The 46997-nt window shown below is 59.1% G+C and carries 39 protein-coding genes and 1 pseudogene; 17 read left to right on the plus strand and 23 right to left on the minus strand.

Annotated features, from left to right (window positions below; all coding sequences use genetic code 11):
• Positions 1-110: 110 nt before the first annotated feature.
• The 3 genes from CBB91_RS07375 to CBB91_RS07385 all read right to left on the minus strand — a co-directional run bounded on the left by CBB91_RS07375 (position 111) and on the right by CBB91_RS07385 (position 6465).
• Complete coding sequence (locus CBB91_RS07375) at positions 111-3332, minus strand: TonB-dependent receptor (protein ID WP_272981666.1); 3222 nt, start codon at positions 3330-3332, stop codon at positions 111-113.
• Positions 3333-3693: 361 nt separating this feature from the next.
• Entirely contained in the window at positions 3694-4812 is a 1119-nt protein-coding gene (locus CBB91_RS07380; protein ID WP_273013180.1) for a DUF3667 domain-containing protein, read from the minus strand.
• A 24-nt stretch (positions 4813-4836) separates the two neighbouring features.
• A complete protein-coding gene (locus CBB91_RS07385; RefSeq protein ID WP_273013182.1) occupies positions 4837-6465 on the minus strand; it encodes a peptide ABC transporter substrate-binding protein in 1629 nt (542 codons plus the stop codon).
• Between the two features lie 113 nt (positions 6466-6578).
• On the opposite strand from CBB91_RS07385, the gene CBB91_RS07390 reads away from it, so the two are divergent.
• Entirely contained in the window at positions 6579-7079 is a 501-nt protein-coding gene (locus CBB91_RS07390) for a hypothetical protein (RefSeq protein WP_273013183.1), read from the plus strand.
• 139 nt (positions 7080-7218) lie between these two features.
• The gene (locus CBB91_RS07395) at positions 7219-8226 is read left to right on the plus strand and encodes a mechanosensitive ion channel family protein (protein ID WP_273013185.1); all 1008 of its coding nucleotides are present in this window, start codon (positions 7219-7221) and stop codon (positions 8224-8226) included.
• On the opposite strand, the gene CBB91_RS07400 is transcribed toward CBB91_RS07395, so the two are convergent.
• Positions 8198-8902: an SDR family oxidoreductase gene (locus CBB91_RS07400; RefSeq protein ID WP_273013187.1), complete on the minus strand. Its 705-nt coding sequence runs from the start codon at positions 8900-8902 to the stop codon at positions 8198-8200. The two genes, CBB91_RS07395 and CBB91_RS07400, sit on opposite strands and share 29 nt — an antisense overlap.
• 65 nt (positions 8903-8967) lie before the next feature.
• Positions 8968-9231, minus strand: a complete 264-nt coding sequence (locus CBB91_RS07405) for a hypothetical protein (protein WP_345906762.1) — start codon at positions 9229-9231, stop codon at positions 8968-8970.
• Positions 9232-10132: 901 nt separating this feature from the next.
• Between CBB91_RS07405 and CBB91_RS07410 the strand changes: the two genes are divergently transcribed.
• Both CBB91_RS07410 and CBB91_RS07415 read left to right on the plus strand, forming a co-directional pair.
• Complete coding sequence (locus tag CBB91_RS07410; RefSeq protein ID WP_273013190.1) at positions 10133-11113, plus strand: Gfo/Idh/MocA family oxidoreductase; 981 nt, start codon at positions 10133-10135, stop codon at positions 11111-11113.
• A gap of 160 nt (positions 11114-11273) precedes the next feature.
• Positions 11274-12732, plus strand: a pseudogene (locus tag CBB91_RS07415) (tryptophanase).
• On the opposite strand, the gene CBB91_RS07420 reads toward CBB91_RS07415, so the two are convergent.
• Both CBB91_RS07420 and CBB91_RS07425 read right to left on the minus strand, forming a co-directional pair.
• Entirely contained in the window at positions 12678-14348 is a 1671-nt protein-coding gene (locus CBB91_RS07420) for a DUF4332 domain-containing protein (RefSeq protein ID WP_273013193.1), read from the minus strand. The pseudogene CBB91_RS07415 and the gene CBB91_RS07420 sit on opposite strands and share 55 nt — an antisense overlap.
• A 107-nt stretch (positions 14349-14455) precedes the next feature.
• Positions 14456-15796, minus strand: a complete 1341-nt coding sequence (locus CBB91_RS07425; protein WP_273013195.1) for an acyl-CoA dehydrogenase family protein — start codon at positions 15794-15796, stop codon at positions 14456-14458.
• A 205-nt stretch (positions 15797-16001) separates the two neighbouring features.
• On the opposite strand from CBB91_RS07425, the gene CBB91_RS07430 reads away from it, so the two are divergent.
• Both CBB91_RS07430 and CBB91_RS07435 read left to right on the plus strand, forming a co-directional pair.
• A complete protein-coding gene (locus CBB91_RS07430; RefSeq protein WP_273013197.1) occupies positions 16002-16355 on the plus strand; it encodes a UrcA family protein in 354 nt (117 codons plus the stop codon).
• Between the two features lie 533 nt (positions 16356-16888).
• Positions 16889-17500, plus strand: a complete 612-nt coding sequence (locus tag CBB91_RS07435) for an exopolysaccharide biosynthesis protein (RefSeq protein ID WP_273013199.1) — start codon at positions 16889-16891, stop codon at positions 17498-17500.
• A gap of 4 nt (positions 17501-17504) precedes the next feature.
• On the opposite strand, the gene CBB91_RS07440 is transcribed toward CBB91_RS07435, so the two are convergent.
• Entirely contained in the window at positions 17505-17903 is a 399-nt protein-coding gene (locus tag CBB91_RS07440; RefSeq protein ID WP_273013201.1) for a VOC family protein, read from the minus strand.
• Positions 17904-18012: 109 nt separating this feature from the next.
• Here CBB91_RS07440 and CBB91_RS07445 point away from each other — a divergent pair, with 109 nt between their 5' ends.
• Together CBB91_RS07445 and CBB91_RS07450 are read left to right on the plus strand one after the other, a co-directional pair.
• Positions 18013-18438, plus strand: a complete 426-nt coding sequence (locus tag CBB91_RS07445) for an NUDIX domain-containing protein (protein ID WP_273013203.1) — start codon at positions 18013-18015, stop codon at positions 18436-18438.
• Positions 18439-18494: 56 nt separating this feature from the next.
• Entirely contained in the window at positions 18495-19127 is a 633-nt protein-coding gene (locus tag CBB91_RS07450; RefSeq protein WP_273013205.1) for an ElyC/SanA/YdcF family protein, read from the plus strand.
• Here CBB91_RS07450 and CBB91_RS07455 read toward each other — a convergent pair.
• On the minus strand, positions 19124-20104 hold the full coding sequence (locus CBB91_RS07455; protein WP_273013207.1) for a M48 family metallopeptidase: 981 nt from the start codon (positions 20102-20104) through the stop codon (positions 19124-19126). The two genes, CBB91_RS07450 and CBB91_RS07455, sit on opposite strands and share 4 nt — an antisense overlap.
• A gap of 110 nt (positions 20105-20214) precedes the next feature.
• Here CBB91_RS07455 and CBB91_RS07460 point away from each other — a divergent pair, with 110 nt between their 5' ends.
• The 7 genes from CBB91_RS07460 to CBB91_RS07490 all read left to right on the plus strand — a co-directional run bounded on the left by CBB91_RS07460 (position 20215) and on the right by CBB91_RS07490 (position 28049).
• Positions 20215-20949: an MBL fold metallo-hydrolase gene (locus CBB91_RS07460; protein WP_273013209.1), complete on the plus strand. Its 735-nt coding sequence runs from the start codon at positions 20215-20217 to the stop codon at positions 20947-20949.
• Positions 20950-20998: 49 nt separating this feature from the next.
• Positions 20999-21634, plus strand: coding sequence for a YceI family protein (locus CBB91_RS07465; RefSeq protein WP_273013211.1), 636 nt, complete (start codon positions 20999-21001; stop codon positions 21632-21634).
• 117 nt (positions 21635-21751) lie between these two features.
• Positions 21752-22090 carry a glycine zipper domain-containing protein gene (locus CBB91_RS07470; protein WP_035551153.1) on the plus strand — a complete coding sequence of 113 codons (339 nt, stop codon included), beginning with the start codon at positions 21752-21754 and terminating at the stop codon, positions 22088-22090.
• A gap of 198 nt (positions 22091-22288) precedes the next feature.
• Entirely contained in the window at positions 22289-25561 is a 3273-nt protein-coding gene (carB, locus tag CBB91_RS07475) for a carbamoyl-phosphate synthase large subunit (protein ID WP_273013213.1), read from the plus strand.
• 67 nt (positions 25562-25628) lie between these two features.
• The gene (gene greA, locus CBB91_RS07480; RefSeq protein ID WP_273013215.1) at positions 25629-26102 is read left to right on the plus strand and encodes a transcription elongation factor GreA; all 474 of its coding nucleotides are present in this window, start codon (positions 25629-25631) and stop codon (positions 26100-26102) included.
• The gene (locus tag CBB91_RS07485; RefSeq protein WP_051602645.1) at positions 26103-27182 is read left to right on the plus strand and encodes a mitochondrial fission ELM1 family protein; all 1080 of its coding nucleotides are present in this window, start codon (positions 26103-26105) and stop codon (positions 27180-27182) included.
• A 24-nt stretch (positions 27183-27206) separates the two neighbouring features.
• The gene (locus CBB91_RS07490; RefSeq protein WP_273013218.1) at positions 27207-28049 is read left to right on the plus strand and encodes a DMT family transporter; all 843 of its coding nucleotides are present in this window, start codon (positions 27207-27209) and stop codon (positions 28047-28049) included.
• Here the strand turns inward: CBB91_RS07490 and mnmA are convergent.
• From mnmA to CBB91_RS07525, 7 genes are all read right to left on the minus strand, one after another.
• The gene (mnmA, locus tag CBB91_RS07495) at positions 28046-29230 is read right to left on the minus strand and encodes a tRNA 2-thiouridine(34) synthase MnmA (RefSeq protein ID WP_273013220.1); all 1185 of its coding nucleotides are present in this window, start codon (positions 29228-29230) and stop codon (positions 28046-28048) included. The genes CBB91_RS07490 and mnmA overlap by 4 nt on opposite strands.
• An 83-nt stretch (positions 29231-29313) precedes the next feature.
• Positions 29314-30156: a protein-glutamate O-methyltransferase CheR gene (locus CBB91_RS07500; RefSeq protein WP_345906763.1), complete on the minus strand. Its 843-nt coding sequence runs from the start codon at positions 30154-30156 to the stop codon at positions 29314-29316.
• A 68-nt stretch (positions 30157-30224) separates the two neighbouring features.
• Positions 30225-30590: a response regulator gene (locus CBB91_RS07505; RefSeq protein WP_273013224.1), complete on the minus strand. Its 366-nt coding sequence runs from the start codon at positions 30588-30590 to the stop codon at positions 30225-30227.
• Positions 30591-30681: 91 nt separating this feature from the next.
• Positions 30682-31323 (minus strand): histidine phosphotransferase family protein, encoded by a 642-nt coding sequence (locus CBB91_RS07510; RefSeq protein WP_051602643.1) that lies wholly within the window; start codon positions 31321-31323, stop codon positions 30682-30684.
• A 379-nt stretch (positions 31324-31702) separates the two neighbouring features.
• A complete protein-coding gene (locus CBB91_RS07515) occupies positions 31703-32050 on the minus strand; it encodes a YdbL family protein (RefSeq protein WP_035551135.1) in 348 nt (115 codons plus the stop codon).
• 25 nt (positions 32051-32075) lie between these two features.
• Positions 32076-32267, minus strand: a complete 192-nt coding sequence (locus tag CBB91_RS07520; RefSeq protein WP_155841806.1) for a YnbE family lipoprotein — start codon at positions 32265-32267, stop codon at positions 32076-32078.
• Positions 32268-32342: 75 nt separating this feature from the next.
• Positions 32343-35681: a YdbH domain-containing protein gene (locus tag CBB91_RS07525; RefSeq protein ID WP_273013226.1), complete on the minus strand. Its 3339-nt coding sequence runs from the start codon at positions 35679-35681 to the stop codon at positions 32343-32345.
• A 162-nt stretch (positions 35682-35843) separates the two neighbouring features.
• On the opposite strand from CBB91_RS07525, the gene CBB91_RS07530 reads away from it, so the two are divergent.
• Positions 35844-37244 (plus strand): M23 family metallopeptidase, encoded by a 1401-nt coding sequence (locus tag CBB91_RS07530; protein WP_273013228.1) that lies wholly within the window; start codon positions 35844-35846, stop codon positions 37242-37244.
• A gap of 73 nt (positions 37245-37317) precedes the next feature.
• Here CBB91_RS07530 and clpB read toward each other — a convergent pair whose 3' ends face one another.
• From clpB to CBB91_RS07565, 7 genes are all read right to left on the minus strand, one after another.
• A complete protein-coding gene (clpB, locus tag CBB91_RS07535; protein WP_273013229.1) occupies positions 37318-39939 on the minus strand; it encodes an ATP-dependent chaperone ClpB in 2622 nt (873 codons plus the stop codon).
• Positions 39940-40136: 197 nt separating this feature from the next.
• Positions 40137-40796 carry a DUF4167 domain-containing protein gene (locus CBB91_RS07540; RefSeq protein WP_206741169.1) on the minus strand — a complete coding sequence of 220 codons (660 nt, stop codon included), beginning with the start codon at positions 40794-40796 and terminating at the stop codon, positions 40137-40139.
• Between the two features lie 196 nt (positions 40797-40992).
• On the minus strand, positions 40993-41844 hold the full coding sequence (gene prmC, locus CBB91_RS07545; RefSeq protein WP_273013231.1) for a peptide chain release factor N(5)-glutamine methyltransferase: 852 nt from the start codon (positions 41842-41844) through the stop codon (positions 40993-40995).
• Between the two features lie 10 nt (positions 41845-41854).
• Positions 41855-42928, minus strand: a complete 1074-nt coding sequence (prfA, locus tag CBB91_RS07550) for a peptide chain release factor 1 (protein ID WP_035551402.1) — start codon at positions 42926-42928, stop codon at positions 41855-41857.
• 57 nt (positions 42929-42985) lie between these two features.
• The gene (locus CBB91_RS07555; RefSeq protein WP_035551122.1) at positions 42986-43417 is read right to left on the minus strand and encodes an MAPEG family protein; all 432 of its coding nucleotides are present in this window, start codon (positions 43415-43417) and stop codon (positions 42986-42988) included.
• 43 nt (positions 43418-43460) lie between these two features.
• Positions 43461-44765 (minus strand): hypothetical protein, encoded by a 1305-nt coding sequence (locus tag CBB91_RS07560; protein ID WP_273013232.1) that lies wholly within the window; start codon positions 44763-44765, stop codon positions 43461-43463.
• Between the two features lie 73 nt (positions 44766-44838).
• Complete coding sequence (locus CBB91_RS07565; protein ID WP_273013234.1) at positions 44839-45693, minus strand: LytTR family DNA-binding domain-containing protein; 855 nt, start codon at positions 45691-45693, stop codon at positions 44839-44841.
• A gap of 180 nt (positions 45694-45873) precedes the next feature.
• On the opposite strand from CBB91_RS07565, the gene CBB91_RS07570 reads away from it, so the two are divergent.
• Positions 45874-46997: acyltransferase (locus tag CBB91_RS07570; RefSeq protein WP_273013236.1), on the plus strand; the 1124-nt coding region annotated here is incomplete at its 3' end.

Consider the following 46997-nt stretch of genomic DNA (forward strand, 5'->3'; position numbering starts at 1 on the left):
TGCCCTGAGCCCGGTTCATGTGAAGCGCAAAGCGCTGATACGAAACCCGTTCAAAACAAAAACGGCGGCCCCGAAAGGCCGCCGTTCCTGTTTCTTGATGTCCGTCAGACTTAGAAGTCGAACGTCGCACCCATGAAGATGTAACGACCGAATGCGTCGTACACTTGTGGGTAGGTGTTACCGTTACCCGGTGCCGTACCAACCACGGAGGAGAGCGGTGGCTCTTCATCCGTCAGGTTGTTCACGCCAAGGCGGAAGGACATGTAGTCCGTAGCAGCCCAGGAACCGGTCAGGTCGAGGTAGTTCTGAGCGTCGAGAACGCCGTTGATGGTGCCATCGTCACCACCTTCGATCTCAACTTCAGAGAAGTAACGCCACGTACCGGTGACGCTGAACTTGCCATCAGCATCAGCCCAGGTGACAGAAGCCTTGTGACGGTATTCCGGAGACGCACCGTTTGCGACTTCGGTACCACCACCGGAGGCACAGCTGCCGCCATAGTAGCCAACACAGTCGAAGATATCAGCAGCTGGCGAATTCGGCAGCGGCTTGGTTTCAAGCGACTCAAGCAGTGTACCAACATAGTCGAACGTCAGACCACCACGGGTGTCGAGGTCGAGATCGTAGCTTGCGAGCAAGTCGAAGCCGGATGTCGACAGCGAACCGGTGTTGATATTGGTCGCAACGATGTAGCCAGTCTGGTTAGCCCAGAGCGTACCACCGGAACCACGGTTGACCAGCGAACAGAAGTACTCGTCGCCTGTCTCAAGGCAGGTGTCGAGTGCCAGTTCCTGCGGAACCGTACCCACGAGGTCTTCAACAACGATGTCGAAGTAGTCGAGCGATACGGTCAGGCCCGGGATCATGGATGGTGTTGCCACAAAACCGATGGTGTAGGTGTCGGACTGCTCTGGATCGAGGTCCGGGTTACCACCGGTCAGCGTGTTGAACTGGCCAGCCGGGTTGTCAGCAATGTTCCGGTACTGGTCCGGTGTCACGCCAGTGTTGGCACACTGAGCGAGCGTTGCTGTCGGAGCTGCACCGGCACACGGATCGTAGATGCCGTTGGAGCCCTGGGTCAGGTCAAACAGACCGATCGACTGGGTGGAGAACAGTTCGAAGATGTTCGCAGCACGGACAGCGCGCTGGAACGAACCGCGGAAGCGGATGTCTTCGACCGGAGCGTACTCCAGACCGATCTTGTAGGCGTCCGAAGACACAGCATCATAGTTCGAACGACGATAGGCCAGGTCAACGCCGAGAGATTCGACACCTTCATAGCCTTCGATCAGAGGTGCGTTGACCTCGACGAAGTAGTCATACACTTCCTGCGAACCAGAAATCGGGTTCGTTGGGCCGCCTTGACCAGCACCGTCGCCAGACTGGAAGTTGCTGTCTGGGTTGGAGTCCAGCGTGTCACGACGATACTCGGCACCGAAAGCGATTTTCACGCCTTCTTCGGCCATCGGAGACGTCATGCCATAATCAGCAAGGTCAGCATACATTTTGGCCGTAACAACTGTCTGTGTGACGTCACCATCACGGAACAGTGGCTGGCTGATGTAGCTCACCGCAGCGTCGGACGGGCCGTTGGGTCCGAAGATGTCGTACGGTGCACAGTTTGGATCATCGTTGGTCGGATCGTCGTCAGCATTGATCCGGCAAACGATTTGGTCGGTCGGGTTGCCTTCATCATCCAAGGCGTAGGCGGCATCAAGTGCCAGACCGATTTTGCGGATTGACAGATCGTTCTGGTAAATCTCGGAACGGTGGTTGTTCGCGTAGATTGCGCTGATGTCGTAGCCCCAAGGCGTATCGCCGATGGTGCCCTTCATGCCGATCACGCCACGATAGGTCGTGTGGCGGATGTCATTGAAGCGATTACCGCCTTCGACGTTACGACGCAGAAGCAGAATGTCCGCGATGCCGTCCGGGCCAAGCGCGGCTTGGTCGGGGTCACCATCGAAACGCGCAACGAAGTCGTCCTGATCAGCCAGCACGTTGCCAGCAGCGTCCGTGTACTCACCATCGAGATTCGTGTAACGATCGATCGCACCGTCTGCGATTTCGCCGCAGAGATAGTCAACCTGCTGAGCGGACAGGAACGGGTTGTTACAACGAATGCCGCCAGCACCGCCACCGATACCATAGCCGAACACACCGGAAGGTGCGATCTGAGACTTGGTGCGGTTGTCCATGAACATCAGTTCGGAATACACATTCACGTACTCGTTGATGTCATAGTTTGCGAAAGCGCCGAAGGAGTAACGCTCGTTCGGACGCTGATAGTGGTTGTACGGGTTATAGTTGAACGTATCGGAAACGAAGTTACGAGGTCCGATTTCGCCCTGACCATCGAGCACGCGCGCCCAGCCGGTTTGCGTCTGGCTGGTCGGGTCCACACCACCTGGGATCGTGTAGCCTTGAGCAACGTCCAGAATGTTGGCGAACTGGTTCGTTGAAGAACCGGCACAGGTGAAGTCCTGACCTTCATTGGTCGTCGACAAGGCACACTGTGAATAGTCGCGGTTTGCCTGAAGGATTTCCTTCGTGTTCTGGAAGCTGACAAAGGCAGACGCGTGGCCGCGGCCATTGTCGAACTTGCCACCAACAGCAGCCGTGATGTCGAAGGTTTCACCGTCAGAGGTGGAACCACTCGGCACAGTGTACTGGCTCGGGTTACCAGCAGCAAAGTCAGACAGGATGTCCTGAATGTAGCTGTTGGAGTTGTCGTGCTGGTAGAAAGAATAGTTGGAGTCGATGCGCAGACCTTCGAACTCTGTGTCGAGCACGAAGTTCACAACACCGGCAACAGCGTCAGAACCGTAGGTCGCAGATGCACCACCGGTCAGGACGTCAACTTTCTTGACCATGGCGGCCGGGATGAAGTTGATGTCCGGAGCAGCCGTGTTCAGCGAGCCGTATGGCAGGCGGCGGCCGTTCAGAAGGGTCAGCGTACGGGATGCACCCAGACCACGCAGGTTGACCGAAGACGTACCGGTCGAGCCGTTGGCCAGGTTGGAGCCCTGAGCGCCGAATGCCTGTGGCAGCGAGTTGATCATGTCTTCCGCACGAACAACACCGCGGACGTCGAAGTCTGCGGAGCCGAGCGATGTGACCGGGCTGGTTTCAACCAGGTTGCCGCTTTGCGGGATCAGGGACCCCGTGACAACGATGGTTTGCTGGACAGCGGCTTCTTCGTCGCCTGCTTCCGTTACTGCGATGACTTCGTCTTCTTGTGCATGTGCCGGCAACGCAGCAGCGGCAGCGAGTGCAGCCCCCGCAAACACCGACGACGCCAGAAGGCGTGTCTTCAAGTTAAGTTCGCTCACCTGAACCTCCGAGTGGGATTATTTTGAAAAATGCCCGCGTCTCACGACGGGCAAACCTGGCCCCCTTCGACCAAGTCTTACGTGGCAGTAAGAAATGTGCGCCGCAGATAGTCAATCGGATGCAACGGTGCTTTTGGGTGAAATGACAATGGTGTGACAGAAACGCATCACCTTTTCGGGTCAATTTGAGCATTATTATCCCAATTCCCTAGGGGAATGACGAAAAATTGCCCGAACTGTCGCAATCACTGCTGTTCAGCCGCGCCCAACAATTAGGCATTTTCGGGCTATTCTCGCGTCATTCAGCTCAGGAAATCCGGATTCGCGTAGGTTGAATGAAACTTTCGAATAATTGCCCTGATCAGGTCAGCGCAAACGATACGGCAATCAACAGGGCCAACAGGATGATGAGGACGATAAAACTCGAAAAGAGCAGAATCAGCGTCCGCAGCATGGCCATGATCCGGCCTGTTCCGTAGGTCACGCGCAACTGTTTGTAGAGATATACGATCAACGTCAGAACACCGAACAGGACCAGCCAGCCGGTCATCGAAGGCCTGATCGCCGCAACGACCAGAAACACCGTCGCCGTCATGTAGATAAACGTCTGCACATGCAGCGCCGTGATCACATGATCATAAATGTACCGGCTGCGATGCCACGCATAAAGCAGAGTCAGCATCAGCGCGAGAATCGGCATGAACATCAGGCTGAATCGCGGCGCCCATTCGCGTATTCGCGCACCATATCGGTCCTGGTTCTCGTAAACAGTGGCGGCATGGTCGGCGGCGCGCCAGGCCTGTTGGCGCTGCTCAACCGTCGCATTCTCGTCCAGACGGGCATTGACCTCATCATAGAGCGCGTCGCGATTGATCCGGCCATCATCCTGCAAGATACGCTGGACGGTGATGCCATGCTGCGCGTCGTTCAGCGTCTGCTGCAGTTCGAGACGCGCCTCCTCATCCAGGTCTGCGCTGTCGAGTTGCTCGCGGATCTCTGCCAGCCGGTCTTCAGACACAATGGGCGTGGGCTCACCGGTCTCATCCAGACCGAGATCGAGCCCCTCCTCCAGCATGTCATTGATCTTGAACGTATGGTACCAGCCGAGTTGGTCGCCCAGCGTGAACAGGGTGAGGAAGAACACGACCGATGCCAGCAGGAACATGCGGAATGGCGGCACATAGCGCGCCCGTTTGCCTTCCAGATAATTGCGCGTCATCCGCCCCGGTCGAAAGAACAGCAGCGGCAATGACCGCCACAGACGCCCATCAAGGGCGAATGTGTCGGCCAGGCTGCTCATGACCAGATCCCAGACGGGGCGATGGAAATCAGACGCCAATTGCCCACAGGTCGTACAGAACCTGTCTTCGACAATCGCACCGCAATTGGCGCAGGGCAGTCCGGAATTTACCGGNTGATGGTCCCCNGTGGTCAGGCCACTGCCAGAGGCAAGGCCTGCCGCTTCCATCTCATGTTCCATTCCAAGACCCCCGTCCTGTTACCCCTACTCGCTTGTGCCAAGCCCATCCCGGCACAGGAAGCGGGAGCGGTTCTGGTCCTTCGCGTTGTCGATCCATCCCGTCAGCGACGGATCGACCAGATTCTTCGTCACCTGGAACCACATCGGCGTGATCGGATAATCTTCCAGCATCAGCTGTTCGGCCTCCGCGAAGATTTCCGCCCGCTTGTCCAGGTCCAGCTCCCGATTGGATTGCTGCAGAAGGGCATCATACTCCGGATTGGAATAATCGCCATAATTCTGCTGGCCGGTGTTCGAATCCAGCAGGTAGAGGAAATTGATCGGGTCGTCGAAATCCGCCACCCACGCCGCGTCGGAAACTTCAAAATCCGATTGGCGCAGGCGGGCATATAGAACCTTGGTATCCTGCTTCACGATGATCGGATCGACCCAAGGCGCAATGTCGGCCCAGTTTGCCTGAGCGACAGGGGCAACCTTAGGATTGTCGTCCGTCGAGCGATGAATGAATTCGAAGCTGAGCGGATTATCTGGCCCGAAGCCGGCTTCCTCCAGAAGGCGTTTTGCTTCCGCAAGGCGTTCGGCGCGTGGGAGATCCTTCCATTCGAGTTCAGGACGGGTCACCGCATAATTGTCCATGCCCGGCGGAACAAAGGAATAGGCCGGTTCAAAGCCAGGCGTCAGCACGTTCTTGACCATGAATTCGCGATCCAAAGCCATCGCCAGCGCCTTGCGCACGCGCATGTCGTCAAACGGGGCCTGCTGGGTGTTGAAACTCCAATAGGTCGTGTTCAGGGATGGCGTCGTGCGAGGCCAGCCCGGCAGTTTCGCCTCGATCTCCTCGGCGCGGGCGCCATCGAAGGCATTGTTGATGTCCAGCTCGCCCGCCTGGATCTTGTTTTCAACCGCAGTCAGGTCTTCCAGTTCGAAATAGACGACCCGGCCGAAACAGGCTTCGTCCGCCCCGAACCCGGTCGGGTTCTTGTCGGCGACGAGCTGGTCGCCCGTGCGCCAGTAGACGAGCTTGTACGGGCCGTTCACCACAATATTGTCCGGCTGGATCCACGCATCGCCATAGGTTTCGATAGCCTGGCTCGGCACAGGGAAAGTCGTGTAGTGGGACAACAGGCCCGGCAGGTATGGCGCGGGATATTCCAGCGTGATCTCGAGCGTTTTGTCGTCAATCGCACGCACGCCCAGTTCTTCTGGCGGCAATTCGGTCGCGTTCACCTTGGCGGCGTTCTTGATCAGATAAAGCAGCGAGGCATATTGCGAGGCGACTTCCGGGGCCTGAATACGGCGCAGCGCAAAGACGAAGTCGTTTGCCGTTACGGGTGTGCCATCTGACCAGTTATAGTCGCCAAGATGGAAGGTCCAGACGAGACCGTCCTCGCTGGTTTCCCAATGCGTGGCCATGCCCGGCTGCGGGCGCGCGTCCGGCCCATCGGTTGTAAGGCCGATGAACATGTCGCCGATGACGATGTTTTCCCACTGGGCTGAAGACTTGTGCGGATCGAGCGTATCCACCTTGGCTGAAATTCCGCGCCGCAGTGTTGGCACATCCTCACCCCCGGAATTGCCGCCGCCTCCGCAGGCAGCGAGGGTCAGGGCGAACACAGCGGCCATGCCGCTGCCGATCAACGCATTCAGCTTCATTGTTTTTATGTCTCCAAACTCTTTTCGGCTTTCGCACGATTTGCCACAGTGCTGCCAGACCGCGAGGGATTTGCAAAGCCTTCGTGCCGGTTGAACGACATGAGGTGAGAGAAATGACCCGCTTTTGGAGCATCACAGGAATGATTATTGCGCTGGGCGCTCCGGCCGTGGCCGAGGAAATCTCCACGGAAGATGTCTATGCCTGCACCGCGATCGAAACAGATGCTGAGCGCCTGGCATGCTATGACGCTGCCGTAGGGCGTCTCCAGGCAGCCGAAGAGGCGGGCGAAGTCACAACGGTGACACGCAAGGAAGTCGAGCAAGTCCAGAAGGATTCCTTCGGCTTCTCCATCCCGTCCCTGCCCTCTATCGTGCTGGGCAAGTCTGGTGAAGATGGCAATCTGACGGAAGTGACCCAACCCGTGAAATCCATCCGCGGCGGGCGTGGAAGCTTGATCGTCTATCTCGAAAACGGGCAGATCTGGCGCCAGACGGATTCAAAGGCGATACGCAATAGCGGCCAGTCCGAAGCACAGATCTATGAAGCCGCCCTCGGCAGCTACAAGATAAAACTGGATGGCGGTCTCGCCTTCCGGGCTGAGCGGATCAAGTAACTGCATCCATCTTCGGCACGATCTGCCCAGCAGGGCCGCATTCTCACAGGTTTGCGCGCAACCTGTCCTGCCGGGCTTGCTGGCAGCGTGAAACCTTTGAGACGCTGATACGTACCCCGTACANACCGACACAGGGGAATTGCNTATCCGAACGAAGATTGATGCCCGAGCCAAAACACGCTGGCTNAAACGATTTCGCCCGCCAATCCTGTTCGCCCTGTGCGGTGCGGCGCTGGTTTTCCTTGCGCCTTANCTGCCGGACTACGTTCCCGATCATTTCCTGACCGATGAGCGAGCAGAGGCCATTTCCGAAATAGCCTCCGGCGTTCTTTTCATTCTGGCCCTCGGCTGGCTGGTCGGTACCATCGTGGATGCGTTGATCAAACGACGCCTCGCCGGACTTCACCTGGATACCGAAGACAATCTGGAAGCGCGCAAATCCGCGACCCGNCTGGATGTGGTGCGCCGCGTCTGGATCGTCATCGCCGGTATTGTAACCATCGCNGCGGCCCTCACCGTCATTCCGGGCGTAAAGCAGATCGGCGTCAGCCTGTTTGCATCTGCCGGAATCGCAGGCATTGCAATTGGCCTTGCCGCGCGGCCGGTGCTGAGCAATCTGATTGCGGGGCTGCAGATCGCCTTTACCCAACCCATCNGNTTGGACGATGCCGTCGTTGTCGAAGGGGAATGGGGTTGGATCGAGGAAATCGGCCTGTTTTACGTGGTCATCAAGATCTGGGACTGGCGGCGCCTTGTTGTGCCCCTATCCTACTTCATCGAAAAACCCTTCCAGAACTGGACCCGCAAGAGCGCATCGATCATTGGGCCGATCTACTGGACAGTGGACTATCATGCGCCGATTAGCCGGATGCGGGAGAAACTCGAAGAGATCTGCAAATCTACGCCGCTTTGGGATGGTGACGTGGTGAATTTGCAGGTGACCGAAGCGTCTGGGACGTCGGTCACCGTGCGCGGTCTGGCCTCCGCCAGCACATCTCCCAAAGCATGGGATTTGCGCTGCCTGATCCGGGAACAGATGATCGAATGGCTTCAGACTGAACACCCTGAGGCCCTNCCCCGCCTGAGAGCTGATACGGCGATAGACATGCCGGACGAATTCAGCGGATTTGCGCCTCAACGCGAATAGGTGATNACCAGGGGTGAGTCTGGCCTTCATAATCAATGAACCGAAGCTCTTTAGACGGACCAGCCGAGGTCAGCACATTGTAAAGCCCCTCTGCGCTATCGACCGGGCGCACCGGAGCGTCAGCGCCGCCCATATCCGTATGGGCCCATCCCGGATGCAGCGCCANCACTGTAACGCCCCTCTCCGCGAGTGCCGGAGCGGCCGACCGCAGGGCCATGTTCAGTCCCGCCTTTGAAACGCGATAGACAAACGCAAAATCGTTTGTGGTNTTCTCGATTGAGGCCACCATGCTTGACANGCCAGCCGCGATCNTCACCTCACTCGCTGCAACATTGTCGAGCAGGACGTCCATGATCCGTACCGGGGCAATTGTATTGACTGCCAGCATTTCNGCGAACACATCGTAGTCGATGTCCTTGAAACCATCGAAGGTACAGATGCCTGCATTGTTGATCAGATAGTCGATCGGCTCGTCCCCGAGGGTCGACTTCAGGGCTGCCACCGAGTCAGCATCTGTCACTTCCAGCGGGTAGACACGGGCGCCTGTGGCGTTCAGCTCAGTTGCCGAATCTGGGTTTCGAGCGGTCGCAATGACGTCATGACCTTCAGCGAGAAACTTGCGAACCAGCTCAAGGCCAATGCCTCGGTTGGCTCCGGTAATAAGGGCAGTAGGCATTGCAGGGCTCCATCACACTGGCATCTGATATTGATATATCATTTTACCTGCCAATGGGGCCGTGTCTAGCTTTCCGATATGATCCGGTAAACGGCTGTAGCCTTCATCACGGGTTGGTCGCCCTGACGGGCCATGCCACCGGTAAACAGAACAGTTCTTGTGCGACGGTCGATCCGCGGCTCAAATTGTATGTCCGCCGCATCCGTCGCAGCAGAGGAAACATCAAACGTAACGGATACCATCTCGACGGTATTCGGGGCACAGGCAGCTTCAGCATCGGCACGAATGGCCGCCATCAGGTCAAGGGCCAATTGCTCGTCCCGTCTCACATTCGTGCTGTCCTGCATATCTCGAAACCCCGCTTCTTNTGTTCTGGTCGCAGCACTTAGACAGGCTGCCTTCAAAAGAAAAGGGCCAGATCGGCTGGGGGGAAGAGAGGGGGAAACCGATCTGGCCTTCAATGTAATCCCACGCAGCAGCTGACGGGGGTGAGTCAGGGGGGTGTGCTGCGAGGTCCTATCAGTACGCACCACAATCCATTTGGTTCACAGGAATTTTCGGCAAACACAAAAAAACCGCCCCGAAGGATGGTTTCTTTCAGAATGATCGCTGGATCAGGCGGCTTTGGCCGCCGCCGTCACTGCGTCCAGATCAGAGCCGATCAGGTCGCCCAGATGGCCAAACCCGACCAGNCCATGATGCTCGTCCATATAGGTGGAAATGCACGGCAGCAGCTGGCCGATGGCTTTGTGGTCCAGGCCAATCTTGTGCAGCTCGGTGATCATGGATTGCGCGACCACGCGCTTGCCGCCGGGTGTCTGTTCGATCATGCGGGCGATTGTGCCGGTCGGCGCGCCGATGGCGCTGCCTGTACGGGCCGACAGGGCGCGAGCACCGGGAACCGTCTTGAACATCGCCGTGGCGAAGGGTGAATCCTGGCGCTCAGCCGCGTTCAGGACGATACCCAATGCACTTTTCGCCGTCTCTTCAGACAACTCATTTTGGCGGGCGATATGGGCAGTGATCTCGTTCAACATGTGCGGCTACGCTCCGGCAAGGTTAACACCTATAGAGCCCCTATTAACGCTGTTTGTGCTTACCGCTTCGTTACCTTAACTGCCGGTATGTACATCAAACCCTGCCAAGNGCGTTAAGACGCGTTAGGNCCGGGTAAACAANTGGGGCCGATTCGTTTACGATTTGGCNAAATCCCACCTCGAAGGAGCAGACATGATCCGCATTGGCATCCTCGGCGCCGCCAAGATCGCCCCCAANGCCATCATCGACCCAGCCTCGTCCCGCGATGATTGCATGATCCACGCGGTCGCTGCGCGAGATGTCGAAAAGGCCCGCGCCTATGCGCAGGAACACGGTATTGAGCATGTCGAAACCGATTATGAGGCACTGGTTCGCCGCGATGATCTGGACCTGATCTACAACGCCCTGCCCCCTCACCGCCACGCTGAACTCTCCATCGCAGCGCTGGAAGCTGGCAAGGCGGTACTCTGTGAAAAACCATTCGCGATGAACTCCGCAGAAGCGGCGCGTATGGTCGAAGCCGCACATAAGGCGGACAAACCCCTGATCGAGGCTTTTCACTATCGGTTCCACCCCGCTTTCCAGCGTGTGATGGAGATTGTGGCAAGCGGCGAGCTCGGCGACATCAAGACCATGCGCGCGNTGTTCAATGTGACCATTCCCTATCGCGAGGGGGAACTGCGCCACACACTGTCTGTCGGCGGCGGCGCAATGATGGATTTGGGCTGCTACTCGTTGCATATGGTCCGCACACTTGCCGGGGCCGAACCGGAAATCCTGTCAGCCGAAGCCGTCTGCGAACGCCCCGGCGTCGATCTCAGCATGCAGGCCAATCTCGGCTTCGCCAGCGGCGCATCTGCGAGCATCGAATGCAGCATGGCAGACGGAATTGATCGCAACATNGCACTGGAAATTGACGGCAAGGATGGCAGCCTCGTCTTTCTGAACCCCGTCCACCCGTATCGAGGGCACCAGATCCGCGTTCGTCGTGGCGGCGAGGAAGCCATTGAGACCATTGATGGCAAGATCACCTATGAGCACCAGCTGGACCATGTGATGGACGTGNTGACGGGACGNGCAGCTGCGTTGACCGGCGGCGCAGATGCCCTTGCAAACATGGCCGCCATTGACGCGATCTATACGGCGGCGGGCCTCTCCCCTCGCGGGCTCTGACACGCTTGTCAGCCGCTGGCGATTGATGGTAATCGACAGGCCTCACAACAGGCGCTGAGCGCGGTCGCGTCACGAAGACGAGGCAACCGCGGCGCAGGATAAGTCCTGTGTGTGCGCCGAGACCGGCACTCCCCCAGGACGTCAGAGCCAGGAGNGCCCTATGAAGACCATCATCGAACCCTTCCGCATCAAATCGGTTGAGCCGATCCGCATGACCACGCGCGAGGANCGCGANCGNCTGCTGCGCCGNGGCGGGNTACAANCTCTTCAAGCTGCATTCGGATGATGTGCTGATCGACCTGCTGACCGATAGCGGCACTTCCGCCATGAGCGCCGCGCAATGGGGCGCCGTGATGACGGGCGATGAAAGCTATGCTGGCGCGCCCAGCTTTTACCGGTTCGAAACAGCTGTGCGTGATCTGATGGACTTCAAACACATCATCCCGGCGCACCAGGGCCGCGCGGCGGAACATCTCCTGTTNTCCCTGATNGCCAAGCCCGGCCANGTGATCCCGTCGAACACGCATTTCGACACGACGCGCGGCAATATCGAAGCGGCAGGCGCGGAGGCGCTGGACCTGCCCATCGCAGAGGGCAAGGTTCCGTCGCTCGACCACCCCTTCAAAGGGAACATGGATCTGGAGGCCCTCGCCCGCCTGATGGACGAGCGAGGCGACGCCGTGCCCTGCGTGATGATGACGATCACGAACAATGCCGGCGGCGGACAGCCGGTGAGCCTGGCCAATATTCGCGGCGCAGCAGAGATCGCTCACCAGCATGGCAAGCCGTTCTTCATTGATGGCTGTCGTTTTGCGGAAAATGCCTGGTTCATCAAGCTGCGCGAGGATGGCCAGCAGGAACGTTCCATCAAGGACATTGTGCGCGATACTTTCGCTGTCGCTGACGGTATGACGATGAGCGCCAAGAAGGACGCCTTCGCCAATATCGGCGGGNGGCTGGCACTGAATGATGACGCACTGGCCGAACAGGCGCGCACACGCCTTATCCAGACCGAAGGCTTCCCCACCTATGGCGGCCTCGCCGGGCGCGACCTGGACGCCATCGCGCAGGGACTGACCGAAATCGTGGATGAGGACTATCTACGCTACCGCGTGCGGACGAATGCCTATATCGCCGAACGGCTGGATGCGCTGGGGGTNCCGGTCATGAAACCCGCCGGCGGGCACGCCGTATTCGTCGATGCCCGCGAATGGCTTCCGCACATTCCGCCACTCGAATATCCCGGCCACGCGCTCGCCTGCGCACTCTATGAAGAAGGCGGCATTCGCGGCTGTGAGATCGGGACCGTCATGTTCGGACGCAAGCCGGACGGNAGCGAGGAACCTGCCCGCATGGACCTTGTCCGCCTCGCCATGCCGCGCCGTGTCTACACCCANTCGCATGCNGATTATATCGTCGAAGTGTTCGAGGAACTCGCCAAACGCAAGGACGAGATTCGCGGCCTGAAGATCGTGAAAGAACCGCCGATGATGCGCCACTTCACGGCTGAGTTTAAGCGGCTTTNGGCAANNCGGCGCTCNGNGGAAGCCAGNAGGAATCGCCCCTANCCGGTCTTCGCCATTTCGATCCATTCTTCNACTTCNTCNTCNGCGAGGTAATCGTCGTCACGGATCACGCGGTCGCCCTGCGGAGTTTGCAGGAACTCGCTGGCCAGCATGAACAGGGTCCGTGCCGGCGCTTCGGCCAGTTCCTTGCGGTTGCGGATTCCCGCGCCGACAAGGATCTGGGCGTCNTGCACACGCAGGCCCGGCACTTCCATCATCAGAATGGTCTGGTCTTTCCAGTCATTCAGCGTGTCTACGTCGATATAGGCCACGTCGACCTGGAAGACGGTTTCCTCCGTGTCGCAATCAAGCAGGTCACCAACGGTGGTGATGCCCGCGCGTCCGAGACGCTTGGCTGTCTTCTTGCCGATGCTTGGTGCCTCCACTACAGGAGATTCCCGCGTGATGCGACTGCGTCGGGCGATGTCGCCGGACTCCTCGCCAAGACCCTCTGGTTCGGCTTTCGCCGTGACGGGCTCTGGCTGGGCTTCGGTTTCGGGCGCGGGCTCGAACAGGACTTCCTCCACCTTGGGGGGCGCCTCTTTCCGGGTCGCAGGTGTTTCTACGGCTTCAGCCGGCGCGTCTTCTGCGGTTTCCGGCTCAGTGACCGCCTCAACAACCTCTACCTCTTCCGAAGCGATTTCGACCGTATCGACGGTCGCTGTCTCTTCCTGGGCCATCAGCTCATTCAGCAGGCGCTCTTCCACGGCCTTGTTCTTCGACCCGATCGGACCGATTTCCTGTTTGTCGAGCTGTTTGAGTGGCACGCGCAAAACCTGTTTGGCGTGCATCTTGCGGATTTCCTTGTCGTCGTCCGGCAGCGTGCGGATCACTTTTCCGGTCTTCTGGAATTCCTTGTACATGCGCGTGACTGTGCGCTTGTCAGCGGCATCGGACAATTTCGCCGTGACCCAGCGGATCGGGATGTCCAGAGTCTCGATATAGCCCTGCAACGTCAAGTTGGTCTTCGGTGCGCTGACAGCCGCTTCCTCGATGGCGCGGGAAATGATCGCCCCGAAGCCAGCCGTAGCATAAGCCACCAGCTCCACAATCGCATCGAACATGGTCTCATCGAGCCCGGCGGGCGGATCCTTTACGCCGACGTCCAGATCATAATGATCAATGAAGGTCTGATAGTGCGGGTGCGACAGGCGCGCGCCGTTGCGCACCATGTCCGCCACGAAACCTGCGCCCTCTGGCACGGGCACATCGGGATAGCCTAGCGTCTCGATGCGCGCGTCAATCTTGTCGCGAGACTTCGCAATGCTCCACTCGACCGCGCGGTGCATTGTGCCTTCTTCTTCCGTCTGCCCCGTATGGAAAGGCTGGATCGGGTCGGCGTAATAGTGGCTGAGCACGCCGAGCGCATAGGCGGCCTTACTCCACTGCTTGCGGCGCAAATGATCAACGGCGGTGGCATACCACTCCATCGCCTTGCCCGGCGCGCCGCCCCACTCCCCTTCGGAAATGTGCAGGACGTGGTTCTTGAAATCCTTGAACTTGGAATCCGGCGCCTTGGCCCCTTCCAGCAGATGTTCGTGATGGACGAGGAACAAATCCTTCCACTTGTCCGCCTCATCCGAAGCGATCAGGGACAGCGCGTCCATCGCGATATAGTGGTGCGTCGAGCGACACCGATGGCCGCGAATTACCCGTTCGAGCAGAGACATCCGAGTCTCCCTTTCCCGCCTGATGTAAACTGGATCAGATGAGAAATGCCTAATGATAGTTACGCGATCATTAACCATTCGCGCGGGAGGGGAGTTTTGTTGCCTCTCTACCGCACAGCAAAATCCGTCGGCTCAGTGCTTTTGCCTTTTGAGTCCTTTTCGCCCTTGGCCTGGCCGTGCTTGTTGGGGCCCATGAAGCCGAACAGGTGGCCGCCCACTTTCCGCATCTGGATCTCTTCTGATCCTTCGGTGATACGATAACGGCGGTGATGGCGATAAATGTGCTCGAACGGCTTGTGGCGGGAATAGCCCATGCCGCCATGCACCTGCATCGCCCGGTCAGCCGCGTTGCAGCAGAGCCGGTTTGCCCGGTAGTTGCACATCGACACCTTGTCGGAGAGGTGGATCGCCACTTCAGGCTTTGACATCTGATCCATTTCCCACGCTGTCTTGAAGATCAGCAGGCGCAACATTTCAGCCTCGGTGGCAAGCTCTACCAGCGGGAACTGGATAGCCTGATTGGTGGCCAGCGCCTTGCCGAATGGCTTGCGCTCGCGGGCGTACTGCACACTCTCATTGATACAATACATCGCGGCGCCGACGGAGCTGGCCGCCTGGCGAATGCGGTTTTCGTGGACGAAGTGCTGAGCCAGGGCCAGCCCGCCTTCCGGTGGACCAAAGACCGCATCTTCCGGCACCCAGACATCCTTGATGGTCAGGCGCGGATGGTCCGTCGGCATATTGAACGTCCACATGTATTCTTCGATGATCACGCCCGGATCACGCGCCGGAACAAGCAGGCAGGTGATGCCCTTTGCATCGCCATCCTCACCGCTGGTCCGGCAGAACAGCATGATATGCGTCGCGACATGCATGCCGGTGATCCACATCTTCTCGCCATTGATCAGCCAGCCATCCTTGCCATCGCGCTTCTCACGCACGGCACGCGTCTCCATATGGGTTGCGTCAGAGCCGTGGTCCGGCTCGGTCAATCCAAAACAGGCTAGGAATTTCCCGTTAAGCGCGTCCTCTGCCAGATGCTTCTGATCCGGACGGGCGAAATCCCGCAACATCAGGATCTGCGGGAAGTTGCCGACGATCGAATGCTCGTTCTGGAGATCATTGTGCAGGCCGAGCCCCTGTTTNGCAAAATGCTCNCGGATAATGGCCATGCCGAGATTGGAGCCGTCCTGACCNCCAAATTCTTTCGGCAGAGCATAGCGCANATGCCCNGCCTTGTCGGCGCGGCGCTTCGCNTCCCTGAGCAGCTCTTCCCATTCGGGTCGAGGCAGGCCGCCATTCTCGAAATCGGTGCGCGCCCACTCACGGCGATGGTCGAAGAAGCGGATATTGTCGTCTTGCTGCTCTAACGGACGAATCTCGTCTTCGATGAACTGGTCCAGCACGTTCAGATAGTCGGCAATGTCCTGCGGGATATTGAAATCCATGGGTCCGGTGTCCTCTCCTCGGCGGTCGCATTTGGCGATCTCGTTTCCACCAAAGAGAATAACGCGCCGATGCAACACGGCAATTTGTGCCGCCACGGCAGGAAAGACACAAAAAAATAATCAATGAACAATTGACATTTTGTTCATTGATTATAGTTTGGATACACGGTCACCACCGGCCGCAACTGCAAGAAGGTTTCCTCCCATGCCGTCTTCCCGTCTTTCCCTGCTTACGACCGCTGCGCTTCTGGCCGGAATTGCCTGGGCCGCGCCTGCAATGGCCGATCCGGCACAGTCCGTTTCAGCTGAAATCCAGTATGATAACAGCGCACTGCATACGCGACTCGGCGCGGCCTCCGTCCTTGATTCCGTTGAGGATCAGGCTGTTTCCCTGTGTCGCTATGAGTTGCCGGTGTCGAGCGCACCGCGCGTCGATGATCGCTGTGTGTCGCGCGTTGTCGCCGAGGCTGTGAACAAGATCGACCACCCCAGCCTGACCGCCGCCTACATGTCCAAGTCAGACCTCGCCCCGCGCTTGGTCGCGGAGATTGACGACTAGCTGAACCAAGGAAGGCTGAATGATTGACGTTTTCGTCAGCAATCGCTATGGGGACGGTACGGACACTTAGGGTCCGGCACCGTTTCCAACGTCCACGTACCGAAAGGTCTCTCCCATGATCCGTTCAGCTCTGACAGCAGCCGCTTTCCTCGCACTCAGCGCACCTGCTTTTGCCACCACGTTCACCTTCGAAACCGCCGAGCCGGTGAAAGACGGCCAAGTTGTTGCCATCGGCACCGTATGGCTGTGCGAAGGCACTGTCTGCAAAGGCGACCTCGACCGCAAGAAAGCCTCTGTNCGCGACTGCAAGAAAATCGCCAAGAAAGCTGGCGTGATCCTTTCCTACGGTAACGACAATTCTGAATTGGAAGCTGACGACATCGAGTCGTGCAAGAAATCTGCACGCTAACGCGTCAGACTGACTAGCAGTCCTCTCCTCGGGCCGCTCTGGNGTTTCGCCGGGCGGCCATTTTTTTGGGTCTTGAGAACCGATCCCGTGCTTGCGCGTTGAGCCTGCAAGCATGAGGAAGGACATGACGGCATCACAAAGCGACCCACTCGAAAACGTTCTCGAAACCGCCATTGAAGAAGGCNATGATGGCGAAGTTTCCATTGGCGACCTGCTCGACATGTTCGGGCAGCGCTCTTTCGGACCCATCATCACACTGCTTGGCCTACTCGTCGTCCTGCCCCCGCTTGGCGGGATTCCGGGCCTGCCGGCGATTGTCGGTTTCGTGATTCTTCTTTTCAGTCTGCAGATCCTGTTCGGCGCCAGTCATATCTGGATGCCCTCTTTCATCCAGAACCAGTCCATTGAAACCGAGAAACTTGAACAGGCCGAAGACCGCGTGANGCCGTGGCTGAAACGTGTGGACCGGATGATTACGGAACGACTTTCCTGGGCGACCGGAAAAACGGCGACGTATCTGGCCGCAATTGCCGTCTCTGTTCTGGCGATCCTGATGATCCCGCTTGAACTGGTGCCGTTCGCCGTAGCGGCGCCNGGCGTCGCGATCACCCTGTTCGGCCTCGGCCTTGTCGCGCGCGATGGCGCGGTGATGCTGGCCGGATTTGCCGCCACGACGGCTGCGCTGACCATCACGCTATTGTTTGTACCCTGGGGCAAGGTTGCCGGCTGGTTCTGATGCGTCAGACTGCGGGCTCGGACTCGATTGGCTGCCACAGCTCGATCTTGCGGCCATCGGGATCCATCACCCAGGCAAACTTGCCATAGCTCTCGACCATTGGCTCTCCCTCCAGCGAAACGCCTTCTGCCCTGATCCGCTCGATCATGCCGTCCAGATCGTCCACCATCAGATTCATCATGAAGTCGCTATCGGATGGCTTGAAATAGTCGCTCTCTGCCTTGAAGGGCGCCCAGATCGTGCGGGCCCCTTGCGGGAATTGCGCGGCAGCATCAGCCTGCGAAAAGCTGGATCCGCCATAATCATCAATCTCGATGCCCAGAACGCGCGTGTACCATGCGCGGGTTGCGTCCACGTCCTTGCAAAGAAAGAACAGCCCTCCGAGCCCGATCACTTTTGCCATTGGTCCTTCCCCTCTCGATGTTTCCCGCCCACACGATACCCTGTTCCAAAACATATCCAAAACAGGTTCGCGGTGCGGGCGCAGGCATACTCCTGATAAGATANCTGACATGAGTGATTCTGATTCCCTGCCCGGCGCCGGTTGCGGCGCGGCCATTCGCGACNATTCAGGCCGCCTTCTCCTGATCCAGCGCCTGAAAGAGCCTGAAGCCGGAGCCTGGGGCCTGCCGGGCGGCAAGATCGATTTTGGCGAACGGGCAGAAGACACGGCGCGCCGGGAAATCGAGGAAGAACTCGGCATCCAGATCGAGCTGACCGGGCTCGCCTGTATTGCGGAGACCATCGACAAGGGCGATGGTCGGCACTGGGTCGCGCCGGTTTATTCTGCGCGGATTGTCTCCGGTGAACCACGCGTGATGGAGCCGGAAAAGCATGGCGGATGGGGCTGGTTTGCGCTGGATGATCTGCCAGATGATCTGACAACACCCGTGCGGGATTATCTCGCTGCGCTGGCAGCGCCTTCTCTAAATGACTAACACTGCAAATATGGAGCAGATGTTGCACATCCGCTCTAGCGGCGGACAGCGAGTTGGTGATTATAGCCCTTGTGATTCACCGCATTCGAACCTTGTTGATCTGGCTGGTCGTAGCTGACCTTGTCGCGACGCTATTGTTCTGGGGCGTGACACGCCTTTCAGATGAAACCGGCAAGCTGTCTGGTGGGCGGGGCATCATTTTCTATACTGACAATGCGGCCGATGCGTCTGCCCGTATAGACAAGGGCGTCGCCCTTCTGAAGGCCGAGAAGCTTGACCGGCTTCTCGTTGTCGGTGGGCACCGGCCACAGGAAGGCCGACTCGGCAGCCAGGAGATGGCATTGCTTGCCGCCCGGCGGTCTGGCCGTGCAGAAAAAGTCAGCGCAGATGTCGAAAGCCGCGACACGATTTCCGGCCTGGAAAACCTCGCCAACACGACCAGCACCGCAGAAAGCGGCAAGATCGTCTTCATCTCCAACTGCATGCACATCCTGCGCGCAAAGGCGGTTTATGCCAGCCATCCCGGCAATCAGGCGAAAGCATATGGCGCCTGCCCCAGAGGTGGGTTCAACCCGCTCGATATCTGGCGTCGCGCCCATTATGAAGCAGGCGCGTGGACTTTGTTCCTGATGCCGGAAAGCTGGCGCGATGCGATCATTGACCGACTACGCGGTGATGAAGACGCCTAGCTGAGCGGCCCGCAGCGGCGCTCATATTCCGCGATCGCATCCGGCATCCATTGGCGGAAATTCTCTGCGCGCGTTTCAGAAGCCGGGTGTGTGGACATCCATTCCGGCGGACGTTGCCCGCCGCCAATCTGCCCCATCCGCTCCCACAGTTCCGGCGCTTCACGTGGGTCGTAACAGGCGCGCACCAGCAGATCGAGACCGATCTTGTCGGCTTCTGTTTCATGCTGGCGCGAATAGGCCAGCATTCCACCCTGCGCCGCAACGCCGAAGGCCTGCATGATGGCGCGCTGCTGGGAGGCGTCCATGTCACCCAGGCCGACGCCTACAGCGATCTGGCCGAATTGAACGACCCGCTGCTGGCTGACACGCTCGGCACCATGATGGGCGAGCGCATGGCCGATCTCGTGCCCCATCACGACCGCCAGTTTGTCGAGGTCTTCAATGTCCGCGGTGCTGACCGAACCGTCGTAATTGCCGGTCACATCAAGGATGCCGGTATAGATCGCCACATATCCGCCGGGCAGGCAGAAGGCATTCGGCGTTTCCGAGTCCACGACATAATAAGTCCAGTCGAATTGATCTGCGACGGGCGTGAAAGAAGCCCCCTGGCGCAGCAAATCCTGCTCCAGCTCGACAGCGGCAGCCTGGAGGCGCAGACCGATGTCGCGAACGGCTTGCGTGTATTCAGCGGCCTCGCCAGCGCATACCGTGCCCGACGCGCAGAACACTTCATTGCCCCTGTCCTGCTCCTGATTGAGGATCTGGAGATAGGATTGCTGGCCGAGTTGAACTTCTTTCTCAATCGAGACCGTGTTCAGCTGTTTGCGCCCGGTGAAGGGCACTTCGCTCTGATTGGCTTGCCAATAGAGAAACACCAGGAACAAACCCACCAGAATCAGGCTGAACCTGCTGCGCAACAATCCGCCAAAACCGCTGCTGCGGGTTTTGTGGCCATAGGCGTGGCGCGGCATGCGCATGGGCAGTCTCCATCTCGATTGCTCGTTAACCCATTTAAACCAAAGCCCGGCGCAAGGGAAAGCACGGTTACACCTTCACGAATGCGGTGGGGATCGCTATTTCTGGACGCATGACAGACCAATCCTCTCAGCCGAAGCTCGAAATCCGCATCATCCCGGTGACGCCCCTGCAGCAGAACACGTCCATGATCTGGTCCACAGAGACCATGGAAGGCGTGTTCATTGATCCCGGTGGTGAGGTCGACAAGCTCATGGGCGCGGCGGAACAGTTTGGCGTGAAGATCGTGGGCGTGTGGCTGACACATGGCCATCTGGACCATGCCGGTGCAGCGACCGAGGTTTCGGAGCGTACGGGCTGCCAGATCATCGGGCCACATGAGGATGACCAATGGCTGCTGGATGAACTGGAAGCCCAGGGCGCGAAATACGGCATCACCGATGGACGCAATGTGAAACCGGATCGCTACCTGCATGACGGCGACGAACTGGAACTGGCCGGCAACAAGTTTGGCGTCGCACATTGCCCTGGTCATACGCCTGGCCATGTCGTGATCTACAACAAGGCGGGCGCGCTGGCCTTTGTCGGCGATGTGCTGTTCCGTGGCTCCATCGGGCGGACAGACTTTCCGCGCGGAAACCACCAGCAACTGATCGACTCCATCACGGGCAAGCTCTGGCCGCTGGGCAATGAAATGCGCTTTGTGCCGGGACACGGCCCCCTCTCGACCTTCGGTCAGGAGCGCCAGGACAATCCGTTCGTGGCAGACTCTATCACTGGCTATCAGGGCGCGGCGACACAGGATGCGGACGCGACCAGCCAGAAGCTTGCCAAGCGCTGGAGCTGACCCCCTTTCCCTCGCAGACCTCAAGCCCCGACTTTTCCGGAGACCGATCATGACCATTCGCCTTAGCATTCTGGCCGGGGCCTGCGCCCTTGCGCTCACCGCTTGTGGTGCGCCCTCCAGCACCGAAGCCCCTGTCCCTGCCCCTGCCTCGTCAATAGATGCCAGCGCCGATTGGCATCTGGTAAGCGAGGAGTCGCGGCTGACATTTGTTTCCACAAAGGCCGATGAGCTAGCCGAGGTTCACACATTCAAGACGATGACGGGCAGTGTGACCCCCGAAGGGGCGGCGACGATTGAAATCGCGCTGGACAGCGTGGACACGGCCATTGAGCTGCGGGACGAGCGGATGCGCGCGATGCTGTTCGAAACCGAAACCCATCCGACGCTGACCATTACGTCCGAGACAGCGCTTGATGCCTTCAGTGAAATGGAAGAAGGCGACCGGAAGCGGATCGAGGCTGACATCACTGTCGGCCTGCACGGCGCGGAGAATGCATATTTCGCAGACCTGTTCGTAACACGGGTCGGCGCTGACAAGGTGCTGGTGGAATCCGCAAGTCCGGTTCTGGTACACGCCGCTGATTTCGAACTGGATGCGGGCCTTGAAGCCTTGCGCGAAGTGGCGGCTTTACCGTCCATCAGCCCGGCGGTTCCAGTGTCGGTGTCCTTCGTCTTCGAGCAGTAGCCGGGGCACACGCACAGCAATGCGTGGAGATTACGATACGGTAAGTGTCTGATATTCCACGGAACCAGCGCAACAAGGGGACGTTTCTCTGCCGTACAATACGGAAAGGAATGTCCCATGACCGCTTATCTGAAACTCGCCGCAGCAGGCATCAGCGCCATCGCTCTGGCCGCCTGCACCCAGACCGGCACAACCGAACGTAACGCAGCTTATGGCGCTGCTGCAGGCGCTGCGGCCGGCGCAGTGATCGGCAACAATGTCGGCGATGGTGACGCAAAGCGCGGCGCAGCGATTGGCGCGGTTCTGGGCGGTGCAGGTGGCGCGGCCAAAGGCTGTACCGAATCCGAAGATTGCGACATGCCGGGTGTGAAAGACCAGGCCGACGAAAAGGACGCTGATGGCGATGGCTATGCTGACGCCTATGACCGTTACCCTTATGACAGGTCGCGCTGGTAATCCGATAAGGACGTTGGTGCGATGGTGAGGCCCGTATCCAAATGGATGCGGGCCTTCCTCTATGGACTCCGGGCGCCGGTCTTCAGGGATTCGTCGCCATCAATTACAGTGAATCCCGGAAACGCGACCGTTTAGCCTTGCCCCCGCCCCCGACTCCCAGCTATGAGGCAGCCGTTTGGCCGGTAGGAGACATGTAATATGCCGAAGCGCACTGACATTCGCTCTATTCTGGTCATTGGTGCGGGTCCGATCATCATCGGTCAGGCGTGCGAGTTCGATTATTCAGGCGTTCAGGCAGTCAAGGCGCTGAAGGATGAGGGCTACCGGGTCATTCTGGTAAACTCCAACCCGGCGACGATCATGACCGATCCGGAGCTGGCCGACGCTACCTATATCGAACCGATCCTTCCTGAAGTCGTCGAGAAGATCATCGAGGCCGAAAAGCCGGACGCATTGTTGCCAACCATGGGCGGCCAGACAGCGCTGAACTGCGCGCTGGACCTGCACTATGCCGGCATTCTTGAAAAGCATGGCGTCGAGCTGATCGGCGCAAAGGCTGAAGCCATCGAGATGGCCGAAGACCGCAAACTGTTCCGCGAAGCGATGGACCGGATCGGTCTGGAGAATCCGCGCGCGGCGATCATCTCCTCTCCCAAGAAGGAAGATGGCAAATACGACCGGATCGAAGGTCTGAAGCGTGCGATGGAAGCGCTTGACGAGGTAGGCTTGCCCGCCATCATTCGCCCGGCCTTTACACTGGGCGGAACAGGCGGCGGCGTTGCTTACAATGTCGAGGAGTATGAAGAGATCTGCCGGTCAGGCATTGCAGCCTCCCCCATGGCGCAAATCCTTGTCGATGAGAGCCTGCTCGGCTGGAAAGAGTACGAAATGGAAGTTGTTCGCGACAAGGCGGACAATGCGATCATCATCTGCTCCATTGAGAATATTGATCCGATGGGCGTGCACACAGGTGACTCGATCACTGTTGCGCCAGCCCTGACGCTGACCGACCGCGAATACCAGGTGATGCGGAATGCCTCCCTCGCCGTGCTGCGCGAGATTGGCGTTGAGACGGGCGGCTCCAACGTGCAATTCGCCGTGAACCCTAAAGATGGCCGTCTCGTTGTCATCGAGATGAACCCGCGCGTGTCTCGCTCCTCGGCGCTGGCATCCAAGGCGACCGGCTTCCCGATCGCGAAGATCGCAGCCAAGCTGGCCGTNGGCTACACGCTGGACGAGNTGGACAATGANATCACNGGNGTCACACCCGCCTCATTCGAGCCGACGATTGATTATGTCGTCACCAAGATCCCGCGCTTTGCATTCGAAAAGTACAAGGGCGCTGATCCGGTCCTGACCACAGCCATGAAGTCCGTGGGCGAAGCAATGGCAATCGGTCGCTCCTTCCAGGAAAGCCTTCAGAAGGCGCTCTGTTCTTTGGAAACCGGCCTGTCAGGTCTTGATGAAATCACGTTTGAAACTGAAGCCGACCTGCGCAATGCGCTGGGCGTTCCATCGCCGAACCGGTTGCGGGTTGTCGCCCAGGCCCTGCGCCAGGGGCTCAGCGTCGACGAGGTCTATCAGGTCACCTCAATCGACAAATGGTTCCTGCGGCAGATNGAAGAATTGATGCAGATNGAAGCAGGCNTTCTGAAGGATGGCNTGCCCGCTGATGCAGACGGTATGCTGCNNCTGAAAATGGCGGGCTTCTCGGACAANCGTCTGGGCAAACTCGTCGGCAAAANNGANGCNGANATNCGNGCNCANCGCCACNGCCTGAACGTGCGCCCTGTCTACAAACGTATCGATACGTGTGCGGCAGAATTCGCGGCGAAGACCCCTTACCTCTATTCGACGTATGAGCATCCTGTTTTCGGCGCNGACGAAGCCGAATGCGAGGCCCTGCCCTCGAACCGCAACAAGGCCATCATCCTCGGCGGCGGCCCCAACCGGATCGGACAGGGCATCGAGTTTGACTATTGCTGCTGTCACGCCGCCTTTGCGATGGAAGATGTTGGCATCGAATCNATCATGGTCAACTGCAACCCGGAAACGGTGTCCACGGACTATGACACATCCGACCGNCTCTACTTCGAGCCGCTGACGGATGANCATGTTCTGGAGATCATCCACAAGGAACAATCCGCCGGCAAGCTGAACGGCGTGATCGTTCAGTTTGGCGGGCAAACACCGTTGAAGCTCGCAAATACGCTGGACAATGAAAACGTNCCNATCCTCGGCACCAGCCCGGCCTCTATTGATCTAGCGGAAGATCGCGAGCAATTCGCGGCCCTGCTCGACACGCTGAACATACAGCAGGCCCCCTCGCGGACGGCGCGCTCAGTTGAAGAGGCTGAGGTGAAGGCAAACGAGATCGGCTATCCGGTCATGCTGCGCCCCTCCTTCGTACTCGGCGGACGTGCGATGGAAATCGCCCGCAATGACGAGGACCTGCGCAAATTCGCGTCTGAAGCGCTGGATGTGGCCAAGGATTCCGGTGACGCGTCGCTCTTCATTGACCGCTACCTGTCTGACGCAATCGAAGTGGATGTGGACGCGCTGTGCGACGGTGANAACGTGCATGTCGCTGGCATCATGGAGCATATTGAAGAAGCCGGCGTACATTCCGGCGACTCCGCCTGCGCCCTGCCGCCCTATACGCTGTCCAAAGAGCTGCAAGCCCGCCTCGCAGAACAGACCATCGCATTGGCCAAGGCGCTGAAAGTGCGTGGCCTGATCAATATTCAATTTGCGGTCAAGGATGACGAGATCTACGTTCTGGAAGCCAACCCGCGCGCCAGCCGGACCGTGCCATTCGTCGCCAAGGCTGTTGGTGCCCCAATCGCAGCCATCGCCGCGAAAGTCATGGCCGGATCCAGCCTCACCGAATTTGACCTGACGAACGCCAATCCGCGCCGTGTGGCCGTGAAAGAGGCGGTGTTCCCGTTCGCCCGCTTCCCCGGTGTTGACCCGCAACTGGGCCCGGAAATGCGCTCCACTGGCGAAGTCATGGGATGGGATGATGATTTCGGCATGGCCTTCCTGAAAAGCCAGCTTGGGGCCGGGGTCCACCTTCCGGACTCAGGAACTGTATTTGTCTCTCTCCGCGATGCAGACAAGGAAGGGATTGTTCCGACGATCCAGAAACTCGTGGACCTTGGATTCTCGATTGTTGCGACAAGCGGCACAGCCGCATTCCTGGAAGGCAAAGGCCTGCCGGTTTCTCGAATCAACAAGGTTCTGGAAGGCCAACCGCATATCGTTGACGCAATGATCAATGGCAAGGTTCAGCTCGTGTTCAACACGACCGAAGGCGCCGCATCCCTCGCGGATTCAGCCTCCATCCGCCGGACAGCTGTGAACGGGAAAATCCCGTATTTCACAACTCTTGCCTCCTCAATCGCCTCGGTACAGGCCATTGAAAGCAAGAAAGACCGGGAAATCTCGGTGCGCGCCTTGCAATCGGCCTGATCAGCCCCACTTGACGCCATTACCAATTAAGACAACGATTTTGCCGCCAACAATAGAGGTGACACAGATGGACCGCATTCCCATGACCGCAGAAGGCCATGCTGCGCTTCAATCCGAGCTCAAGACGCTGAAATCCGTTGAGCGCCCGAATATCATTGCGGCGATCGCGGAAGCCCGCGCGCATGGAGATCTGTCGGAGAACGCTGAATACCATGCCGCCAAGGAGAAGCAGAGCTTCATCGAAGGCCGTATCGCAGAGATCGACGACAAGCTGGCCCGTGCAGATGTCATCGATGTCAGCAAGCTGACCGGCGGCAAGGTGCGCTTTGGCGCCACCGTCACCCTGATTGATGTCGATACGGAAGAAGAAAGCACCTACAAGATCGTTGGCGAAGATGAAGCCAGCGTGAAAGATGGCAAGATTTCCATCACCTCCCCGATTGCCCGTGCGCTGATCGGCAAGGAGGAAGGCGACGAGGCAGAGGTGGCCGCACCATCCGGTGCGCGCGCCTATGAGGTCGCCAAGGTCGAGTACCGGTAAATGGCAGAGGCGGGGTCGCTCGGACCATCCGTCTGGGCGGTCTCCGACGGCCGCGCAGGCAATGCTGCGCAGGTGCGCGCCGTGCTGCAGGCACTGGGCGACACGCGCCGGTGGATTCAGATCGCCCATATCGCAGGCGAGGCTCACCGTGCCGACCCATTGGTGCTGACTCCACGCATCCCTTGGCGTTGGCTGCCGGCGGACAAATGGCCAAATCCCGTAGTCGCTCTGCCCAAGGATCAACGTGACCTGCTGGGACCACCCTGGCCGACTGTATGGGTTGCTGCCGGACGGCGCTCCGCTGCGCTTACGCGTGCCGTACGCGAACTGTCAGGCGGAAAAACCCTGACCGTGCAGATCCTGGATCCGAAAATTTCGCCNGACAATTTCGACCTTCTGGTCACACCGGCGCATGACGAGGTCAGCGGACCGAATGTCATTCAGACAATAGGTTCCCCCTCCTATTTTCCGCCAGACCTCATTGAACAGGCAGGCCAATCCTTTGCCGACCTTGCAGATGAACGTGGCAAGAGTGCCATTGTGATTCTCGGCGGGAACTCCAAGGCACACACTTTCACGGATGCCGCCGCAGAGCGCCTCGACTCCCAATTGCGCACGCTCGCTGGACAGGGCTGGCGTCTTCGCATCACCACATCCCGCCGCACACCGGTTCAGATCGTCGCCAGGTTTCGTGCGATGGCAGATGAAATTGGCGCCCGCTTCTGGGCGGGGCCGGAAGACGGCGAGAATCCGTATCTCGCATGGCTGGTCTTTTCCGATTGCGCCATTGTGACCGAGGACAGCGCCAACATGCTGTCTGATGCGGCCTGGCACAATCTGCCGATCCACATTGCCCGCCTTGAGGGCCGGTCCGAAAAATTCGACAAACTGCATCAGAGCCTTATCGATCATGGCGCCGCGCGGCTCTTTGGCGGCGTCCTGGAAACCTGGACGTACCCTGCCCTGCGCGAGGCTGATCGCGTTGCCGATGCCATCGTCGCAAAACTTCTGGAACGTCATCCTCAGCCCAGCATGGGCGGAGACGACACCAAGGTCGCCCCACCGGACTGGATGGAGTGATGGCGCGCGCCCCACGCTGACGGCATGAAACTGTTCTGCCTCACCCTGCTGGCCATGATCGCGTTCGCGGCCAATTCCGTGCTGAACCGTCTCGCGCTCGCAGGAGAACTGATAGACCCGGCGAGCTTTGCGGTTATTCGTCTTTTCAGCGGTGCGATAATCCTTTGCCTGATTGTTCTGGTACGTTCTGACAATCGCACCTCCCTGTTCACGTGCAAGCGCAATCTCAGTGTTGGCGCGCTGCTCGCTTATATGCTCGGTTTCTCATTCGCCTACGTGTCTCTCGATACCGGCGTAGGCGCCTTGATCCTGTTCGGCGGTGTACAGATTACCATGTTCGCCGGCGCAGTGATCGCGCAGGAGTCAGTATCCCGACTGAAGTGGATCGGTGCGCTGCTCGCAGCTTCCGGCCTTGCCTGGTTCCTGTGGCCAACTCCAGATGCAGAAATCTCTCTGACAGGCGCTGGCCTGATGGGAATTGCAGCGCTCGGCTGGGGCATTTACTCACTGATGGGACGCGGCGCAGAAAATGCCACGGCGGAGACCGCGGCCAATTTCGCGCTTGCCGCCCCGTTCAGCCTGCTCGCCCTGTTCGCCCTGGCGCCAAATGTAACGTTCGAGGGCTTCGTCCTGGCCTGCCTGTCAGGCATTGTAACATCCGGTCTCGGCTATGCCCTTTGGTACGCNGTGCTACCCCGTCTGGCATCGTCCACAGCCGCCGTNGCGCAGCTCAGCGTGCCGATCTTTGCCACGCTTGGTGGAGTTGCCTTCCTGAGCGAGGATCTGACACTACGCTTCGTGATGGCCGCACTGATTGTTCTCGGGGGCATTGGCCTGTCAGTCGTGAAACCGCGTTCAGTCCGCTAGGCCGCCACGACGCGATCGTCTGCCGGGATAGTCTTGAGGATGAAGCCGCCGCCAAGAATGCGCGTGCTGCCTGCCGCGTCATAGAGCACTGCGGCCTGACCGCGCGCGACGCCCTCTTCCGGGTCATCAAACCAGATCGCCGGCACGCCATCGCTCCAGCCAATGCGCGCTGGTACCGGTGGGCGCGTNGACCGCACACGGACCAGCACAGNTGCGCCTGAATTGGNGGCTGCCTCAAGCGTGCCATTCCCGATCCAGTTCAGTTCCTCGAGCAACAGGCCCGATGTCATCAGCGCCTCGCGCGGACCCACAATGACACGCCGCTTCGGCGCATCAATCTTCACCACGTAGAGCGGATCGCCTGTGGCCACGCCGAGGCCCCGGCGCTGGCCAATCGTATAGTGGATCACGCCATTATGCTCACCCAGCACGCGGCCATCAAGATGCACGATCTCACCGCCGCGCCCGGCACCGGGGCGCAGCTTCTCAACCACATTCGCGTAAGAGCCTTCCGGCACGAAACAGATGTCCTGACTGTCCGGCTTGGACGCAACCGGCAGATTGAACTGGTCCGCCAGTTCGCGCACTTGCGTTTTCGGCAGATCGCCCAGCGGGAAGCGCAGATAGTCCAACTGTTCCGCCGTGGTGGCGAACAGGAAGTAAGACTGGTCGCGGCTGGCATCAGCAGCGCGGTGCAGCTCGGGCCCGTCCTCGCCATCTGTACGCCGAATATAGTGGCCGGTCGCCAGGCAGTCCGCGCCCAGATCCCGCGCCGTCTTCANCAGGTCAGAGAATTTGACCGTCTGGTTGCACCGGATGCAGGGAATGGGGGTCGAACCCGCNAGATATGTATCAGCAAAGTCTTCCATGACTTGCTCACGGAACTTCGACTCGTAGTCCAGCACATAGTGCGGAATGCCAATCTGATCNGANACGTTNCGNGCNTCNTGGATATCCTGCCCCGCACAACAGGCGCCCTTCTTCTCGATGGCGGCGCCATGATCGTACAGCTGCAGCGTGATGCCGATGACATCATAGCCCTGCGCCTTCAGCATGGCGGCCACAACGGAACTGTCGACACCGCCAGACATGGCGGCGACAACGCGCGTTTCCGCGGGTGGTTTGGCAAATCCAAGAGAGTTCACACGGCCATCCCAGGCCGGCGGCAATTCATAAGTCATGTCTCACTCCATCCGGGGTAAAGGCCCGGAGCAGTTTCAGGAATGGGGGCATATAGCGCGAGGCGCGCCAAATTGCGAGGGGGTCAGGCCGCAGACGCCTCAGCGTTGGCAGTACCTGCCGCGACCCAGCCACCACGGAATTCGCGCGCGGGCTCCAGCTTATCGGTCACACCGAACATGTTTTCACCGCTGCCCATCAAGATCATGCCGCCGGGCATCATCTGTTTCGCAACGCTTTCTATCACTTGTGTGCGGGCTGGCCGGGCCATACCAGACAGGACATTGCGACACAGGATAACGTCGAAATTGCCAAGCCCGTCAGCCCGCTCAAGCAGATTGTGCTGGCGGAAACTGACGCGGGAGCGGAGCGCATCTGACGCCTCCCACTGCCCTGTTTCCAGACGTGTGAAGTGTTTGACCAAGCGGTGAATGGAAAGGCCCTTCTGCACCTCATAGTGCCCATAACGGGCGGTGCGGGCTTTCTCTGTTGCCACCTTGCAAATGTCTGTCGAGAGAATNTCGATCTTCGCCCCGCGAAGGCTGGCGGGCAATTCGTCTTCCAGCAAGATGGCCAGCGAATAGGCTTCCTGACCTGTCGCGCCACCCGCACACCAGACCTTCAGGCGGCCTGTATTGGACGCTTTCAGGCGCTTTGGCAGCACATCTTCAACGATACGCTGCAGCGCCTCGCGATCNCGGAAGAACCATGTGTCCTTGGATACAAGCGCTGCGGCCACTTCTGCAGCAAACACGGCATTTGCGCGAGATTTCAGGCAATGGACGAGGTCNGCCATCGTGCCGAAGCCCTCGCGCCGGGCGATCGCCGCCAGCCGTGCCTCAATGAGATAGGATTTGGATTTCGGAATCGCCTGACCGGAGCCTTTCAGCGCCAGTTCAGCCAGTTCGTTGAATACCTCTTCCTGCATCTGACACTCCGAATCGGACATTCTGCCCCTAAACCTTATGCATTAGGTAAGGTTTGTTAAGAAATGCTTCAAACGAGCCCGACTTCTGCAAATTTGCTTTCAAGAATATCCGCGTCGAACGGCTTCATGATGAACTCGTCCGCGCCCGAACTCAACGCTTCATTGATATGCTCAGCGTCGTTTTCGATGGAGCAGAACACAACCAGCGGACGCTTGCCCTCTTCCTCGCGGCGNAGCGCGCGCAGGAAATCCAGCCCGTTCATCACCGGCATGTTCCAGTCCAGGAGGATGGCATCCGGCATCTTCTCGCGGCAGTGGCGCATGGCTTCCGCGCCGTCTCCGGCTTCCACGACATCGAATTTCAGGTCGCGCACGATACGGGCCGCAACCTTTCGGACAACGCGNGAATCGTCGACNATCAAACAGGTTTTCATGATGGATCCTGTGCGCAGCAGTATTAATACGAATCTCAAGGGCCCCGGTTAAGAAACCCTTTCCAAAGTGTAAATTTTCAGCGCCCCGCAATCAGCCTTCGGCGCGAATACCCGCCGCCATGATGATGACTGTCTCATCATTCTCGCTGGCCGTCAGCTCGCCGCCCAGGCCATCACAGATAATCTTCGCAAACAGGGGCTGGATCGTCTCCGGACGCCAGCCATCCTCCGGCTCCACTTCCTTGATTCCATTNGCAATGTCAGGACGCAGGCGCGCCCGCTTGCCCTTGCAGGTGAGCGCAATGGTCAGCCCCACGGGCTCATTGCGGATGCGTACCTGGATCACACCACCGCGCGGCAGGCAGTCAATGCCCATCATCACCAGATTCATCATCAGGCGCACATGGGAGAAGCTGAGATGATCGGTCTGAATGTCGAACTCGATGCTCGGCCGGTGGCTGGCGACGAAATTCTCGGTGATCTTGCGGGCTTCGTGAATATCCGCTGCCCCGGAATTCAGGCCAATCGAACCGAAAGCGTAACGCAGGAACTGGATCCGCGCCCCAGCCTTTTCCGCGCCGTCATGCAACAGGGCTTCGGCCTGCGCTTTCATCTCNACATCGCCCGGATCATTCAGCAGATCGAGCGCATTCGTGACCGAGGACACAGGCGAAACCAGGTCGTGGCAGATGCGCGAAGCAATGTACGCGGACAAGCGTGCAGGATCGATCATGAAGTAGGCAGCCCCATTCTGGAAATTGAATTCCGTGCAGAATTGTGTGAGCCGCCCTGCCTGTCAATCAAAGCTGTATGAACTATTGGCGATAATCAATGTTCTGATCAGTTCGGTCCTCGGGACGGTCAATCTCGTCATAGCCGTGGCGTGCGCTGTGNAATGTCAGCAGGAACAGCCCCATGGAGAGTGCGAGCGTCAGGACTCCGCCCAGCACATAGGCGACCCAGCCATGCCCGGACAGGCCATCTGCNTTGCTTTCCCACAATCGCGAGATGCCCCAGAGCATGGCCCCGAGGAACAGGAAGCTGGCGACAACCCAGAAGATCAGCTTGCGTGACATGATCCGGTATCTATCCCGGCTTGGGCTGCGAACAAGCTATTTCTGCTTCCAGCTGCCGCTCGCGTCCATGTACCACTGGCCGCGGCTCAGTTTGGAAATCTGCTTTTCGCCGGTAATGCGGGCAACTTCAGCGACCGTTGTGCCGGTCTCAGCAGCGACTTCGGCGTATTTTGCGGCGCGCTTGTTGTTGATCTCCTGAACCTTGCGGATCAGTGCCGGATCGGCCGANCCGATCACGCCCAGGCGACCGTCGATGCGCTCACCAACCTGACCAGATTCAATTGCGGCATCAATCACGGGATCACCCGCAAAAGCTGCTGGCGCGAGCGCTGACATGCCGAAAACAAGGGCAAGTGCAGCGAAGAAAGTGCGAAGGGATTTCATNATTTCGTCTCCGGATTTCGCAAGACTAGAACAGGTCCGGGTTATCCGCGATCAAATCTTCGACTTCCTTGTCGAGGATCACGCGGACTTCCTGGGTGATATTGACGTTCAGATCGATCTTGATCGGCTTGTCGGACGGTTCGATGCGCACGGTCGGCGTACANGCCGCCAGAGCTGCTATGCCCGCGCCAATCAGCAAGGCTTTTGGAAATTTCATCAGGATTCGCTCCTCAAGGTTCGGACGGACCATGCCACACGCCGCCTTAACGTCAATGAAGTTGACCGTTGTGCGCTATTCACGTTCGCCTTCCTCCAGCCGCTTCGCCGTGACCTGTTTGACGACCTCGTCAGTCAGGCTTTTCTGGCTGGTATAGTATTGCGCATTGCGTAGTAGCTCACCCAGTGCGGAATTGACCGTGATATCAAACAGGAAGGGCTGACCATTGAGCACCTGATTGCCATTGCCATAAGCAATGCCCTTGCGGCTCNGGCCCTCCAGGATCAGGGAAATCGTCATCCGGTCGCGCACGTTTCCATCNAGCCCNAGCTCCAGCACGGTGAAATCAAAATCCTGTAGCGCTTCAAACGCCATCTTCGCATTCGGATCGGCCGCTCCGGCGGAGTCAGCGGCGGTGCCCTGATAGGAGATGTAACCGCCTTCCTCATCGGCCTTCAGGCGGGCATCACGCACGAAGATGTCCGTGCCCTCGACGTTAATGGGGAAGCTGCCGGAGACGGTGCCCGTGGCGCGCGTGTCTGGCAATTTCAGCACCTCCACCAGTTTCGACAACTCAATGCCGTTGGCCGTTACCTCAACAGTCTGCTGCTCTCCCGCGAGGGACCAATTCAGTGGCGACAGCGCCAATGTGCCACCCGCAAACGGGAATGATGCGGATTCCACGTTGAACTGATTTCCATTGACCAACTGGAACGTGATCTTGCCACTCTCGAGCGGCACACCGGGGTTCAGCCGCTCTACCGAGATCACCTGCCCCGGCTCAGTGGTGAGGGCGATGACGTCACTGAACGTGACCTGTCCATTCACGCCCTGCACCCGCCCAAGCCGCGTGGTCTGGAANCCAAACTCCGAAACAGTCACATCGGCCGTTCCACCGATCTTGCCGCCCTCGATCTCGAGCCGCGCNGAGGCAACNAGATNACCCCGAGCATCCGTGAANACGCCGCGCAGTCGGTCTGACAGACGCCAGGGCTGAAGGCCGCCCGGCTCAAAGGTCAGGTCCCGGCTGTTAACCGCCGCCATGCCCGTCAGCGTGGCGATATCGAGCCGCAAAAGCGTGTCCGCCACGGTGATGCCATTGGACGANAGTTTGAGTGGACCGGTCATGTAGAAATCAGGNCCATTCAGCGTCGCATCCAGATCTGCCGTCAATGGCTGATAGAGCGGATCTGCCCGATAATCCCGGATCATGACGCCATCTGCGCTGAGGCCGCCTTTCACTCCACTCTCGCCTGTTGTTCCGTCAAAGCGGAAATCCGTGGAGCTGACATCGGCAGGAATGAGCGATCCGTCGAATNTTGTCGCGCCNAGTCGCGCAGACAGTGCGGGGGGCGCATTGGAGCGTGTCGCAAGGCCCAGCCGCAATGTCTGCCCATCTATCGTCAGCGATTGCTCGCCTATGTTCAGGGACAGGGACAACGCATCCGCGATGGCTGAGACGCTGGCCGTCTTGCCGCCGGTCCAGTCGATTTCCGCATTGGTGAAACTGACGCTGCCAGTATTCGACGAGAAGGCAATGGGAACGGAAATGTCGCCAAGTGTCGTCGATCCGGCAAAGGCCTCGCCCGGTTTGATGAACTCGCTGCCCTCCGGGCAAATTGGGGTCTGGAATGCGCCAAGCTGCACAGATCCGAAACGAACGCCCTCGCTGTCCAGCTGCAGGCAGGAACGTTCTGTCGTCGCAATTCGCCATCCGTCGTCGCTGGACGACACGATGATATCCCCCGTCACATGCGTCGAGGCCAGATCGAAACCAGATACATTTCCGGCGATCCCGATCTTGCCTTCCGCTTCGAGCGTGAGCGCTTCTTCGCCCGAGCGCAAAAGGTCAAAGCTGGACAGGTCCGCAGACAAGCTACGGTCACCAGCGCGCCACGGAGCCAGTTTTACATCGCGCGCATGGATTTCGTTGAGGCCATTCTCAGTGGTCCTGAGCGACAGAGCAGTCTCAACATTGGGAAAGCCGCCGCCGCGCATCGCGAGCTTGGCGTCGAAGGAGCGCGACTGGCCTTGCTGAGTGAACCAGGCAGTCTCGGCAGGCTCGATGTCGAGCGCGAGTCCAGTTCTTGAGGTCACCTGCGCCGGTCCGGTCGCGGACATGCTCCAGCCGCTTCCATCGCGCTGCGCATCAACCGCGAGCGACGCATCAAACCCGACCATTGCCCGGCGCAGTGCATCTTTCAGGCTGGCTTCGTGAGCCGAGAAGATGTCTGGCAAGCTGATCAAATCTGTAAGCTGGCCGGAAGTGCCGGAATTGAGCGCGACGCCTGCGGTCGTGATCTCGGCCTCAATACCGATGCCTGCATCTGCCGTACGCCGCAATTGCCCCCGAACGGTGGCGGTATCTCCGCGGCCCTGGGGTAGCTCAAATGCGTTCGCCACTGCGAGGAACGGACCAGAGACGCGACCGGCTTCACCATTCAGATCCAGCTCGGCAGCGACATCGCGCCCCGCGAACGCGCTGCCCGAAACTTTTCCGACCATTCCCTCAGCCGACAATCGGATCAGGGCATCGAGAACCGAGTTCAGATCTGCCGACGGTAATTGCGCGAAAATAGCCTGTCCGTTCGTCTCTGCATCGGTCACTTCATAGCCGGTCCAGCTGGCGCTCGAAATGGTGCCGTCCCAGACGAATTGGGTCCGCCCTTCTCCGCTGATCGGTGAGTTCAGGATGGCTTCGAGCTGGACTTCCCGGGCCTGCACGCCGCGAATTTCAGCCTGCTGGAGATCAAGGAATATGTCCCCTTCCAGTTGCCCATCCTGCGCGACGACGTCCACCCGCCCTTCAGACCACACAAGCGTCCCCTCAGGCCCCGACAGCGATACCGGGTCCAGCCGCATCTGGAGCGTGCCGGATGTCGGGAACTCGCCTTCCAGATCAATAGAGGCACCAATGTCACCCGCGCTGGTGGCAAGCGACACCCGCCCCGCACTGACCTTCACGGGCGGCAGCGCGCCGCCGCCACCGCTGCCAGACCCGCCGACGCTTTCCAGCCCGTAGAATCGCAGGCCGCGATCGTCCAGCGTTCCGCGAAGCTGTGGTGCGACGACGGACACGCCTCCAAGAGACGGCACAAAGCCGCTCCATTCGAGATCCGCAATCACCTCATCCGCCGCAAAGGGCGTCTCACCACCCGAACGGATGCGCACATCGGTCAGCATCGCGCCACGAGGCCCCAGACTTTCAAAAGTCGCCTGGCATTCCAGCGATTGCTCGTGACACCATTGGGTGAGTGCCTGCTGGGCGATGTACTTCCGCCCCAGCCAGACCAGAGCCGCGAANAGCAGGATCAGCGTCAAAACAGCCAGAGCCAACCAACGCCCCCATTTCAGGCGCTGTTTGCCCGGTTTCGAGCTATCGACCTCTAAATCTTTGTAATGTGGCGTATTCACTGAGGCTTCCGGCTTGCTTCTTGCTTTGATTGGCTACTAGGATTTGTAGAGANGCAAGAAGGCCAAATTGAGCAAAAATGTCGTTTCTTAACGTGTAAGCGGTATAAAAGGTCCTTCTTGCAGTCACAGTCCATAGAGACGAACGGTGTTGGGTGGCACTAAGTGAGTGAGGGAAATCGCGCCATGGTGCATGACGTGAACAAGAATGAGACAACACACGCCGACACAGCACGCACTGTGTCCCACGGCGTGAAAAGCCTGATCGTGCTGGGCCTTCTNGGGTCGGTATCGGCAGTTNTGGGAGTCGTTTCCATCGGCCCGGACAGTGAATCCGGNGGCATNAGCGCGGCGCACGCNTCGCCCGTTCCGCCGCCNCTNGCNGCAACACTGCTGTCGGCGACCGAATTCGAGCCTGNCCTCGGCGCGCCAACGCAGACAAGCGACACGCTGAAGCGCAGGGAAACACTGACNGANCTGGTCACGCGCCTCGGTGCGGAGCCGTCTGATGCAGCCGCAGCCCTGCACACGATCTACGAAAAGGAATTCCTGGATCCGCGCCGTCTGCGCCCCGGCGTGAAGGCAGACGCCTTTCTCACCAATGGCAAGCTGACCGCGCTGAACATCAAGGCTGACGCCGAGCGCAACCTGTTCATCACGCGAACAGCCACCGGCGACTGGACCGCAAGTGAGCTGAAGGCGCGGTTGAGCCCGACCTATCACCGGGTGGCTGCACCGATCGAAACTTCAATCTATGACGCCGCCCGCAAACTTGGCGCTGGCGACCAGCAGGTCGTCGATTTCGCCAGTGCGTTTGCCTATGATGTCGACTTCCAACGCGAGATCCATCCNGGCGACTCTTTCGAAATGGTCTATGAAACCATGGTGGACGAGCGCGGCACGCCCGTGAAGAATGGCGAACTTGTNTTTGCCAAACTGAATGGTCGCGCCCTGACGCGGGGCTTCTACCGCTTCACGCCAAGCGATGACGGCATCGGCGACTATTTCGANGANAAGGGCGAGAGCGCNACGAAATTCCTGATGAAGACGCCCATCAATGGCGCGCGGCTTTCATCCTCTTTCGGCAATCGCCGTCACCCGATCTCGGGCTACACCCGCCTGCACAAAGGCACAGATTTCGCGGCACCGACCGGCACGCCCATCTATGCGGCCGGCAATGGCACGATCGAACGCGCCAGCCGCTATGGCGGCTATGGCCACTATGTTCGCATCAAGCACGCCAATGACTACAAGACCGCCTATGCGCACATGTCGCGCTATGGGCCCGGCGTACGCGCTGGCAAACGTGTGCGGCAGGGCGATGTGATTGGCTATGTCGGCTCGACAGGTGCCTCCACCGGTCCGCACCTGCATTATGAGGTCTACATCAAGGGCAAGCCGGTGAATGCCATGTCGCTGAAGCTGCCAACCGGGCGCAAGCTGGCCGAAACGCCAGAGATGCTGGCCGAGTTCGANCTNCGCAAGGCCGAGATCGACGCCATCCGCTCCGCACAAGGCGCACAATTGCTGGCATCCACCNCNGAAACCAATCCGCCATCGCCCTAGTCATCGGGCGGNCATTCAGACGAAAAGAGCCCCGGTCAATAGCTTGACCGGGGCTCTTTCTGTTTAGCGCCATCTAGTTCAGGGCTGCGGCGCCTTTGGCGAAGTCGTTGGGCACGCCATTGATCGCCAATTGGTCACCTTCGACGCCGATCTCGATGGTCTCGCCATCATGGATGCGGCCCTCCAGCAGGAGACGAGCCAACGGGTCCTGAAGTTCCTTCTGAATCACCCGTTTCAGGGGCCGTGCACCATAGACCGGGTCATAGCCGCGTGCGGCCAGCCAGTTGCGGGCGTCGAGGCTGAGCTGCAGTGTCATCTTGCGGTCCTTCAACAGGCCTTCGAGACGTTCCATCTGGATATCGACAATGTGGTCGATCTCGCCGCGGCCCAGCCGCTTAAAGAAGACAATCTCATCGATCCGGTTGATGAATTCCGGACGGAAATGCATCCGGATCGCGCCCATGACAGCCTCCTTGGCCGCATCGGACACGTCGCCCTCTTCGCCGCTCGCCAGCGCATCTGCGCCGAGGTTCGACGTCATGATGATGATCGTGTTCTTGAAGTCGACCGTGCGGCCCTGGCCATCCGTCAGGCGACCATCATCCAGAACCTGCAACAGCGTGTTGAACAGGTCCGGATGGGCTTTCTCGACTTCATCGAACAGAATGACCTGATACGGACGGCGCCGGACGGATTCCGTCAGCACACCGCCTTCATCATAGCCGACATAGCCGGGAGGCGCGCCGATCAGGCGAGCTACCGAATGCTTCTCGGAGAATTCCGACATATCGAGCCGCAGGATCGCCGTGTCATCATCGAACATGAACTCGGCCAGCGCCTTGGTCAGTTCTGTTTTACCCACACCGGTCGGACCGACGAACAGGAAAGAACCGATTGGGCGGTTCGGATCCTGCAAGCCGGCGCGTGCACGGCGGACGGCATTGGAGACTGCTTCCAGAGCCGCGTCCTGGCCGACGACCCGCTTGCGCAGCTCCTCTTCCATCTTCAGCAGCTTTTCGCGCTCGCCTTCCATCATCTTGTCGACCGGGATGCCGGTCCATTTGGAAACGACGGCAGCAATATGCTCCGGGCGGACGACTTCGGACACAAGGCTACCATCGCCCTTGTCTTCTTCGCTGCCTTCGACTTCGGCAATCTGCTTTTCCAATTGCGGAATGGTCGAGAATTTCAGCTCCGACGCCCTGCCGAGATCACCCTGGCGCTGAGCTTCAGCCATGTCGGCATAGGCGCGATCGAGCTGTTCCTTGGCAGACGCTGCGCCTTTCAGCTTGTTCTTCTCGGCAGACCATGTGGTCGTCAGCTCGTCGGATTTTGTCTGCAGGTCTGCGATCTCACCTTCCAGTGTTTTCAGGCGATCAACAGATGCCGCATCCTTTTCCTTCTTNAGCGCTTCGGCCTCAATCTTCAGCTGNAAAAGACGCCGGTCGATCTCGTCCAGCTCTTCCGGCTTTGAATCCACCTGCATGCGCAGACGGGACGCNGCCTCGTCCATCAGGTCGATGGCCTTGTCCGGCAGGAAGCGATCCGTGATGTACCGATTGGAAAGCCCTGCAGCAGAGACAATGGCGGCGTCGGACACGCGCACGCCATGATGGGCCTCATAGCGGCCTTTCAGGCCACGGAGGATCGAGATCGTGTCTTCAACCGTTGGCTCATTGACATAAACTGCCATAAAGCGACGCGCGAGTGCGGCGTCACCTTCGACATACTTCCGGTACTCATCCAGCGTGGTCGCACCNATACAGTGCANCTCGCCGCGCGCGAGCGCGGGTTTCAGCAAATTCGACGCATCCATCGCGCCGTCTGATTTGCCGGCACCGACCAGTGTATGCATCTCATCGATGAACAGCACGACGCCCCCTTCCGCCTGCTGAACTTCGTTCAACACGGCTTTCAGGCGCTCCTCAAACTCGCCCCGGAATTTTGCGCCNGCAATCAGCGCGCCCATNTCGAGCGCGAGCAGGCGCTTGCCCTTGAGGCTTTCCGGCACATCGCCATTCACGATGCGNAGNGCCAGGCCTTCCGCAATNGCGGTCTTGCCGACNCCNGGCTCACCGATCAGNACCGGATTGTTCTTGGACCGACGAGACAGGACCTGAATGGCNCGGCGGATTTCNTCGTCCCGGCCAATGACNGGATCCAGCTTACCTTCACGAGCGTCCTTGGTCAGGTCCCGCGCGTATTTCTTGAGGGCTTCATACCCCTCTTCCGCGTTCTCGCTGTCAGCTGTACGCCCCTGGCGCAATTGTGCCACCGCGCCTTCCAGAGCGGACGGCGTGACGCCAGCCTGAGACAGCACCTCCGCTGCCGGATCATTTTTCAGTTTTGAAACAGCCAACAACAGGCGCTCTACCGTTACGAAGCTGTCACCGGCCTGTTTTGCCTCGGCTTCAGCACTCTGAAACAATTGCGCTCCAGCCTGTTCCAGACGCAAGCCTGAATTTGTGCCTTGCACTTTGGGCAGTTTTCCAAGCGCGGTATCAATGCCCTGCGCGACGAGTTCCGGCCGGCCTCCAGCTGCACGAATGAGGTTCACGGCCAATTGGTCGCGATCCTCCAGCATTGTTTTCAGGATGTGCGCTGGCGTCAAAACCTGATGTCCGCTCGCGAGGGCGGCCGTCTGTGCGCCTTGTATGATTGCGCGGGCGCGTTCTGTGTATTGCTCAATATTCATCTATATCCCCTTTGAAAGGCAGATCATGGAAGTTGATGGATGATGGCCCCGCTCAGCGGCAGCCGGTATCCGGTTCTTTCCTGATGTGGGATGCAGTGACGGTCGTTGCAAGCGCACGGAATACAGAATTCGCGCATGAAAAACCCGGCCAGTGCGATCCGCAGGCCGGGCAATTCAATACGGTCAGATAGTCAGGACTATTCAGCAGACTCTGCCGACGCCTCTTCCGACTTCGCCGAATCGTCTTCTTTCGGCGCCGATTTGCGCCGACCGCGCGAGACGGTCTTCAGCACGCCGTCGGCTTCGCCATCCGCGCTATCATCGGCCTTGTCCTTCTTGGCATAAGGCTTCCGGCGTGTGCGTGTGCGCGGCTTCGCCTTGGCGTCGTCGTCCGATGCCTCCGAAGAGTCCTCTGCAGACGATTCGTCCGATGCCGCCTTTTCATTCCTGGACTCATCCTGATTGTCTTCATCCCGGCTCTTGTTGCGGGACTCGACCTCGGCCTCCTGCTTTGGAGAGGCGTCATTGTCAGAATTGTTGTCGTCATTGTCGTCGCGATCATCGCGGCGATTGTCACGGCTCTGCTGGCGCTGCTGCTGGGCGCGCTCTTTCGCTTCCTGCTGCTTCGCAACAATGCGCTGATAGTGTTCTGCGAACTGGTAATAGGCTTCTGACAGGATGCGGTCGCCACTTGTCTGGGCGTCGCGCGCATACTGTTGATACTTGTCCAGAACCTGCTGGGCAGAGCCACGGATCTTCACGTCCGGACCAACACTTTCATAGTGACGATTCGGATTGTTGTGATTGTTCTGGTTATTGCCGCCTGAGCGACGATTGCGCCCGCGTGAGCGTTTCATGAAGATCATCCCGTTACATGCGCCTGCTCAGTTTGCAGGCAGTTCCCAGCGCAATTGGCCATCTGAAATAAGCGGCCACAGCCCTAGATTTGCGCGAGTCTCGTGAGAGGGACATGCTGTTACACTTCGTGTGGTCGCCGTCTCACGAGAATCTTCTAGCGTGACTTTCCCAATCCGCCAAGAAGAAATGTAAGTATTACACAATTGGCCGTTTTGCCGCGATAGCGCGATCATTTCCGCCGAGGTCTTTGCGGCAGGTGATTTCGTCAAATCCGGCCTGATCCAGCAGGGCGCTGACCGCTTCTTTCTGGTCGAATCCGATTTCGAACACCAACCATGCGCCTTGCTTCATGCCTTGAGCTGCGAGTCCGATAATCTCCCGATACGCATCGAGCCCGTCCTTTCCGCCATCGAGCGCCGACATCGGATCGTATTCGCGAACCTCCGGCATCAAGCCTTCGATTTCGGCGCTGGCGATATAGGGCGGATTCGAAATGATCAGATCCGCCTCAGCCCAATTCTGCCAGCCCGTCCACGAGCCACGATGAACGAGGCTGCGATCGGCCAGTCCAAGGCGTGTGAGGTTTTCGCCAGCCAACGTCGCCGCCGCATCGCTGGCCTCTACCCCTTCCCCCCTCGCCAAAGGACGATTGGTCAGCAGGACTGCGAGCAGGCAGCCGCTGCCCATGCCAAGGTCTGCGATGAAAGCGGGCTGCTCCCTGGAGATACACTCCAGAGCTGTCTCAACCACGATCTCGCTATCCGGACGGGGGATCAGTGCCCGCGCATCGCTGAGGAATTCGAGTCCGTAGAATTCGGTCGTGCCAAGTATATGCTGCATCGGCTCGCGCCCCTCACGGCGAGAAAGTCGATCCAGAAATGCTGCAATGGTCTGTTCGGGAACCTGATCGGACCCACGACTTATAAGCTCTGAATGCTGACATCCTGAGACATGAGCCAACAGCCAACGGCTTTCAAGCCGGGCGTTGACGATACCAGCGCCCTTCAACCGTGCAGTGCCATCAGCCATCAATTGATCATATGTCATGTCAGGCAGATCAGCTGGCCTCCATCGCCGCCAGTTTGCGCGCACGATCTTCCGTGATCAGCGCTTCGACCACATCATTCAGCTTGTCGCCCGTGATGATCTTGTCGAGCGAGTAAAGCGTCAACCCGATCCGGTGATCCGTGACGCGGTTCTCCGGATAGTTATAGGTGCGCACCTTCTGGCTGCGGTCACCTGAACCAATCTGGCTGGCCCGCGCCTCGGCGCGTTCGGCGTCGCGTTCAGACCGTTCTTTCTCGTAAAGACGGATTTTCAGCTGTTCCATCGCCTTCTCGCGGTTCACGTGCTGGGACTTTTCCGAACTGGTCACAACGATGCCCGTGGCAAGGTGTGTGATACGAACCGCTGAGTCCGTCGTGTTTACGTGCTGGCCGCCAGCGCCCGAAGACCGCATTGTATCGATACGGATGTCTTCTGGCTTGACGTCGATCTCGACATTCTCCGGCGCAGGCAGAACGGCCACGGTCGCGGCGGACGTGTGAATGCGCCCCTGCGTCTCCGTTGCGGGCACGCGCTGCACCCGGTGCACGCCGCTCTCCCATTTCATATGACCGAACACGCCGTCGCCGGATACGTTCGCGACGATTTCCTTGTAACCGCCCGCATCGCCTTCAGAGGCATCGACCACTTCGACCTTCCAGCCCATGGTCTGTGCGTACCGCGTATACATCCGGTAGAGATCGCCCGCGAAAAGCGCCGCCTCGTCCCCGCCCGTTCCGGCGCGAACTTCCAGCACGATGTTGGCCGCGTCATCGACGTCTTTCGGAAGAAGCAGAACCTGCATCTCCTGCTCAAGGTCCGGCAGGCGATCCTTGATGTCCTCGAATTCCATTTCGGCAAGTTCTGCCATCTCGGCGTCGCCGGACGACATCAACGCCTCGGCCTCTTCAAGCCCCTTGCGCGCAGCCATCACTTCCCGCGCCTTGTCGACCACGGGCTTCAGTTCGGAATGCTCCTTCGACAGGGCGATGATTTCGTCGGTTTCCGTGGTCGCGCCCATGCGCGCCTCGACTTCCTCGAAACGTTCAACAACCTGCTGGAGTCGGGAGAGGGAAAGAGTAGCCATCCGCGCCATTTAGAGTGCTTTTGGCCGCCTGATAAGTCCCCCTCCGCTGTCAGCCCCCTATCCGGTGGTTATGCGCAGCACTTCCTTGCCGGCCAGCACGATCAGCGTAATCGATGCAAGCGCGAAGACCAGGAAGCGCAGCGTTACTTTTGGAGACAGGATCTGAACGAAGGAATGCAGGACCCGCAAGCCGACATAGATCCACGCCAGAAGGGTCGCGAAATGATCGCCGCCCCCCGTTAGCGCCGCGAAGAACATCAGCGCATAGAAGACGGTCGGTTGCTCGTGCAGGTGGTTGTAATTGTCGGCGACCGAGCGAACATTTGCCGGCAATTTGTCCCCATAGGTTCCCGGATGGCGGGCATCGTCGGGATTGATCTGCGCCTTCTGCATGGCCGGAATGCGCGTGGCGTACATCCAGAGCCACATGACCAGTGTCCAGACGATCAACGCCAGGACGGGGTGAAGAAATTCGACATTAATTGGCATTTTGGCCTCCCACAGCTTTTTCGTTCCGCAGGAAGCTTATGCCCTATTCTGCAGCCTGAACAGCACTTTGGTTAATGCCCGCATCGGAAAAATGCGCCTGCACGAAGGCTATGAACGTGTCGATATCTTCAGACACGACGCTGTGCCCACCCGGCCGGAGCCACCATGCAATTCCCGCATCGGGATCGAAATCCTGTTTCATGCCGCCATCCGGAAGGCCGGTCATTCCCACCGCCTCGTAAAGGGATGACGCTGCCTGCGCCGCGCGGAAAGAAGAATTCGGATCTGACCAGACATCCCGCCGTCCATTTCCGAGCAGCACGGGTGTCGGCGCCAACAATCCCAGCAATTGGTGCTGGTCGACCGGTAGTTCATCCACACGATCAAACCAGTCCCGAGCCTGGGGTGCGAGCCAATGCGGATAGGATTCTCCCATCCGTTTCAGGCCCTCGCCGGTTTGCGAGCGCGAGAGCGACGCACCGGCAAACCCCGCCTGATGCGCGATGACACCATCAATGCGATTGTCCCACACACCCGCCAGCAACGCCGCCTTGCCGAAACGGGAATGGCCGAGCAAAACTGTGCCATCCGGATCGATATCTGCCCGGGTCTCCAGAATTTGAGACGCTGCCGAATAGGCATAGGCCCACGCCATCAATGTGCTGGTCGGCGCGACGGGGCCTCCAAGATTTGCCATCACGTCTCGCGCCTCTGCCCGGCGGTCAGGAACGAAATCCGATCCATAGAAGCTGGCATACGCGATGCCGGCATCCATGAACCGCTCCAGCGGCACTTTGGCGATGTAGGTGCCGAATATCTGTGTCGCGACGAAGCCAAACGCCCCTTCCATCTCGCTGCCATCGCAAATCGTGTCGTCTGTGGCGGTCACCGGATAGCCGGGAAACGCCGCGCAATTGCTGGAAAAGGTCTGACTGATGATGACTGGGTGTGGCCCCGGCGCAGCGGGGGTGGCGACAACGAGATGAAACAGGCTGGCCCCGTCGCCTTGTCCGATCGTGACCGGAATTTCCTCCAGTCGTCCCTTACCGCCAAACAGGCTCGCATCCACCAGGCGAGACTCGCCCCAGCTGACCGGCAAGCCTTCTGGCCAGGGCCCATAGAGAACTGCTTCGAACCTCTCCATCATCTGACCGCGATAGGCATCGTCCCCAAGCATCGCGGCGACATTGATTTGCGGTTTCGGAACGGGCTTGTTTGCAGTTTCGAGACTCGCATAGTTCAGGCCCAGCATCGTGCAGCTGCTCATCACAAGCGCCGTCACGAAAATTAGCAGGATCAGTGGCAGGCGCACGAGAAACCAGACGCAAGCACGAAAAACTGAAAGCATGAGCCACTCCGACAATTCAAGCCTGAAACCTAGCGACATTTGGCTGAGCGCCTAGCCCCTCACGGAAAAGTGGTTACGTCGCCAACTTGTCTTCATACTGCGCGCGATAGCGGCGCGAACCTGGCACTTCGGCACCCGTGTCCAGCCGAAGCGTCACATCGCCTTCCCCTGTGGGTACGATCTCGCTGACACGGTCCAGATTGACGAGGTGAGAACGGTGAACGCGGACATGCCGGTCGCCCGCCGCCTGCAGAAGACGTGACAGCTCGGTCAGCGTCATGCGCGCCAGATACTCCCGCCCTTCGGTAACGACTTCAACATAATTGCCGGCCGCCTTTGCCGAGATCACGTCTGGCGCGTTCACGAAATAGCTGCGCCCACCGGATTTCAAGGTCAGTCGATGCAAGTCTGTGGCGTCGCGCTTCGCCCCGCGTTCGTCGAGCGCACGTTGCTCCACCATGCGGTTCAGCCAGAACAGGGCAGCAATCAGCGTGTAGGTCAGAACGTCCTTGCGGAATTCATAGAGCCAGACCGACACATCCGNGAGGCCNAACTCATACGGAANACCGAAAATGATCGGGCTGAGAAGCTTGCGGATCGCGACCATTGCGAGAATGTGCACGNCAGAAAAGGCAATCGTNGCGGNCNCATGGACCAGAAGATTGACCTTCCACGCCTCCGCCGTCAGCGGGAACCGGCTGAGCATGAAAGTNATAAATGGCGTCAGCGCCAGGATCACTCCATGCGAGCTGGCCTGACTNAGCCAGGGCAGGTTTGGATACGGGTCGCCCGTCCGNAGCAACACGTGCTGATCGGACAGGGATTCCACGACGAAAGACGCAAACAGGAAGCACGCGAAGTACAACCACGTNTTGCGATCTGCGCGCCGGTCGGCCTCCAGNTCNGGNTGTGTTGNGACGATCTCCATCGGGGTTTCCTGCCACAGCCCACGTCATAGCCGGAACACAAATATCAGAATTTCGTCCCCGAACGCCGCCATTTGTCCCCGGCGGACACAACTCGTCACCCGTGGCCACCTGATGCCCCATTCCAGCTGACTTGATGTCTCTTGAAAGCGAGGGTCACGCCAGACCCTCTGGAGACCGCCATGCCACACGCCCCCGCCTTCCCCCGCCGATACGATCTGGACTGGCTACGTATCATCGCGTTCGGCCTNCTCATNCTCTATCACTCGGGCATGTTCTACGTGACTTGGGGCTGGCACGTGAAAAGCGTCCACGCCGGTCCCGAGGCCGAATGGGCCATGCTGCTGCTGAACCCCTGGCGGCTGTCGCTTCTCTTCTTCATCTCCGGTGTGGCACTACGATTTGCGGCGGACAAGCTGGGCGGCGGGACTTTAGCGCGGGAACGTTCGGTACGTTTGGGCCTGCCTATNCTGTTCGGCATGGCGATTGTCGTAGCACCACAGAGTTGGCTCCAACTGGTCGAGTCCGGGGAGTTCTCCGGCAGCTTCTGGGCTTTCTGGCCCCAATACCTCGATTTCAACTCAGACTTTTCCATCACGACACCAACCTGGAACCACCTCTGGTACATCGTGTACCTGCTCGCCTACACGCTGTTGCTGGCCCCCTTCGCTGGCCGTATCTCACGCNTGATGCGAGGGCCGGGCGCGCGCGTGACGCAGGCGCTCTTCGCTGGCAAATGGGGACCGGCCACGGCGCTGGCCCTTCCGGTCCTGCCACACATACTCTACCGCCTGACGCTCGATCCCTATTTCCCGACCACGCATGATCTGACGAATGACTGGGCCAATCACGCCCACAGCCTGACCATGCTCATGCTTGGCTTCATTGTGGCAAAAGATGCCCACTTCTGGTCGGCCATCCGCCGCGCCCTGCCCGCCGCCATCGCCCTTGTATTGATCCTCGGGATCGGGCTGTCGGCCATATGGGCACAATGGGAAACCCTCAGCACCTCTGGTGAGTGGGACTGGATCATCTGGCCAGCGCGAATAGCCCGGCTTGCCTATGCCTGGATCGCAATTGCTGCCCTGCTCGGGCTCGCCCAAATTTATCTAAACCGTCCAAGCCGCGCGCTGACCTATATGACGGAAGCGATTTTCCCCTGGTATATCCTGCACCAGACGCTGACAGCGATGCTCGGCTACTGGCTCCCCCGCCAGGGCCTGCCGGTTGGATTGGAGGCCGTGCTGGTCATAGGCGGAACGTTTGCCGGATGCGCCTTGCTGCATGAACTCGTCATCCGCCGCGT

The organism is Hyphomonas sp. TMED31, from assembly GCF_002172815.1.
Lineage (GTDB): Bacteria > Pseudomonadota > Alphaproteobacteria > Caulobacterales > Hyphomonadaceae > Hyphomonas > Hyphomonas atlantica.

What these genes read in the sequence shown, in the direction of transcription:
- CBB91_RS07385 (WP_273013182.1), bottom strand. Translation starts at nt 6,465, where the DNA reads ATGAAGCTGAATGCGTTGATCGGCAGCGGCATGGCCGCTGTGTTCGCC.
- CBB91_RS07390 (WP_273013183.1), top strand. Translation starts at nt 6,579, where the DNA reads ATGACCCGCTTTTGGAGCATCACAGGAATGATTATTGCGCTGGGCGCT.
- CBB91_RS07430 (WP_273013197.1), top strand. Translation starts at nt 16,002, where the DNA reads ATGCCGTCTTCCCGTCTTTCCCTGCTTACGACCGCTGCGCTTCTGGCC.
- CBB91_RS07440 (WP_273013201.1), bottom strand. Translation starts at nt 17,903, where the DNA reads ATGGCAAAAGTGATCGGGCTCGGAGGGCTGTTCTTTCTTTGCAAGGAC.
- CBB91_RS07455 (WP_273013207.1), bottom strand. Translation starts at nt 20,104, where the DNA reads ATGCGCATGCCGCGCCACGCCTATGGCCACAAAACCCGCAGCAGCGGT.
- CBB91_RS07460 (WP_273013209.1), top strand. Translation starts at nt 20,215, where the DNA reads ATGACAGACCAATCCTCTCAGCCGAAGCTCGAAATCCGCATCATCCCG.
- CBB91_RS07465 (WP_273013211.1), top strand. Translation starts at nt 20,999, where the DNA reads ATGACCATTCGCCTTAGCATTCTGGCCGGGGCCTGCGCCCTTGCGCTC.
- CBB91_RS07470 (WP_035551153.1), top strand. Translation starts at nt 21,752, where the DNA reads ATGACCGCTTATCTGAAACTCGCCGCAGCAGGCATCAGCGCCATCGCT.
- greA (WP_273013215.1), top strand. Translation starts at nt 25,629, where the DNA reads ATGGACCGCATTCCCATGACCGCAGAAGGCCATGCTGCGCTTCAATCC.
- CBB91_RS07540 (WP_206741169.1), bottom strand. Translation starts at nt 40,796, where the DNA reads ATGAAACGCTCACGCGGGCGCAATCGTCGCTCAGGCGGCAATAACCAG.
- prmC (WP_273013231.1), bottom strand. Translation starts at nt 41,844, where the DNA reads ATGACATATGATCAATTGATGGCTGATGGCACTGCACGGTTGAAGGGC.
- prfA (WP_035551402.1), bottom strand. Translation starts at nt 42,928, where the DNA reads ATGGCTACTCTTTCCCTCTCCCGACTCCAGCAGGTTGTTGAACGTTTC.
- CBB91_RS07555 (WP_035551122.1), bottom strand. Translation starts at nt 43,417, where the DNA reads ATGCCAATTAATGTCGAATTTCTTCACCCCGTCCTGGCGTTGATCGTC.
- CBB91_RS07560 (WP_273013232.1), bottom strand. Translation starts at nt 44,765, where the DNA reads ATGCTTTCAGTTTTTCGTGCTTGCGTCTGGTTTCTCGTGCGCCTGCCA.